Source organism: Chryseobacterium sp. NRRL B-14798, from assembly GCF_050470705.1.
Lineage (GTDB): Bacteria > Bacteroidota > Bacteroidia > Flavobacteriales > Weeksellaceae > Chryseobacterium > Chryseobacterium cupriresistens.
In genome coordinates, this window is sequence record NZ_JBFLUL010000005.1 from 3,838,700 (window position 1) to 3,896,370 (window position 57,671).

Consider the following 57,671-nt stretch of genomic DNA (forward strand, 5'->3'; position numbering starts at 1 on the left):
CCATTCATTTAAGATGTTTATAGTAAAGTTTTTAACTTCATTCCTTTTGTTTATATCATTGATTGTATTAAGTTGAACACTGTTTTCAATTTCAGCGGGAGTAAGAACTAATTTATTACCAGGGGCTGGACTTAAGTATTTGTCTTCGATGGAAATTTTAAGAAAGTGTGCTAAAGAAAAATTATCATAGGAGAAATAGTAAATGTCCGGGTTAGATTTTAAACGTCCTATAAGATATGTCATTTTCCGATAAGAACCCTCATAAAAATAGGATTCCATGTCATTTAATTTATCTTTCTTATATCCGTATTTTGCCTCGAAAGAATAAATATTAGGCCTAGCATCATTCATTCCTCCTGAAAATGTATAAGTCACATTATAGCGAGAAGTTGAATAGGGCATTGATATCTCTACATAAAAGTGTCTATCAATAATAGGATTTATTATTTCTCCAAAATATTCTGCTGCTTTCTCAGTATCAGTCTGTATTTGGGTGTCGTTTACTCCCGCAACATTGTAAGATTTTAAAGCAGCAAATTTTGGATAGTATTCTTTGTAAACAGCATTCCAGTCTAGTTCATCTTTTCTTTTCTGTTCATAAAAGTAATTATAACGTTGATCCATTATCGTCCAAAAAACTTTAAAAATATCGGCATAGGATTTTATATCATTGACAGTATATCTTGTTGGCTCCTTGATAGAAGAATCATAATCCTGCATACAAGAGCATAGATGTGTTGATATAGATATCAGCACCAGACCTAAATAAATAATATTCTTTTTCATTTTTATATGCTTTTAAATTATAGAAATATTGTTATTTAAACTTATAAGATGTACCTATAGAAATCATATAAGAGCGGAGTGTGGATTTACGGTTTTTATCGGCATTGGTTTTATCAATATCCGAAAGTCCATAGTGATAATTGTAAGAACCGTAAACGTCGAACTTTTTAAAAGAATATCCTACTTGTACTAAGCCCGCTAAACCGTATCCCCAACGATTGATCTCGTTTTCATTTTTCTTAAAATCATATATATCAGAAATTTGCGTATAATTGAAAGTTGTATCTTCCTGCAGTTCACCAAAAACAGGATACCTCCCTTTTCTTTTCATTCCTAGCCAATAATCCGTATACATTCCTCCTGCAACACTTAACCATACTCCTTGAGTTTTATGTGGATCATTCAGGATATAAGCGCCAACCATTAAAGGAAAGATTAAAAAATTATTGTTATACTACGTATACCATCCTGTACGGCTTCCTGTTCTTTTAAACTTATAATTCTTTTGCCTAAAAAATAATCCTCCAGACACAAAAAGTGATTTCCAGATTATATATTCCCCTGACAAATTCAGTCCAAAACCATATCGTCCGTCGTATTTTGAATCCACAAGATTTGAAACATTCGAATTCAATACACTATATGTGTACCCAGTATCCAAACTTACGTTCAGCATATTTTGCCCTGTTACTACTGTATCAACAGAAAAAAAAAAAAACAAGACAAAAAATTTTAGATAATCTCTTTTTCATAACCTTATTTTAAAAATTTATATAATCCAAAGTATAAAGTGATTGTTATAACAAAAACGATTGAATCCATCAAGCTCTTAAAACTTATTTTTTATTTGATTTGCGATACTAACCTATAGCTATTCGGTTCATCAGCAATCCCTTATACACGATCATTTAGGTCTCTATCTCATTAAAGATTTCTACCCACAAGAAATCCTTGCATTATCATTAAAATACCGCTAGAATAACTATAATACCAAAGCATGAAGTTTGCACTTTTATTCCTTTAAAATCATAATTTAATTTTAAAAAATGCATATGTCTGCTTCAAATCAAAAACTTGTACTCTACAGCTCTTATCAGTAAACAGTTTATGTAGGAAAACTTTTTACGAGTTTTGCACGATCCATATTACAGATTGTAAAAAACAACAGTTTTTCTAATATATTTTCCGAGATATAAGCGCTATTCCATGAAATTTGACTGAATCTTAGTTATTACAATGTAGCATGTTTTTTATGAGATATATCGTTCACAAAATTTCTTTAAAGTTTTTTTTGTAAAATCTAACTAACCAATAATTACGTAGTGTGTTGCTGCTCTAAATTAAATACAAAGTGATAAATCAACAAAAATTACCCCTCATAATATTATCACTACAACGAGAAATAAGTTTAATATAATGATTAAGAGCTTAGTGAATAACAACGATAGCAAACTTACCTCTTGTATATTTGTTTTCATTTTTCGCACGTCTTTGTTGGTAAATGTAAATCTTATGTAAACATTACTGTTGAGTATAAGTTCAAATATAGTAAGACCTCACTTCAAAGGTTCTTTTAAATGACATCGTTGATTATACAACAGTAAGAATGATTGACGCTATGGTTACAGCAACCAGTCCCTTATCTCTTGTTTAAAGAAATAATTGAACATATTTTCAGACAAATATTCAAATTATAATACAAAGATTCTTTTAAATATTCTTCTACATTTTTTGTAAAACCTCAGCGGTGGCTAGAAGACTATTGAAGCTAATTAAGGACCAAACATGTCAATTTCTGAAAACTTACCTTTCCATCATTTTTAATACTTAAAATTATTTTGCAAGTAATTTAAAGTATATGAAAATTATCCGGCCTAAGTGAGCTTTGCAATCCTTGATTAATATGGCTCAAACGACCTAAATCATCTATAAGTGTTTGAAGATACACTCGTATTGGTCACAAGACCGACATTTGAAGATTTCATTCTTAAATATCGTTTTTTTAATCTCTTTGCTCTACAAAGTCTACCAGCTTTGGATTAAGTTTAAATGAAATGATCTATCCCAATTATCAAAAAGGATAAGAACAGTCTTCATATTTATTTATGCTCCGAGTAAGGCGGAGCTAAATTTTCTTGTGCCTGCGTAATTTAAAAATTTAGTTATTTTCTAATTCTATTTCCAAATTATTATGCCCTTTCCGGCAACTATGAATATTTTTCAAAAAACAAAAGTAAACGGAATAATTGGAGCGTATCTTTGGGGAAAAATTTGTCTATACCATACTCCTTTGGGCCTTTTTATAGGTATAACTGTCGTTTTCTACCTGAGAAACTACCTTTAATATAAAGCCAATGCTGTAGTCTCTTTGTGTTCATTTTTCACTTTTTAATTCTTGATTTTTCATAATAATTTGATTAACTGTCAACTTATTTCAGGACGGGACATTTATATAAATTTTGAAATCCTTATCTCTAGAATCAAAATATTCATATATACTTTCTATTCGCAATAAATCTTCTTTAAAAAAATTCGAGAAATCATCCGTTGGGGTTCCGATGCCGATATTGGATAGCGCTTTCTGTTCTTCTTTATTTTCAATAGATCTGCCTGCATTTTCCATCGCTGATAAGAGGTCAGCCTCTGTGTAAAGTTTGGGAGGCTGGGTTGTTTTTTCAAGTAATTCGGTTTTTGAAATCTTCAGTTCATCACCTGTTTTGAATTCCGGAAGTTCAGTAAGGACTTCATTTTTATTATTGGAATTTTCATTGTCAGATAGAATTCCTTTGATGGCTCGCCAGCCTTTCTCTAGGATTGTAGAGCCTTTGATCTGGAATTCATAATGATGTACTTTGATGATGATATGGCTGACTTGTTTGGTACAGGCATGGGACAAGGATTCTAATAAACGGTAAGCAATCATATCATAAATGGCTTTTTCCGTAGCGCTAAGTGCGGAAGGTGTTTTGGTGGTTATGAGTAATCCGTGATGGTCGGTAACTTTTAGATCATTCACGATCCGCTTGTTGAAGTTTCCAAATTTTAGATGGGTTATGGCTGCTTTGAAGGGTTCGGTCTGATTCAGTATTCTGACCAGCTCAGGAATATCACTCCATACATCTTCAGGAATATACTTGCTGCCGGTTCTGGGGTAAGTGATGAACTGTTTCTCATAGAGGCTTTGGGCTGTTTGTAAAACCTCATCAGCAGAAAGCCCCAGTTTCCTGTTGGCTTCTTTCTGGAGTTCAGTAAGATCGAAAAGCAAGGGAGATTGCTCCTGTACTGTTTTAACAGATACATCTTCTACAACAGCTCTACCCTCTCGCTCTATAGACTTTTGGATTTGTTCTGCCTGCTTTTTTTCTTCCCAATTTAATAACGAAAGACTGTTAAAATCTGTATATTCTTTTCTGTGACTGAGCTGGATTTGAAAGTATTTTTGCTTGGTGAAGTTTTGATGCCGAAGAAACCGTTGACAGATTAAAGCAAGGGTTGGGGTTTGCACTCTGCCTAATGAATAAACATCTTGGTTTCCTGCGATGGTTAATGCCTGGGTAGCATTGATTCCTACCAGCCAGTCTGCTTCACTTCTGGCTTTAGCTGCTTGATACAAACCGTCAAAGGCATCGCCTGGCTGAAGGTTTTTAAAACCGTCCTGTATTGCTTTTTCCGTAAGGGAGCTGATCCAGAGCCTTTCGAAAGGTTTATTGCACTGTATGTAGTGATAGATATAGCGGAAGATCAGCTCTCCTTCCCTTCCTGCATCTGTTGCGACAATGATACTGCTGCATTGGTTGATAACTTGTTGTATGGTGTTGAGTTGTTTTAAAGCGGAAGGATCAGGCTCATAGCCTTTTGTTTTCTTTAGTTTTTTGGGAGTCAGGATAAAAGGGTTGGGAAAGATAGGCAAAGAGGCTCTGTTAAAGCCTCTTATACCATAATCTTCCGGCATTCCTAGCGATATCAAATGTCCCAATGCCCAAGTGACACAGTATCCGTTACCGGATAGATAACCATCTTTCTTTTCATGGGCTCCTAATAATTGTGCGATTTCTCTTGCGACACTCGGTTTTTCTGCGATGATTGCTTTCATATGATGGATTTAGATGTTTATTATAGTTTGGGTCCTCTTGGTTTTCTAACCTTTTTTTGCTGGTCTTCCTGCTGTTGACTGGCAGGCTGCTGCTGTTTTGATTCTAAAGGCTCCTTCACATTTTTAGTAGCTTCATTCGTTTTACCTTGGGTGTTAACCGCAGTTTGGGTCTTATGATCTTCTGTAGGTTTTGCCTCTTCTTTGAGCTTATTAGAGTGATTGAAGGAGAAATCGGTTTTGGAAGTTTCTTTGTTGAAGGTAATATAGCCTTGATAGGCTTTGCCCTTAGCATCGGTAAGACCGTCAATGTAAACGGTTTGCCCGGCTTTGAACTTTTCATACTGTGAATCATCCAGTTCTTTTCCTCTGAATACTTTGGGTACTTCTTGAGCCGTAGGTTGAGCTTGCTGTTGGTTATGATGATATTGACTTTGTTGTTGATTCTGATTATTATTGAACAGAAATTCCACATACCGCTTATCCGCATTGAACTGTACGGTTGCATTGAAAAGTTCACCTTTTTTGGAAGTCATCCCTTCAAGATACAATGGTCCTCCCTCCAATAGGGTTTGTTTCTGATGTTCATCAAGCCTAATTCCTTTGATTTCATCAGGGATTTTCATGTACTCCGCTCGATAAGCTACGAGTTCATTGGTGAGTCGGTCACGGCTGATGACAGATGGAATAATTTCATCCGTCTTAGGATTGACCAGATCTACTACCCTGCCCATATTCCCGGTTTCCTTAAGATTCTTCTTGTCTTCATCCGTGAACTGATGACCCAGAAATTTATTATTGAGACTGGGCTCCTTTCGGATTCCATGCAGATGAACGGCAACCTGTCCTGTATCTCCTGTCTGAAGAGATAATCGAACATCCATTTTGCTTACTGCCGTTCCCAGATTAATAGTGATCGGAATTAATGTATTGGTTTTAAATCCCCTGAGTAATGCATCCATCGCATTCATTTTTTCAAGCTTCTCCTGATTAAGTCCGAATTTCTCCATCGTTTTCCAGTCGATTTGTTCAGGCTGAAAACGGTACTCCTGATTGTCTGTGTTGTTGTCCATTGTATTTTGATTTTTTGGATTGTTGTTATGTTGAGGTAAAACTTCGTAGTCTTTTAGCTTTTCTTTTTCTTCAGGGGATGCCTGATCAACATATTTTTGAAGATCGTTAGCGGTATTGACGGCATCATATTCTGAAACTTTGAAAAAGTTGAAATGCGTAGGATTTTTAAGCTGCCGGTAAAAGTTGGAAAAGAAGTTGGAGAAAATATCACCGTGTTTATCTACCCTAATTAGCGGGTCGTTATCCTTTTTTTCTTGTGGAGGAACCTTTTGAAGATTACCTTCTTTATCTACACCTTTGACCATCTCAACCTGGTTGGTTTGAATGTTTAGGACAAGGAGTGTTTCTGTTGCTGGTTTGAGTTCATTAGGTTCCTGATGGTTTATCAATTCATTTTCCATTGTATTTCATTTAATGGAACCAAGGTATAAGCTCAATTATGATGCTCTAAAAGATTGGAATGGTGATGAATGATTTGGCTGTGGATGTCTTGTTACTATCAAGAATTTAAACATTCTCTGATCAATTGATGGACATCAGAAAGCTTATAGTACAGCTTTCCGCTGATGGTATAGTAAGGCAGTTTTTTATCAGTTCTATACCTTTGTAATGATCGGGAACTTATTTTTAAAAGCTGTAAAACATCCTGGTTATCCAGAAGCTGCTCCCCGTCTACTTCTATAAATCTGGATTGGTTCTTAAGCATTTGCTCTTTCAGAAGATCAAATCTTTCCATGATTCTCTCCATCCAGGCTATAAACTCTGTTCTTTCGATATTCATAACGGTGATTTTTATGATTATTGGTGATGTAAAATTGAACAAGAGAAATCATATAAAATCACTAGTTTTTCGTAGTAATGAAAAAAGAATATTGAATGATGAAATCTTAACCAAAAGCATCGTAACTTACAAAGCATTTAATAGTAAGGACTACCGATTATGAGTGAAATGTCTGATTTTAGAGAAAATTATATTAAGCAACTGGAAAAAGAAGCAGAAAAGGCATTGAAAGACAATGAAAAAATAATTCTTGACTTTATCCGTTTTGCAGCGAGTAAAAATATAGAATTAACTACTCAAGATTTTAGGTACACCCAAATATCAGGCATTTTTGTTGAATCACATGATATACTTTTAAATTAATATTTGGTTAAGCGCACTTTTATAACACCCTAAAATGAATTCAGTATAATATAACTGCGAATCTAATGCATGAGTCTTCTCATGAAGTTCTATACGTTTCGAAAGAACAATCTCCCCTTTATAGCTGAATGAGCAAAATGAATACACTTTAAAGCCTGAATTTCTTACAGATGTAGCATATCCCGTAGATGCAATTCCCCAATCTGTCCCAAATGATTCAGCGACCTTTACAGCCATTGTATCAGCCATTTTTTGGGTCTCAAAGCCGTTTTCCTCAACTTCAATACTGTTGATATCTAAAAAGTTAACTTTTTCAGGTACTGTAAAAGTCGTTATTCCTCCTTTGTAAAACAGTTTCGCATTAGGCATCTGGGAAAAAGCCAGCTGTATCAATCCCGAAGTGACACTTTCTGCTACAGATACTGTTTCATTCATTGTAATAAGTGAAATACTGATATAATCAAGTAAATTTTGCTGAAATTTCATTGCATCTAAAATTTAATGTTAATCTAAAAAGCTTTTTACACTGCTGAAATCAATGCTCAGATAACGTCATAGTCATTCATGGTCGTTACAAAATAATGCTCAATCATTTCCTTGGCATTTACGCACATTGACAAAAGATCTTCCCTGGTCATATCCTCAAAAATAAAATCGTCATGAACCTCAATAATGAACTCAGTCACTTTTTCAGTGTTCATAAGATCATAAGCCATTAAATCATTTAAATTATCTAATCTGCATTCTTCCTTAAAAAAGGGAGGTTTTCGGGAAATGGAATTCTTAAATTGAAAAAGATGTATTGTTTTCATGACTGTTAGTGTTAAGGTGATAATAAGAAAGTCTGTTTTATATATAAACATGGTGGTTACTCATGAATGTTCAAATAGATTTTTTTTGGATTCAGTTGATGAAATGTATTATATATCAATAGGATTAAAAAGGACAGAAACCAGAGGTTCCTATCCTTAATTAATTAAAACCTTCTGAAAATAGATTTACCTATTTTATAGAGATTTTAATAAGCTCATTATTAAAGTTGAGAATCCCTAAGTCTATTAATTTTATCATGGTGTATATTCGTTTCCCTAGTTTTTTTACTATTACAATGTTTTCTAATACCGGAGACCAGCATTTTGTACCATATATACTTTCAACTGCTCGCTATACTTTCCTTTGTAAAATTGTACTATTTATCGTACTATAAACTTTAATGGATCTGATAAATTCCTGATTATTATACTACAAAGATGGCCGTTTCAGTATAGACTACACTATATATATCTGGAATAATCTTACATATATCCCACCTTTTATAAGTCTTCCAGATTGCCAAGGCGTCTTTGTTTCAGCTGCTTATAAAATGAAGGAGAAAGCCCTGTGATCTTTTTAAACTGGTTAGACAAATGGGCCACACTGCTGTAATTAAGTTTATAGGAGATTTCCGTAAGATTGAGCTCATCATACAACAATAATTCTTTTACCTTTTCTACTTTATTAATGATGATAAAATGCTGAAGCGTCATTCCTTTCACTTCAGAAAAGGTATTTGCCAGATAAGTATAATCATATCCTAATTTTTCACTTACATAATCTGAGAAATTTTCTTTTGGAAGTTCATCTGAATAATGAATCATTTCTATGACTACATTTTTTATTTTTTCTATCAGGATGCTTTTTTTATCATCTAATACCTCAAGCCCTGTTTTAAGTAAATTTTCTTTCAGAATTTGTCTTTGTTCTGAGCTAATATCATCCAACAATTCTACTGTTCCCAAATCGACGACAGCATTTTTAATGCCCAGTTTTTCCAATTCCTGATGGACAACCATTTTGCAGCGCAAACTTACCATATATTTTATATACAACTTCATATCCCTTACGATTTACCCGTCAATTATTTCATTAACAGCCATTTACCCAAAGTTAGTCTATTAAATTGGAAATATCTATGATTTATACAACAAATTAAAAGACAATTGCAAAGCTTTCCTTTTTTAATGATTGAAATTTACAGGTAACAAAAAAATATTTTCACAATGTCAAAAGAAAAAGACGGAAAAAAGAAATCAGATAAGACTCCACCCGCAAAATCCGCAAAAGAGAAACGGGAGGATAAAATGAGTAAACGAAGAGAAAGGGAACAAGAAGCCCGAAATAACGTAAACTGATTGGTATCTGTAAAACGAGACGGAATTATACTTAGAAAAACAACTTTAGACTTTGAGAGTGAGGGTGTTTTAAACCCTGCTGTCATTCAGGATAGCGGAAAAATACACTTATTCTACAGGGCTCTTGCCAGGAATAATTTCTCCAGTATCGGATACTGCATATTATCAGATTATAAGACCATAGAAACAAGATTGAGCAGTCCGGTGATCATTCCCGAGTTTGAATATGAAAAACATGGGGTTGAAGATCCAAGAATCGTAAAAATCGATCATTTATTTTATATTACCTATACAAGTTATGATGGGGTTAACGCATTGGGAACACTTGCCGTATCAGAGGATCTTACTTCATGGCAAAAACAGGGGATAATTGTTCCCAAAATTCCATATAACAAGTTTAGATTTTTATCGGAGTCCCAAGGTGAAATAGGAGAAAAATACAAACGTTTCAACAAACTCCCGTCTGCTCATAAAAAAGATAAAGAGATCTTTCTTTGGGACAAAAATGTCATATTTTTCCCAAGAAGAATTAACGGTAAGCTTTATTTTCTTCATCGCATAAGACCTGATATCCAAATTGCAGGTATAGAAAGCATTGAAGATCTGAATCCTGATTTCTGGAAAGATTACTTCCTTCATTTTAAAGAACATATTGTATTAGCTCCTCAATATGAGCATGAAGTAAGCTATATTGGCGGAGGATGTCCCCCTATAGAAACCAAGCATGGATGGCTTTTGATATACCATGGGGTACATGATACCATTGAAGGGTATGTTTACAGCGCATGTGCTGCCTTACTGGATCTTAATAATCCCGAAAAGGAAATTTCAAGGCTTCCTTACCCTCTTTTCAAACCAGAAGAAGAATGGGAACAGAAGGGAGAAGTAAACAATGTCTGCTTCCCTACCGGAGCCATCGTAGAAGGAGATACACTCCATGTTTACTATGGAGCAGCAGATCAAAGAATTGCTGTTGCTTCTTTAAGTATTTCAGAATTATTGAAAGAATTACTACGGTATACACCATAACTGACTATTCAATACAGGATGTCAGACTTTAAAACAGATATCATCATGAATAAAAATATAAAATCAGACGTGGAGGAAAAGACAAAAAGACGATCTGTACAAAGTAATAAAAACACATTTTATCATAAACCTGAAATTATCTTTATAAGTACTTTTCCTCCTAAGGTGTGCGGTATTGCAACCTATTGTCAGGATTTGATACAATCCCTTAAGTTAAAATTCAGAGAATCATTTAGCATCATTACCTGCCCGATGGAAACTGAGGATGAGCATTATCAATATGAAGCAGATCCAGCATATCGCTTAAATACATCCGATGCCATATCTTACTTGGAGCTGGCTGATAAAATCAACAAAAATGACAGGATTCAACTGGTTATGCTCCAGCATGAATTTGGATTTTTCAACGAAACCCAAGACGGATTACTCCTTTTCCTTCAAAATTTACAGAAAGACCTCATCATTACTTTTCACACGGTTCTTCCGAAACCTGATCCCAAATTAAAAGAAAAGGTAAAAGAAATCAGCAGTTTCGTAAAATCTATTATTGTCATGACCGGTATTTCTGCGGATATCCTTACCAATGATTATGATATTTCATCTGATAAAATTAAAGTGATACCCCACGGTACCCATTTGCTGCCATTTATCGATAAAATTTCACTGAAAACAAAATACGGACTTAAAGATAAAAAGGTACTTTCAACATTTGGTTTACTGGGTGCTGGGAAAAATATTGAAACCACTTTAGAAGCTCTGCCTGAAATCGTTTCCCAAAATCCGGATGTAATGTTCCTGATTATCGGAAAGACCCATCCCGGAATCATTAAATATGAAGGAGAGAAGTACCGTGATTTTTTACAGGATACTATTAAGAGGCTTCATCTGGAAAAACATACGTACTTTATCAACCAATATCTACCTTTGAATGAGTTGCTAGATTATCTTCAGCTTACCAATATCTATCTTTTCACTTCAAAAGACAGAAATCAGGCAGTAAGCGGTACTTTTTCCTATGCCATCAGCTGTGGATGCCCTATTGTTTCCACCCCTATTCCTCATGCTTTGGAAGTCTTAAATGAAGACCTGGGAATCATTATTGATTTTGAAGCTCCGGAACAGCTTACTGCTGCCGTGAATACATTATTGAAAAATGAAACTGCTCAGGAAAAATTACGATCAAATAGTCTGGAAAAAATGGCTCCCACAGCCTGGGAGAATTCTTCTATTTCACACGCCTTATTATTTCAACAATACAACAAAGACAAAATGACATTACACTATACATTCCCGATTATCAATCTTAGCCATATCAAAAATATGACAACGGATTTTGGAATGATCCAATTTTCTAAAATCAACAAACCTGATATCAATTCCGGGTATACTTTGGACGATAATGCCCGTGCTTTGATTGTAGTCTGCAGACATTATGAAGTAAGCAGAGATGAATCTGATCTTGACTTAATCTCAACCTACCTGAATGTAATAAAGTTTTGTCAACAAACAGATGGTAGTTTTCTAAACTATGTAAATAAAGACAAGGAATTTGCGCAACAAAACTACGAAACCAACCTTGAAGACTCCAATGGCAGGGCAATCTGGGCATTGGGATACCTTCTTTCTACAAAAGCAATCTTACCACGACTGTTTTCTGATGAAGCAGAGTCCATCATTGAAAAATGTCTTCCGTCTATTGATAAAATTCATTCTACCCGTGCAATGGCTTTTATTATAAAGGGATTGCATTATCAAAACTCTGAAAACAATATTCCATTATTGAAAAAGCTGGCTAACAGACTGGTAAAAATGTATCAGCATGAGAAACATAAAGACTGGCATTGGTTTGAAAGCTATCTTACTTACGGAAACAGCGTACTCCCTGAAGCTTTATTGTGTGCGTGGATTACAACCCAGGACGAAATGTATAAACAGGTTGCCAATGAATCATTCAAGTTTTTGCTTTCTAAAACATTTAGTAAGGGAGGCATTAAAGTAATATCTAACAAAGGATGGCTGCAGAAAGAAACGATTAATAGTCCTGAACCAATTGGTGGTGAACAGCCTATTGACGTTGCTTATACCATACTAACCTTATCTACATTCTACAAGGTTTTTAATGATGAAAAATATTTGCAGATGATGAGGAATGCTTTTAGTTGGTTTTTAGGAAAGAATCATTTGCATCAGATTATTTATAACCCTGCAACAGGTGGATGTTATGATGGGCTTGAAGAGAAAAATGTTAATCTTAATCAGGGAGCAGAATCCACGGTAAGCTACCTCATGGCAAGGCTTTGTTTTAAAAAGTAATAGCATAATTAATGTTGTAATCCATTGTAATGAAAATAAGTATAGCATTCATGACAATAGCCTGCAAAGTATTAGTTTACTGGTAATTCCAACCAACAGTCAAACTTCTGATCAAACACTGATGTTGGTCATTTATCCACAGAAATGACATATTAAAAAGTTATTCATAAAAAACCTCCCTAAGAAGAGTTAAAATAACGGTATTAATTGTACTACATATACGACAAAAATAAATAGAATCGTATGACTTGCAACATATAAATGTAATTGATTAACACCTACATTTACTGTTCATAATAGTTGTACATTCTCATTAGTACAATTGACTCTCCCCTAAAAAGGAGGGTTTTTGTTATATAATCTACTATAGGGCCATTAGGGAGGCTAATAAGACTTTCATATAGGAAATCATAATTACTAACTAAGGTGCACAATTAGCAATAATTATGAAAAACCACAGGTAGCCAAAAGAAATCAGCCAATTTATTATTATCCAAGAATCCAGTTGTAATAAAAAAGTTATCGAGTAGAAAGTAACCGTTAGTTTGAAAATTCCAGAAAGATATCCAAAACTGCCGAACTCTTATTAAAAAGCTTAGTACAAGACATAAAAATCTTATAATGAAATAGATGATTTAACAATTACAAAGGGGCTCTGCCGTACAGGAAACAACAAAATATAACATTATAGCTTTCAAAGACCATCAAAGCAAAATAAAACAAGTATCGGTATCCCAAAGAAATGTGAGTTTTAATATAAAGCTATAATGGGAAGAATAATAAAAGTATAACAATGTTTATGTTTATTGAATAGTATAATTATATACTGTATCTTCACTAAGATATAAATAAAGTCTTATTTTAAATATTCCGAAAAATGTTTTTTTCAGGATATAAACACGCTCTATTGTATGTAGTTTTTGTAATTGATAATCAGCAAGAAAACATTCTATCTCATCCATCTTTTTTCCAATTAACTGATCTTCTGATATAATATTCTGACTTTTATCTTGGAAGTAATATTTTTTACTGGTCATATCGATAAATAATTTTTATTGCAAAATCTTTTTATTATTTTCTGAGTACTTTTTTTCTAACTTGATTTCCGACGGTGGTTAATTAAAAGAACGGTTTGTTTGGTAAGGAAAAATTATTTCCCTGAGTCTTCAAAAGTTTTTTGTGGATTGAGTTTGATGAAATATATTCTATATAACCACCATATCATATAAACTAAAGATGCTGTTTCTGTACATATCAAGCTATATAATGTATCACTTAAATAGGTTTATGGTACAATTGTAATAAAAAGATAAATTAAAAATATAGCAATCAGTACAATCCCCTGCATGATATTGGTTCTGCCTGTTGCCAGTGAAACAGTAATAATAAAAAGGGAAAGTCCTAAAAGTATTGTTGATTTAATATCTATTCCTAATGTCATTCTTATACCGGTTATTACTGATATGATGGCTATAGCAGGAATACTGAGTCCGATACTGGCCAAAGCAGAACCAAAAGCCAGATTTAATGAGGTTTGGATCTGATCACTTTTTGCAGCCCTGAATGCAGCCAACCCTTCAGGAAGAAGAACAATACCAGCAATAATGATACCTACAAGAGATTTGGGGGCACCCGCGGAAACCACTATATGCTCAACATCCTTTGAAAGAAGCTTTGCCAGCAAAACGACAATTCCCAGGGATAATAGTAACAATATACAACTGATATACAATTGTTTTCGCGAAATCATTTCATGATTACTTTGAACAGGCTGATTTTTGGATAGTTTGTTCTCTGGAGAAATGAAAAAGCTTTGATGTCTAAACGTTTGGATCATAGTAAATCCAAGATAAAGCCCTAAAGAAATTAAGGCAATAAAAAGCAATTGAAAGGAGGTATATTCACCTCCGAGATGACTTACCGTATAATTAGGGAGAATGAGCACAAAAATAATCACAGAGGTAAGCGTAATGAGTGCCGTACTTACCCCCTGTAGTGTAAAGCTTTGTTCCCTATATCTTAACGAACCTATCACAATACAGCTTCCAATGATTCCGGTAAGGATTATCATTACTGCAGCAAAAACCGTATCTCTGGCAAGGGTAATGGTTTCTAAGCCTTTTGCTCCCATCATAATAGAAATAATAAGTCCTACTTCTATGACCGTAATGGCAAATGCCAGAAGCAAAGTTCCAAATGGCTCTCCCAAACGATGGGCAATAACTTCGGAATGATACACCGCTGCCAAAACACTTCCCATCAAAAATAAAGCAAGAATCACAGAGTAATACCCTGATGAAAAAACAAAATTGCCAACATAAGATAACCACGCCAGAATAGGAACCAAAAACGTCCACATCCATAAATATTTTTTTATATACATAAAAACAATAATATTTTTTACAATTGAATTGTCCTTTGGAGAAAATCACAAGATTGATATTCCCTTTTTCAAAACAGTTTCTATAAATGATTTGAAGCAGACTAAAGAGGTTATACTGGAAATATCAAATAATGAAAAAAGTGAATAGGTCGGAACTTAAAGTCCGGATCATCAGTTCAATGTAGTTATTCAGCAAGATACGATTAATTAATCACTTATTTGGAATTATATAGTAGTATTTTAGGTTTGTAATCATGTCCTAAGGCTCAAAAATCTCCATTACTTCATAAATAGTCATCAAAGCAACTGTTTTTATGATCAACCGTCTTACATATTCTTAAAAAGAAGCTGGAATTTTGTAAAAGTGTGATATGTACAACATAAAAGAAACAATCTGTAATACAATAGATTATTAAACACCCATCTTTGTATGGTAGCAATGAAGTTACACTAAAATCCACCTTATGGACACAAACCAAAACAAAGGCGACAAATTTTTCAAAACTCCTGGAGCCTGGATCGAGCAGTCAAAACAACTGAAAGAAAAATTTTCAACATTAACGGACCACGATCTGAAGCTTGAAGAAGGGAAAGAAAGGGAAATGCTGGAAAGAATCGGAAACAGATTAAGAAAAAACCGTGAAGAAGTTCTCAATATTATCAAAGAAATCAATCTTTCATAAATTGTTTTCAAGGACAATTAAAGCCAATGAAAAGATATATTTATCAAACGCTTTCACTGGAAAAAGGGATGGAATATTAGACAGTTCTATCCCTTTTATTTACAATACCATCTACTCTTTTTATGTTTAAACCCACAGTGATGAATCATAGAGAACTTGAAAAATCGAAAGTATATATTACAAGCCAGATTGTAGATTACATTCCAAATTCTGTAGTGAGTAAAAATATACTGGAAAAACTGACCGGCAATATCAGTGTTTTATCTTTTGATGACAAAGAAGGGTTATCTGAAAAGTTAATATATCCTACCTTTTCCAATAGAAAATCCAGAAGGGAAATAAATAAAAACTTCCTAAAACCTTATATTCAATATAGAGTAAGTATTCGGTTAATTCCGGCAAACCGGACATTTAATACAAGTAATCAAAAATGTGGCATGTGTAGTATGCAAAAACCTCCCCAGGGCATCGGGAGGTTAAAAAAGTGTAAAAATGAATAATAAATTATAATGATGTGTGTTAAATAAAACTTTTTTTTTATCGCATCAACCAGCATACCAAATTAATCACTATCTGATGAAATTATCATTATTGTGGTATATTTTATTAATTTTACATATACGACAATAATAATTAACATTGTATAATTTGTTTCGTGCGTATGCAATTTAATTAAACATACATTTACAACTCATAAATCTGTACAGTCTATAGTACATTTGACTCTCCCCTAAACAAGGAGGGTTTTTATTATACAAAAAAACTCCCAGGCATTAGGATTAAAAAAAATGTTTGTTGAAATATAAATTTCAAAAGCTCTAAGATACAGATTATAAGTTAGTTTCAATGGGCAGTGTCATACTTTTGCTTTAAAAAATAATGGAACTTTATAGTCTTGGGCAGCAATGTATTAGGGCAACTTGGCGTAGGAAATTATATAGACTCCTCAACCCACATCAAATAGGATTTGAGAATGATTGAAAGGAAACTTCTACAACAATATATCATAATCTTACCTTAAAAACTAACGGCACTTTATGGGCATGCGTAACAATGATTGGGTCAAAATTCAGGTGATTGGAAAAATATTGAATGTGATTACAAAACAAATTAATTCATTATGCACCTGGGGATTCAATGACAGGGATAATTAGGAAATGGAACATTTATAAATAATTTAGGTCATTGTTCAGTACTGGGAATAAAAGACACTCCTATACCATCTTTAAGTATAAGGGTATTTTCCTAACCCTGTATCAGAATACTTATACTTTTCCAAAGAAATGAAAAATATTAGAATTTATAGTGCAGGTGGCATCCTAGTTGAAGATTTAAAAAACCTTAATACTGATAAAATTAACATATCAACAATTAGTTCAGGTGTTTATTTTATTGAGGCAATTACTGTTGACGGAAAAGATGTAAAAGAAAAAGTTGTAAAAAATTAGTCGTCTGATAGAACTAAAATAAAAGGCTGTTTCTTATTTAAACAGCCTCATTTTATAAATTTACAAAAGTTGTTGCAGCATATTATCATAGCATCGCAACAAATCAAGGTGGTTATGATAAATCAACATGTATAAATGAAATTGAAAGCAGCAAATATGCTCAATATTCAGTTGGTAACAATAAATAAACAATCTCCACTTAGAGCTGGGGATTAAATTAGTAACAGCTACTACAATATTTTTTTATCTATTCTTTATTCCCGGAAGTATTAACATAATAACATCCTCCTTTTTCAACAACCGTCTTACATATTCTTAAAAAATAAGCTGGAATTTTGTAAAAGTGTGATATGTGCAATATTAAAGAAACAATCTGTAATACAATAGACTATTAAACACCCATCTTTGTATGGTAGCAATGAAGTTACACTAAAATCCAACTTATGGACACAAACCAAAACAAAGGCGACAAATTTTTCAAAACTCCTGGAGCCTGGATCGAGCAGTCAAAACAACTGAAAGAAAAATTTTCAACATTAACGGACCACGATCTGAAGCTTGAAGAAGGGAAAGAAAGGGAAATGTTGGAGAGGATCGGAAACAGATTAAGAAAAAACCGTGAAGAAGTTCTCAATATTATCAAAGAAATCAATCTTTCATAAATTGTTTTCAAGGACAGTTAAAGCCAATGAAAAGACATATTTGTCAAAAGTTTTAACTGGAAAAAGGGATGGAATATTAGACAGTTCTATCCCTTTTATTTACAATACCATCTGCACATTTTATGTTTAAACCCACTGCGATGAATCATAGGGAACTTGAAAAATCAAAAGTATATATTACCAGCCTGATTGTAGATTACATTCCAAATTCTGTAGTCAGTAAAAATATACTTGAAAAACTGACCGGCAGTATCAGTGTTTTATCTTTTGATGACAAAGAAGGGTTACCTGAAAAGATTTCTCCTTTCGATACTGTTGCACAGATCATTGAAGGTAAAGCTGAAATCATTATAGACGGAGCTTCTTACTTTATGGAAGAAGGTGAATGCATTATCGTTCCTGCCCATAAATCTCATTCTATAAAAGGAAATAAGCGCTTTAAGATGATATTAACAATAATAAAAAGCGGCTATGAATAATCTGAATACCATATCTATTTTAACAAAAAAGATATTAAAAAAAACAGTTGAAATTCAAAAAGAATTTCCTGAACTCTATGAGCTTTTAGACGAAACACCACTATTTTTTTCTTTTACAGAGAAAAATATAACAATCAGAGATCTAAGACAGTATCTTATTTCCCTTATAATACAGCAAAAGGCCTTTGAAAAAAGGGCTATCATGAAAAATGATTTACAATAAAATTCTGATGAAAAAGTTAACTAAGCATCCAAAGAGTAAATTAGGGCTCAGAAATAAAAAAAATATTTCAAGAAGATCCTATTATTCCCAGTTTACCTCGCTGTTCTATCTACGAAATACAAACATAACCTTAGAAAGAGATGCTAAAGAGATTCTAAGAATGTTAAAAGAATTACAGCAGCTTATCAACAAATCAAGATTGGTATTTAGCACATACTGTAGTTTAAGCCAGCATAACCTGTGGCAGTCTGTTTTAGAAGACCTGAGCGGGAACATACAGAATATTAGAATCCAGTTTGAATATATACTGGAAAATATTACTAAAAAAAATAAAATCAATGCATCTATATTCTGGCAGCAAAACGAAGTCTATACAGATGAAATGGAAGTAACCCATAAAAAACTCATTCTATTGACTACTCAGATTTTACCGGAAGAAGAAAGATCATCATGGAAAGTAAATATTTGTAACTTTTACGATGAAATTTTTTCTTTACTCATTCCACTTATCGGGATGTGCAGGATTGAATTGAACTTTATAGAAAAATATTCGCCTAAAATCTTCAACCAAACTGCTATGGATATTATTAAAAATATTCCAAAAAATTACACATTACAGGAAGCAAAGGAATATGAACATGAATACTTAAAAGTATTAACTAACTACAGTCATGGGTTCTATAGAAAAAATAATTTTTGGAACAGCATATTATACATCCTTTCAGGTGGTATGTGCCCATTACCATCAGAACGTACCTTATCCAAAAGAGAGATCAGCAGAAAAATGAAAGATAAGTTTTCTTAATGAACCTCCACCTAAATTTTTTATCTTATTAAATATTTTTGAAATGAAAACAATACATCTCTTTCGGTTTAACGATTCTATTTTCCGTAAAATTCCTTTCTTCAAAGAAGAGCATAGGTTGAAAACCGATGTAACGGAAATTGATTTAATGAATATTGAAATAGTAACCGAATATGTCGTAAAAACCCATGATGACTTTAGTTTTGACAATACATCAGGAAATGATCTTTTATCAATGTGCAAAAAAGCTCAAAAAACAATTGAACATTATTTTGTGATAAGACTGGATCACTATGATTTTATATGAAAAAGTTATTTAATCAAATGTTAGAATCATAATCCAAACAGTAAGATATTGGGGAACTCCCCGTATTTTAATCTTTTTAATTTGACTTCTTATTATAAAAATGATAAAGAAAAATAACATCCCCTGTATAGGCAGGTTTCGAATGATTTCTTATAAGAAGCTTAGCTTCCACCACTACTTTTATAGTTCCTCTGAGATCTGTCACCGATTTCACAGTGGCCTGTAGTTTCACATCGCTATTTACAGGAACAGCCTGGCCAAATTTAAGATTCTCAATTCCATAATTGATTTCCATTTTTACATTTCTCACCTCAGCAATTTGTTTCCAGAGATAAGGGATCAGTGATAACAGCAAATAGCCATGAGCAATAGTTGATTTAAAAGGCCCTTCTTTTTTTGCCTTTTCCTCATTAATATGGATCCACTGGTCATCTAAGGTTGCTTCTGCAAACCTGTTGATCTGCTTCTGATCTATGGTGTGCCAGTCAGAAAACCCAACCATTTGTCCTTCAAAAGCCTTATACTCTCTAAAATTGTTAATGATAATCATGTTTGTCTGTCTTTTTTATTTAGACTGATTGAAATTCTTCCTTGAAAAACCTCTCACGTTATGTGAGAGGTAAATGAACATAATGGAAAATAAAAAGTAATTTAACTTACACCAATGTTCTTTCAAACAATATACTCAAATTCCAAAGATTACTGGACTTTGAATTGTAAAAAAATATAAAAATATAATACTGAAATTGAAAATAATATTTATTTCAAACAGATGATATTAAAGCTTAATTATACCAGTTTTACATTAACCGCATTTAAACCTTTATCACTCTTTTGTACATCGAAAACGACTTTATCATTTTCACGGATTGATCTTGAGTCTAATCCTGAAGAATGTACAAATATATCTTTACTCCCGTCTGTAGGAGAAATAAATCCGAAGCCTTTTGCTTCATTGAAAAATTTTACTGTGCCTTGTTGCATTGTAATTATTATTAAAAAATTATTTATTGTTTTCTGTAAACTCTACAGATTTTATTTATAAAATGATCTGACCGGCATTGTGAATCCTATCAGTTTTTGAATATTTTTAAGATCTAAGCGCTCATCGGTATCGCAAAATGAAATAGCAGTACCTTCCGTTCCTGCCCTTCCGGTTCTTCCGATCCTGTGGACATATGTTTCCGGAATATTGGGAAGCTCATAGTTTACTACATGAGGAAGATCATCAATATCAATTCCTCTGGCGGCAATATCTGTAGCTATCAATACTTTAATCTTACTGCTTTTAAAATCATCAAGTGCATTCTGTCTTGCGGTCTGAGATTTGTTCCCATGAATCGCTGCAGCAAAAATCCCTACTCCTTCCAATTGCTGTACCAGCTTATTGGCAATATGCTTAGTACGGGTAAAAACCAGTGAACGCCTCATATTTTCATTTTGCAATAAATCAATCAACAAACCCGTCTTATCTCTTTTTTCCACAAAATAAACGGATTGTTTCACCGTTTGTGCGGTTGAAGATACCGGAGTTACAGTAACCTTTACCGGATTATTCAGAATTGTTTCCGCAAATTTTCTTATACCTGAAGGCATTGTGGCCGAAAAAAATAAGGTCTGCCTTTTCTGGGGAATCAGCTTTAAAACTTTTTTGACATCATTGATAAACCCCATGTCAAGCATTCTGTCTGCTTCATCCAAAACAAATATTTCTATTTTAGAAAGATCAATATGTCTTTGATTAACCAAATCCAGTAATCTGCCGGGTGTAGCCACCAGAATATCTACTCTTTTCCTAAGAGCCGCAAGCTGACCACCTGCTGAAACTCCTCCATAAATAGAAAGCTGTGATAAAGGTAAATATTTGCTGTACACAGCAAAATTCTCTTCAATCTGTATTGCCAATTCGCGGGTCGGTGTAAGTATTAATGTTCTGATCTCTTTATGATCAGGGGTATATTTTTTTAACAGCTGAAGAATAGGCATTGCAAATGCTGCCGTTTTTCCTGTACCTGTCTGGGCACATCCTATAATATCTTTTCCTGCAAGAATATGAGGTATCGCAGTATACTGTATTTCAGTTGGCTTAGAATACCCTGCTTCTGTTACAGCACGGATAATAGGATTGATTAAATTTAAATTTTTGAAACTCATCATAATGTTCGGTCTTCCCGATATTTTGTAAGCAAATTCCCTTTTCAGAATTTGAATTGGTGTATCATAATGATGAACAAAGAAATTCTTTTCTTTTCATCATTTTACTTGCTTAACTTCCGATAAATACCTGTGTAGTATTCATGAGCCTGCAATAACGTATCCTTCTAGGATGAAAAGACTTGTGGAGTGTTTTCACATTCGAAACCCGATTGATAATTGGGTGGCTGAAAAAGCAAAAACTGAAAGAAAAAATGGTGAGTTTAAACTATTACAGAATGGCAAAGGCAGAAACCTGTTTTATAAATGCAGTGCAAATATACAACAAAACAATTAGGCAAAAGTAAATTTAATTAACTGATTATCAAAAATATATTCGTACCTTACGCACATAAACTGAATTGTTTGCCTTTGCGGATGATTTTAAATTTTACTCCCATGCAAACTTCATTTCCCATAACTCATCCCCATTCCCAAACTACCGATCTGCATTCAACTCCGCAGGTAACAATTGCTTACTTTATTATGATCCATCATAAACCTGATGCATTTAAAGAGATGTTTCAGAAAATTTATACAAGGGATCAGTTTTACCTTATTCATATCGACCGGAAAGCAAAAGCGGAATTTACAGAAGAAATACAATTATATTTAATACACTTCCCCAATGTGTATATTCTGGAAAGCATGAATATTGTGTCTGGAGGATTTAGTATGATCCAGGCTGAACTTAATGCGATGGAATATCTTTTGAATGTAAGTCATGACTGGGATTATTTTATCAACCTGAGTGGTGAAGACTTCCCACTCAAGTCACAAAATATTATCCGTCAATTCCTTACCGTTAATAACGGAAGAAATTATCTTTTTTATTACGACCAGAAATTTTACAGGCCTGATACACTGCAAAGGATACAAAATCATTTTACAGAGCTGACCCATAAAATATCTTCATTTATTTATAAAAGAGAATTTATGAAGGAAGTTATACCTTATATTGGTGGGAAATGGCTTATCCTTACAAGAGAAACCTGTGTATTTTTAACCAATAATAAAAGGGTAATGGATTTTGAAGATTATTACCTTCACACTCTTTTACCAGCTGAATCATTTTTCCAGACAGTACTCCTCAATACAGCCTTTAGTGATATTATTGTGAATGATGATAAAAGAGCAGTCATTGAAAAAACTTTTTTTAGTAAAGACCAATATGCTGACAACTTCATCGAAACTCTGAAATCCTCCAATAACCTTTTCATTAGAAAAATAGATGATAAAACAAATAAAAATATTCTAAAATATATTAATGACACTTATCTTCTTCCTTTACCTGAAATTAATGAAGTTGAAAGAGAACTTAAGAGAAATGATCACGACGACAAATGGTCATAAGAAAACTTTGTACACTTGTAAATAAATTAGAGACTGTACACAAAATATTTTCATATGAATAATTAAAATAAAAATTAATGCTGATAAAAGAGGAGCTTTTGATGAACTATGGAGCTAAAATTGTAAATTTTACAAAGGGAAAATATGTATTTAAAGAAAATGATGACGTACTCTCTTATTTTCAAATTTCAACAGGAACTGTGAAGATTGTCAGTGAGAAAAAAGCGGGTCGTGAATTTATTCACAACATTTCTATTCAAGGTGATTGTCTAGGAGCACTTTTCCTGTTCTTAAAACATCCATATTCTGTAAGTGCCATTGCAATGGAGAATTCTAGGATAATCAAATTGGAAAAATTGGGCTTTGATTTAATGCTAAAAGATAATCCCAAAATACTGTTAGATTTATACAAATATACCGCAGAAAATATGCATTATACCTACCTGATGAAAGGATTTGCATCAGAAAGCCCGTCCGAAAAAATAATGAATCTATTCAATTACTTAAAAAAATCAAAACCTCCGACTGATTCTTTTCAAGTATTTCTCACCAGACAGCAAATTGCATCACTAACAGGATTAAGAGTGGAAACTGTTATAAGAACAATTAAAAAACTGCAAAATCTAGGAATACTCCTGGTTATCAATAGTAAAATATTTTATTAATATATATTATCATATTTCCCGGTAATAAAAATTACTTGGTAAAAATGAAACTTATTAACCTTCATGATTAGTAAAAACAACATTTAAAAATATTTGAGAAAATGCATATCTTATTAAAGTAATAGCATAATAAACATTGCAAGGCTTTATTATATAAAAGTGTCAAGAATTATGGAATTCTCTTTTATTACTTAAGAGCTACATTATAAGGATTTATTTTACAATAAATTCATAATATGTACTAGCAGAGAAATCAGATGTTTAAAATCATATTATTATACTTTCTGAATCGTTATGAGAATCAAGATCTTAAAAAATATTTATTTTAATTAATTCTTCAAAAAATAAAACACAATAAGAAAATTGCAATAAATACAAGATCCATATTCTCTTTGCGAGTTAGATAATATTATCATGCAGTTTACATTATATAGTGAAGCTTTTTCCAGACAAAAAAATATATTAGTCGTAAGATTACGATCAAGATTTTAAGTTGTGAAGATATTCGCTAATGGAAGAATGTACATTTTAACTATAGAGACCACCGATGATAAAAAGTTACAAGTCTATCTATTTTATAATCGAAACAATAAAGCCCGTGTTAAAAGTATAGAAATACTTATCTAAAATAGCGGTTGGGTATAATCAATAAGCCTTCAATTAGCAGAAGGCTTATTTAGGTAACGTAATTTATGCGATTTAGTACATAATATGACCACCATTAATCTTAATTATATCTTTCTTCTCCATTTTTTTTACAGTTCTAATGACCGTTTCAACACGTAAACCTGTCAAATTCGCAATTTGCTGCCGGGTTAGCGGTACTTCATATGAATATTGTTTTTACTCAGTGAACTCTCCTTGTAATAATCCATCAAGGACTTTATTTTTGACATAGGGTCAATGGATGAGTTATTAAAAGGCATGATATATTTATAGAAAGCCGATCGCAAAGATAAGCAAAAAGGGAAAACATTAGATCTTTCCTTTCCTCTAACATCTTTAAAAAGTCTGACTTTCGTAACTTTAATATAGTACATTCTATTCTAGAAATAGCATTTGTTGGATATTTGTTATCACTAAAAAGCAGTGATTCACCAAAACTTTGCCCATCCGAGAGGATATTTTGAGTAAATTCCTTTCCATCCTCATGGTAATTATTCAGTTCCACTATTCCTCTTACAATTTGGAAATAATAATGGGGACAATCTCCCAATAGATAGATAATTTCCTTTGCAGAATAGTTCTCATAAACCGCTCCGTTTTCGAGCAAAAGATTTTCATCGATAATCATATTTTATTATTTCATGATAGTTTGTATACGAATATCTCAGTTAAAATTGGTAATACATCGATACAAATTTTAAGCCATCCATAATTAAAATTATGAAAGTATGTAATTATATCATAAATCTTATGTTCAAACCATTTCTAAATCCCCCACTCATTTAATCTTCACTACAATTTCATTTTTACAACAAGCTGTAATGCTATGAACTTACAATTGAAAACAGATGGAAGATAAAAGTTTTGACAAGTATGTATCATTTTAAGATTCTATATTCAAACCCCTCCCATAAAGAAGGGTTAATAATTTTCACTAATAGCAACTATTGTGTTATTGCAACCTATTTATAGTACTTTATGATGACGTTAGCAATAACAAGACAAAAAACAATGTTGATCTGAAAACCGTTTTTGATGTCAACTCTCCTTCTTTCCTAAATCTTTTATTGTCTGTAATACTTGTTTCCATAAGTGGCAGCCCTAAATCTGAAATCACTTTACTGTAGTTTTTGTAGAGCAACGTCCGTTCTCTTCCATCCACCTGATTCCAGAATAGATGTACAGCCCAAATTCCCGTTTGAGTTTCTTTCATTAATACATTGGTCAGAACATGGGTGAAACTTAACGTACTTTCCAGCACAAAACGATCCACAGTAATGGCAGAAAAAATATAATGGACTTTCGTCAAAGTTTTTAAAATACCAGCGGTATTCACAGTTCCCGGTAGATCTAAGAATATAACATCAGGTATTGTTTCAGATTCATCAACATAAGCATCTATATCCTCTAAAACTTGGTCGGCTTTACTCTGGAAAATGGGATACGCTTTTTTATTAATACTCGTAAGTTGTTTGTGAGCGATCTTTTTTAAAATCTCATGCTGCATCACCATTTTTAAATCCCGCTCTCTCATCTAGAGTAAACTGTACTGTGGAAAAGGTTCCAGTATTTCTTTCTATTTTTGCTTATTGTAATTTTTCGATATTAAATATAGTAATTCCAATATAGTTTTAGAAGAATAATTGCTTGCTCAATCTAAGACAATATAGGACGGAAACCATAATACTTAGCTTGGGAAAAGAAAAACTGTTGGCTTTTTCAATTTCATACGCCTTGCCATCGGTAGTCATCAAATACCAGCCGGCAACCATCATAGTCCAATACAGTATGCAATTTGATAGCTCCATTATTGCTGCGGAACCACACTCATATCCATGAGGTAAAACTTGCGCTTGAGCAACCTGAGTTCTTTATGATGGTTGAAATCTTATTCCACAAGTATGTGCCATAAGTCTGAATTAACAGATCAGATTCCAATCTATTGACAATGTTTTTAAAGAGTTGTTTCGAATCCCTCTTACAAAAACATTTTTTTCCATTTAGTAACAGTATTTCTACTCAGTTGATAATGGTTGGCGAGTTGTTTATTATTTAATTTATTCTGTTTCTGATAGTCTAATATTTGTAAAATATCAGATTTATTGTATGAATGAAATCTCTTGTTTATCTTTATTGATTCTTCTTCTGATGGTCCAAAAATTTTTTTGTTTAGCTTAAGAATATCTATGGCTGACAAGTATACTTTATTCAACAAGGGTAAACATTTGTGCAATTTATCTGGAAATTTCAGGTATAAAATATCTGTATAAATAGCTTTATAATCAGGATTACTATTTGAATATTTTTTTTTTGTCATGTGGGTTATTTATTTAGGGTTAATTTATATATAGCTAAATTTCTACCTAATTTTTATAATTCTAATTTTAGAAATTAATTGAGCTTTAATGATTGTACTTTTATCAATATCATTAGCCAACTTTTTATTAAAAGAATTTTTACATGGATAATAATTATGAATCTATTTTCATAAAAAATTCTTTATTATTATTTGCGAAGATTTACCATGATACCCAACAGTTTCCTGCATTCTAATGGGTTCCTGTTGATGAGAATCTTACTTTTAACAATTTTCACAAAAGTATTTTCTTGAACAAGATTATTCTGTTATGTATCATTCTTTAAACCTCGTTATATAAGCTTTATCAATAACTCAATCAAAATCAATTTTTATTGGTAAAACTATTTTCATGTCTTACCATTTTGAGAGATATAGATCTCTCCTATTTTCTAGGAAGAATTTAGTTTATTATTATATCAGGATAAAACTTACCTTTTCTTTACATTTATGGAGGAAATCATCCTCTTACATTTTAACTTTGTATTTGGTGATCCATTTGTATAATGTAGTTTTAGGTATCCTATATTTCAGTATCACCTGGTCTCTTGTCATTTTTTCAGACTCAATCTGTTCCACTATAAAATCAATGATTTCCTTTGTATACAAGCTTTTTCGAAACTTCGGAAGCGAATATTTTTTATTGGTTGCTTTTCCTTCCTCTCTCACTCCAGGAGCATATAAAATCAAATGCTGGGAATATAATCGAAAAAAATCATATTCCAAAAGTTTGCTCCATCGTAATAAGATATTAGTGGGTAAGTTTTCTGATTGGTACATTTTCCTGACATCTTCATCACTACATTTCAAAAAGTTAGAAATACGGGACATTTCTATCCTGCTTTCTGCAACTGTTTTTTCTATTAATTGACCAATATGGATGTTCTTAAAATCCATTATATATATTTAATTTGTGTTATTATTTTTATTGAAGTATGCTCAAAAGTTTAATAACTTTCCGCTATAGTTGGGCATTGTTTTACAACTTGTAAGTTCATAATCCCTCCAAGTCCTTGTAAATCCATTCTCAAATCCTCCCATTTGTCATTACAAAGTCATCTCATTAGAGTTCCTGTAGCATTTGATGTTGCAATCGTACATATTTACCTCTTTCCCCAATCTTTTTATCAGCTTTCTGAATAAAGAAACAAGCTACATTGCAATTGATTAATGATTTTATACCAACCTGTTATGTTTTGAAACTTTACAAGGATCAATTTATATTTTAAAGTAAGTACTTTATGGTTTCCAGAAAGACCATACTTTGCCATTGTAAACAGCAAGCTGTTTTTTTGTGGTATCATACACCAGCATGCCTGATGCAGGATTGATGATATTTAAATGTGGACTTGCAACATTTGGAAGAATCATTGCTTTATCTACATCTGTTAAAACCAGGATTCCGCTTGTGGTATCCATTGCTCCATTTGTTCCGATAGCAGTTTTAGCCGTAGGTTTTTCTACCTTATCAGATCCTTGTACTGACAGATCTGCTGTACCTATCGTAGATACTGTTCCATCGTCTTCGCTAAGATTGACCCACATTCCACTATCTTTTAGATATTTTACTTTATGGTCAGTTGTATCATAAATGACACTTCCCTCTTCTGTAATACTACTTTTGTCTGTAATGTAAGGAAGAATAAGCCCTCTGTTCTCTGTACTGGCAAATTCCAGTGAAACCGATATATTAGTTACCGATTGCTTACCTATTGCCACTTGTGACTTAGCTGGTAAACAAGCTAATGATAATATTAATGTTGTGATAATTGTTGATTTCATTTTTTGAATATTTTTACTAATTATTAATACGAACAGTATTTTTGGTACTTATGAAAAGGTTAACTCCTTTTCTCTACAATTCTTAAGCAAACCATTTCTACTGGAAGATTAGGTTGATACTTTTGTCTTTTTAAAAACCTAACAGGTTTTTGAAAACCTGTTAGGTTTGTTAAATCATTTAATTAATCAGGACAAGTCTGTGTAGTGATACAATGCCAGGCCATAGAAGTATCACCATCTTTAAGGGTGTACATCTTCATGCACTTATTGGTCGTATCATATACCATCATTCCTTCTACAAAGTTGGCAGGTGCAATACCTACAGGATTACCTCCACTGAAAGCTACGCGGTTTGGCACAAATCCTTTGGTTTTTGACTCTAATGCTAACCATCCACCTTTACGTGTCATAGGCCAATTGTCAATGTCTGTCGCTCCGGCTCTGTTAAGAGAAGTAATTCCTACCCTGGTATCTAATGGAGTACCTGTTGTAATTCCTGGCTTATAGCATCCAGTTTGACAGCCGTTAATAGCTAAATTCTGTGAACTTCCAATGCCTTGCCCTGCTCCTGCGGTGATTGGGATACCATTTGCGTCAACGCAAGAACCGTCTCCACATAAATTTTGATTTAATGCAGCTGAACCTATACCAACTGTAACGGTTCCACCGGCTGTTATCAAATTAGCCGCTACAAAATTAGCGCTGCCTTCTATTGCGTCTAAACATCCATCATTATCAGAGTCCAAATCCAATTCGTTAGAAATACCGTCTCCATCAGGGTCGCAGAATCCTTTTTTAAATCCTGTTCCATGTCCGGTCATATTAGTTGCTCCAACAACCTGTTGCGAAGCAATTACCGTATTACTTGAATTGTTATTCCAAACTACTGTATTAAATGTTGTACCGTTAAAAAGCTCTAGTGGATATAGATTTCCACCTGTGGATTTACTGCCCAGCATTGAAATAGAACCGTTAGGACCGATAATAATTCTGACAATTGGTGTTGTACTATTTCCTGTCATTGACCAAATTTCAGGAATACCTCCAGTACCATACTGTGATCCATCTGCAAATCTGATATTGCGGGTAGCATGACTAGATTGGAAGTCTATCTCGTTGGTTGCCAAATTTACTCCATTGATATTTAAATTGAACGAATTGTCTAACGAGTAAATATCAAATATAAAACCTAGATCTGCTGCCGGAGCATTGAACGTAACCGTATTACCGTTAGCAATACTAAAATCAATACTTGGGTCTAAATCACTGCATTCAAAAACATCCAAAATACCATCATTATCATCATCCATATCACACATATCCGGAATACCATCTCCGTCAGAATCAGGACCGGAGCAAGCCCCTTGCGTTGGCGCTCCACAAAGATCGATCTCTGGGGTGTCAGCAAAGTTATATTCATCCTCCGCAGCATCTGTGCTTGTACCATCTCCCATACTTCCATTAACCCTATGCCCTACATAGCCGTATTTTGGGTTATTCTCTTTTACAATCATTGAAGTATGCCCACCGGTTTCTACGGCAATCACTTTGTCTGTCCAATTCAATTTCCCTATGTTATACGGATTAGCAGAAGGAATACTGCCCGGCATCTCGGTTGGATTTATACTAGTACCTGTTCCTCCAAGCATTTGAGAACCATTATTTCCCCAAGCCCATAGCCTACCGTCTGCCGTGAGTACATTGATGGCAGCTAAAGTAAAATCATGTTCATTTGGACTAATCCAGACCACATTGGTAAGGTAATCACCCGCTGTCGACGATTTTTGTACCTGTACCCAGGTGTTGCTATTTGCCGTACTAAAGTTACCCAACTGTCTGAAGGTTCCTTCTCCCGTACTATAGAGATTGCCGTTGGTACCCAATATATAATAAGTGTTTACGGATGCCCCTATCATTTTTGGGGTTACGCCTGCCGGTATCGTCATTGGTGTGGCAAATGCTCTGTTTGCAGCAGCAGTACCATTCCCCAACCTTGTGTTGGTTCCCCAGGTATATACCTCGCCGGTGGCGGTTAACGCCATCAGTAAGCCTCTACCACTTCCACGTATAGCTACTACGTTGTTGAGCGGTGTAGTTGCATCGGTATGTACCCGATGCCATAGCTTATCGTTTGCAGCGGAACTTGCTGCTCCATCGCTGTATTTATTGACATCTTGCGCCAGTACCCATGCTTCACCAGAACAGGTGGTTAATGCCAAGGTCTGGTAAGCACCAAACAACATTTTGACGTCTTGGGGAGCTACGCCGTCAGGCAAACCGTCTGCTTTTGGCGCACCGCCATTGACTCCATAGGTTCCTACACCTATCTTTTGAAAGGCAGTACTGCTGGTAAGATCTGTATGAATCAAATGAGCTTCACCACCCCAGGCAAATAGCCCGTCTGTGGTTAAAACGACTTGTTGCTCAATATTTTGACTATTGCTTCCTCCGGCAAACTTAAGGATATCACCGGTCAATGCCGGGTAGTTGGTACTATTGACCTCCATAGGTGACAATACGTGACCTGTACCATTGTTTGCCATTCTTTCACCCCACACCATTAGCGCACCGGTAGATGCGTCGCGCATCAAGGTACTGTGGAAAGTGCTTACCATATTGTCGTACTCTATGGTGTTAGGGTCTGAGGTATTTAAAAAGGTATTTGGATTACAGTCACCGGTAACGCAATAGCTTGGCGCAACACCTGCGAAAGTAATATATCTCTGCGTATTATCTGCATTGAAATTATTGCTAAATACCCATTTCCCATTTGTATATGTTCCTGCAACATTTTGTACATTGGTTGTAAATGCGGCATCGTCTGCAACAAGCATCCAAACCGTACTTCCTAAGGAAAAATTAGCTCCATACATCGATAGATCTGCCTCAAAATACAGCGCACCCGGAGTATTTTTACGCTGAGACAGCCATGTTCTCTGAATTCTTTTCCAAGTGTTTCCTCCAATAGTAATATCAACAAGAGGTGTTACCGTCACATTATTATCTCCTAATAAGAAATATGTTTTATCGTTGGTAAATCCTGTACGAGTTGCATCCTGATTTGGATTGACGAAATCGTTTACAGTGGCAACGGTAAGTATCGTTCCTGTATTTACACTTTTTGATACTTTCTGCTCAAAAGCTTCAATATCATCTCTTGATACTCCGAAGATATTGCTATTATAAGCAGTATTAGAAGCTCCATTCCATACTATATTACCGTCTGTGTCCAGATAGTGGTCTGTAGCCACTTGCTCTAATGTAATTCCATATTTAATGGCAAGGTAAGAATCTACTCTTCTGCGTTCTACATTCGATAATGTGCCTGCGCCATACACGATAGTTTCTCCGATGTGCCCTACAAAACCTGCATCGTCACCTCCTGTCAGGGTACCTGCATTTCGGCCAAATATATGCCCTCCAGTTACCGCTCCGATAGCACTATGGTTGGTACCCGGACCAAGCAGTGTGCTTCCATTAACTCCTTTCTTAAGATTAACATCTGTAAAAGTTGTATAGACGATACTTGGTATTCCCACCTCAAAAGGATTCCCTGGGTTAGCCCAATAAGTAGGTCCAGCACCAGTGTTGGTTCTTCTAACTATAGCTCCTCCCGGTTCGAAAGCAGGGGAATCCCAGTTATCACCGCCGAATGTTGTATTATTTCTACCTATATTGAAGAATCTTGTACCAATCATGCCTTCTTTTGTAAGCGTAAAGATGTCATAATTAAGAGAAGTTAAAGTTTGTACAGAAATATTACCTAATGATTGGGTATTTACTGTAAAATTAATTCCAGGATTAAAGTTGAAATAGTTGGACGTTCCCAGTACATACTTTGGTAACGCGTTGGTTCCCAACTGTGCAACGGTAGTTCCGTTCCACATATCCGTCAATCCTGTTACATCTGTTGCAGCTCCTGTATTGGTTGCGTTTTTATCGGCTCTATACCAGTAAGACAAGCCGGTTGCTACACCACCCGGAGCGTTTCCGAAACCTGCGAAGGTAAAGAATTGTCCGTTTGCTAATGTTACATTTACGGTATTATATACCACACCATTTACAGTAACTTCTGTAGTCATTGGGGTAAATGTATCTGTTGGATCAAAAGCTGCGTCGGAAGACTGCACTAAATACAAGTTTTTCACACCTTTTGGCCATGCCACAGTAACAGTTCCTATACTTCCTGAATTTTGAACTTTCCAGATCGATTCAAAACGATAGTTGGTTGATCCGTTTGAACCTGCGGTATAATTCAAAGGTACTGCAAGACTTTGCTTCAAACCGTTATCTCCTGTCATTAAGAATTGAAGATCATTTAGTAAATCTGTGCTGTTTGCAGCATTGCTGTCTGCGAACCCGGTAGTGGAAATTACTAGCTTCTGTCCATTGTTTACACTACCAGACTGTTTCTGATGCAGTAACGTAATATTATCTCTTGCAATACCAAAGATGTTGTTGTTATAGCCAGTATTAATGGTTCTGTCCCAAACTACAGCGCTGGCGGTAGAAAGATAATTTTCATTTAAAGTAACACCATTCTTCACCGCAAGGTATGAGTTTACTCTTGACTGTTCATTCGCTGTTAATGTACGCTTGTACCAAACAACTTCCATAATATCTCCAGGGAATGCACCCGGAGCATCCCAGCCTGCATGGCCTATTCTTAAGTTACGTCCATAAATCTGGAATTTATTGGTACCTGCAAATGGAGTTGTTTGATAAGAACCATTTAAACCCAATATTTTTTCTCCTCCAAGGGAAGCTGAAGTTCCTCCGTTCGCAACAGAGTTATTAGCTATTGCAGAGAAGATATTTGAAATACCGATATTGAATGTGGTTGGAAAATCTGTTGATGTAATGATATTATAATATTCATACTGTCTTGGAGCTCCGTTTGCAATAGAAACTCCTGGTTCTGACGCATATGCTACATCATCATCAATCCCTGTAATACGTCCTGTTCCGTTTGTTGTAGGTCTTACCGCAGAGAAAATAGATGTATTGGTGTTGGCCAGCTCTCCATTGGTAGAATTCATTACTGAAGTAGAATTATAGAAGAATTTTGAAGCAGAATATCCTGTGGTGTACGGATTAAAATTATGACTTCTATCTGCTGCAGAAAGTGTCCATGTTCCTACTGCAGGAATATCATTTGCATTTATAGAATGATCTTTCCACGCTGTGGCAATAGTTCCCGCATCATCTGATTTCACCCAGAAATCAGCCCCGGAAACACCTCCTGCTGCAGCATTTATGACGTTTATTGTCAAATCACTTGTAGTAGAACATGTACTCCCTGTTGTCACTGTCCATCTGAAGGTATAGGTCCCCGGCGTATTAAATCCTGTCACGTTGGTATTGTAGGCTGATGGTGTTGCAATTACCGGATCGGTTGCTCCCACAGGCTTAGATAACAGCGTCCATAAACCGGTAGCTGCCCCTGGATTATTGGCATTGAAAGTTGTTTGGGATGTCCCTATCAATGTTTGAGTAGATCCTGCATTAGCCCCAACCTGTGCTGATACGAACACCGAAAAATTACTTTCTAAGGAAGTTCCGGAACAGACATATTCTTTATCTAAAAACGCTCCGACACTTGGATTATAAGTATCTGCTTTTATTTTAAATACATATTCACCCTGCGTATTCAAGTTGGAAATTGTAGTCGAAGTATTGGTAAATAATGTATTGTTATAAGGTTCAAATACTGGATCTGCTGCACCAGCAGGTTTTGAAACCAATGTTAATCTGTAACGTCCATTAAAATCTTGGAAATAGCTTGTGTTTACTACTCCTTTATAAACTGCAGGTAAGGGAATTGTTGCTGTCACTACACCACTCCCCGGGTAACATACCGTAGTAGTCGGTACGGTTACATCCGGACGGCTTCCATCCGAAATATGAATGTAATAAGTTTGTGTAGCAGAACATGCCCCAGCATTTTCTCTTGTGATGGAAAACTTATACGTTCCTACACGCCATCCTCCCGAGGGCGGTGTTATAGTAGCCGATCTCGTTGCGGTACCTGCTCCTCCGTTTGTTACAACAGGTGCACCTCCTGGAGGAGTAATGCCTGATGAAGCTGCACTTGTATTGATTGTTGTAGGGTTATCTGCAGAATTGACAGTATAATAAAATGTAATGGGGGTAGACTGCCCTGCATACCCGCAATGTACCTCCCCACCTGAATTACCACTATCATAAATCATCATTTGCTCCGGTCTTGAAGGTACCAGAAAATTTACCGGATTAGGAGTTGTTCCAGTGAAAGTATACGTGATTTCCGGTGTTGTGTAGGTTCCGCTGGCATTAGCTACAGTCAAAGTGAACTTGTAGACTCCCACAACATTTGCACCAGTAAAATATATATTATCATCATAAATATTCGAATAGGAAATATTTCCACCTGATGGTTGGCTGATCACATTCATGGTAATAGTTGTACCAAAGTTCCCTGATGAACCTGGGGAGGTAGGATATCCCTTAGAAAATTTAGGGGATGTACTTTGAAGCGCAACGTAATGATTTCCTGTACCCGAAATACATCGTGAGGTAGACACAGTCGGCAATATCTGCGGATTCGGGATAAAACGCACTATAGCAGAATCCTCGTACCAACAGTTTGGATTGTTAGTAGAGGTTATTCTTAGTGTCACTACATAGGCCGGATCAATATCGTGATTGGCTTTATTAATAAGACTGAATGTTGTTGTTGCCGATGTTGTCGAGCTAAACTGTGAGTTTTGGCTAGTTTTTACACTGCTTCGCTCCCATCTGTAAATATTATAGGCACTCCATGATGCGGTATATCCGGCAGGTACAACACCATTCAGTGTAACGGTACCTGTGGTTGCATTAACATTTGTAATATCCGGTCCTGCTGTAAATGTTGAGGAGTCTCCCGGTGCCGTAATGATCACCTGAGAAGTAGCCGAGCCAGAAATACCACAATCTTGTTCTACTTGAAATACATAATTTCCAGGGGATGTTATTCCTGTAACATTGGGGGTTAAGGAATTCACATTACTAATTATGGGATCTGGTGCTCCGGACGGCTTGGAGACAAGTGTCCAGGTTGGGGTTCCTGCACTGCCAGACGAGCCCTGCAAGGTGTAGGATGTGCCACATATTGTGGTGTTCCCTCCTGCGTTCACGATACACTGTGCGTACAGTATCATATTACCCAGAAAGAGCAATAGGAATAAAAAGAGGTTTTGTTTTTTCATGTTTTTGCTTTTAGAATCGTTTTTGCTTGTTTTATCATCATTTTCATATTTTGTATCATTTCATATTTTTTTATATGGTTTTTCTACTAATAAACTTTTCGGCTCCACTATCGTAATTCCAATGGAAAAGAGATCTGTTATAAAAAAATCGTCCAACTGTTTCGTTACACTTCATGTGCAGGATGACAATTGCTTCATATTATTTAGCCCAACACTGTAACATTTGAATCTCAACATTAAGCTGTTTTGACAATTGATAGCCTTCATATGTTGGAAACTTCTGCCATGTCCAGGATATTGATTTCAATACTGGAGATTTCGCATCTAAATTTTTCTCTTTGATTAAGAGGAACAAGATGATATGTTATCATTGAAGGTTTACAAAGGCTGTTGGATGGATACTCCAAGGTTCTGTGTACCTGCAATGAAATAGCCGGTATTTACAGAACCTCCCTTACATAGCTAATATGCCACTTCTTTAGAACAGCTCGATAGTAGCGGCTGTAACCTTGCCCTCTTTGCGGTTAAAAGCAGTATCGCATATCTGTATCATATTCAGGGATCGTCCTCTCACTGTATGAGCTATGAAATCATTTGTGTTGTCTATTGTAAGGAAATTATCGTGGAGATAATCCTTGATTTTGTATAAAATTGTCATTTGTCTAGTTTTTCTTTTTATATATTTGATATTCTAAATCTGCTTATGGAAAGATTACTACTCTAAGCATTCTTGGTGAAATCATCTAAGTTGCTAACAAGCTTAGGGGAACCCTGCAACTTTAACATTAAATACTTAATTCTTTTGATAATAGAAAATTTTAAATTTGTATATAAAATATTTTTTCTCTATTACAATTAAATTGAGTTTTAAGTTTATTTTGTAGTTTATTGACAGTATAAAACAGATGATAAAAGAGAGTTGTGGTGATCTATAAAATCGGTGGTGGACGCTGGAAATTGTGGCCCATATCTAATACCGGAATTACCCTGCATTTATATGAACGAATACCTACAAGGGAAAAAAAGTAAAGAATAAGTATAAAAATACTATTAATAATAACAGCATATAATTTCAAATCATACCGAGTTATAACAGAAAACTTTTTAATTCCTGAAGATCCGGGATTGAAATCTTCTGCACTGTCCAAAGGAATAATTTTAGCTATATCATAATAAGAAAGGTTTTCCATCTTTCTTATTTTCTTCTCGGTTGATTTTGTTTTTACAGACTGAGACGATAACTTTCTTAAGGTCTTCTGCATTTTTTTGGCAGGTGCAATAACAGCATTACCATGTAATATGGTACCCTCGGAAACTATAAATTTAACATCACCATATATATATATATTACCAGAATTATGATCTGAAATTTCAGATGCTTTTGCAAACGATAAAAGTGAAAAAATAAAAGATAAAATAAATAGATAATATCTTCTCCCTAAGTAAGAGGATATTATTATTTTTTTTATGATCATTAGTTCTTTCAAGCTTTGGATATTGATTAGTTGCTAAAATATAATTCATCATATTAATCTGCACCGATTAACCCTCCAAATATTTTATCTTAATGCGGAATATTTTAATCACAGTAAATAAAAGATTATGCAATCACAAACCACATTTATGAATAAATAAATTCATGACAATATTAAGATGAACCCACCTCTCTCACAAAGCTTATACTTGGCGATTTCGGAATTAGTCTAACAACTTCAGAGTTATTATTTTTATTTTACAATAAATCATATATGATTATCAATATCTTATATAAATAAACAATTCACATACCGTCGAATAAAATTTCTAACATGCACATCCAGTAATTGAGATATAATTCTGAATTTATCTAATAACTTTGCAAGTGAAAGCTTGATACACTACACAAAGACTTCTTACCAAATAAATAAACTATTCAATCAATGAAAAAAACATTCTATCTTTTTATTCTATTTTTCTCCTTTTATTTTGTGCTTGGCCAGAACAAACAATATGGTACTACGTCACAGATTGAAGCTATCGACATAAAATTAAAAGAAATTACAAAAGAAATTAATGAACATGCAGGTGACCCAAAACAACAAGAAGAACAGTTATTCCACTTAAAAAGTGCCTCCGACAAATTAAAATATGACCAGGGGATTTTACAGAGTGGCAGTCTTATAATGTTACTATATACAGTACAGGATCGAAATAGAGAATTGATTAAATTAGGCAGTGAACTAAAGAAAGTTGCCCACGGTAAAGAAGACCCTTATGGCTACATCTCTAATATATATCGTAGAAATGCACTTGCATTGGGCTATTTGGGTCTGAACGATGCCAGTATTAAGGATTTTAGAACAGCTATTAAATTTATACAAACTATTAAAAATAAAGATAAGAGACTATATTATCTTTCGCTATGCTATGATAATATCACTGCCTATTATGAGAATGGACAATTCGAGAGTAAATTTGCAGATTCAATACTGTATTTTCGAAAAAAGAGCCTTGATGCGGCAAAACAAATAAGTGACAATAACGGTAATATATCCAATGACTTAAAATACGACCAGATTGCTTTTGGTAGTATGGCTATTGGTATATCGTATCTATCCAAGGAAGATACCAAAGAGAATATAGCATTAGCAGAAAAATACCTTTTAGAAGGTTTAAAAATTCATAAGAATGAAAAATACAATATACCTCCTAAGAATAAAATAATAATGCTGAATCAGGCAAGCTGGTTGTATTCAGAAAAACAAGACTATCAAAAATCTATTCATTATGCGCTACATGCTTTAGAACTGGAAAAAAAATTTCGTAGTCCGTACAGTAGAATGGAATCTTTTGAATTTCTTACAGACTCTTACATAAGTATAGGTGACAAAGAGAAATCAAAATTTTATATGGATAAATATAACTATCTTAAAGATAGCTTAAATACTGTTACAAAAAATAATGCAGATGTTACCATGAAAAACTTGGTAGCACATGAAGTAAATGAGCAGAAGGCCGCTTCAAAGAATTTGCTAACCATTATGGGCATTCTTATAATTATTGCTACCATCATTATAAGTCTGCTCTGGAGAAGAAAAAATAAGAATCTTCACAAGAAATACGAACAGATGATTTCTACAATAAGCAGTAAGAAAGAAAATTCACCCATAAAATCTTCAGAAATCATAAGAAACAAAGAAAATAAAGGTTCCACAGGCATTCCTAACGATACCGCAAAATCATTGCTCCAGAAGTTGGAAAAGTTTGAGGCATCTGAGAAATATCTAAAAAAAGAAGCCAGTTTAACATGGCTTGCTAATAATCTCAATACCAATACCAAATACCTTTCTGAAATTATCAAGATTGAACGAGGTAAAAATTTTTCAAATTACATTAACGGATTGCGAATCAATTATATTGTTGATAAGCTTTACAATAATCCCAAATACAGAGAATACAAAATAAGCCACCTCATTGAAGAAAGCGGATTTGTCACGCACAAGGTTTTTGTCGCTGCTTTTAAAAACGAACACGGCGTAACGCCATCCTATTTCATTGAAAAGTTGAAGCAAGATGAAAGAAATTTATCTATTTAATAGCGGAAGAAACTATCTTTTTATTATGACCAGAAATTTTACAGGCCTGATACACTTCAAAGAATACAGAATCATTTTACAGAGCTGACCCATAAAATATCTTCATTTATTTATAAAAGAGAATTTATGAAGGAAGTTATACCTTATAATTGGTGGGAAGTGGTTTATCCTTACAAGAGAAACCTGTGTATTTTTAACCAATAATAAAAGGGTAATGGATTTTGAAGATTATTACCTGCACACTCTTTTACCGGCTGAATCATTTTTCCAGACAGTACTCCTCAATACAGCCTTTAGTGATATTATTGTGAATGATGATAAAAGAGCAGTCATTGAAAAAACTTTTTTTAGTAAAGACCAATATGCTGACAACTTCATCGAAACTCTGAAATCCTCCAATAACCTTTTCATTAGAAAAATAGATGATAAAACAAATAAAAATATTCTAAAATATATTAATGACACTTATCTTCTTCCTTTACCTGAAATTAATGAAGTTGAAAGAGAACTTAAGAGAAATGATCACGACGACAAATGGTCATAAGAAAGCTTTGTACACTTGTAAATAAATTAGGAACTGTACACAAAATATTTTCATATGAATAATTAAAATAAAAATTGATGCTGATCAAAGAGGAGCTTTTGATGAACTGTGGAGCTAAAATTGTAAATTTTACAAAGGGAAAATATGTATTTAAAGAAAATGATGACGTAATCTCTTATTTTCAAATTTCAACAGGAACTGTGAAGATTGTCAGTGAGAAAAAAGCGGGTCGTGAATTTATTCACAACATTTCTATTCAAGGTGATTGTCTAGGAGCACTTTTCCTGTTCTTAAAACATCCATATTCTGTAAGTGCCATTGCAATGGAGAATTCTAGGATAATCAAATTGGAAAAATTGGGCTTTGATTTAATGCTAAAAGATAATCCCAAAATACTGTTAGATTTATACAAATATACCGCAGAAAATATGCATTATACCTACCTGATGAAAGGATTTGCATCAGAAAGCCCGTCCGAAAAAATAATGAATCTATTCAATTACTTAAAAAAATCAAAACCTCCGACTGATTCTTTTCAAGTATTTCTCACCAGACAGCAAATTGCATCACTAACAGGATTAAGAGTGGAAACTGTTATAAGAACAATTAAAAAACTGCAAAATCTAGGAATACTCTTGGTTATCAATCGCAAAATATTTTATTAGTCTATATATTACTACTATTTTATAATTGGTAACCAAACAATACATAAAATATTTGAGAAAACACATCAATGCAGCGCCCTCTGTCAATTTACCTCACAACAGGTAGAGCAAAAACACCACCTACTTTTAAACACCTGAATAAGCTTGTCAATATCAAATAGAGGATTATCTAATTCTATTATCTTTTCTAAATTCCCACCAAATTTTTCGAGATCTCTTCGTTTATGGTTCAAGAACGAAACAGCCAAATAAACAGTTATTATTCCAACAGTAATTAATAGTTAGCTTTCAGCAGATTAAGACTTTCATTACAAAAGTGCTGATTTCAAAGAACTCATGATTCTACGATAAAACATATAATAACTGAAAATTAATTAATTAAAATTACAAACCATAGAGATTTGAAAATTTAGGATTCGATGACCTAGCAGGATCCGAACATCAAAATTTAGAGAGAAAGCAGATTTCTATTCCTTTAAATTGTATGATTTATACAAAAATAAATAAGAAGTAAGTGTATCGCAACTAGATGATGTGGGTTAAGAATCGTTTAAACGAAAACCCTTCCTGATAGAGATACAGAAAAATTTCATAAAAAAGACCGTTTTCACGAGTTGTGAGACGGCCTCTAAAATTTCTAAGAACGACGAAAAATGCCGGGTACTAAGCAAGATATTTATTAAAAAACGGAACTATCTCTTCCAATGCTCTTTTCGTAGCTTCTTCTCCATCATATAAATCATAATGGCTTGCTCCCTGAACAACCTGAATGCTCTTTTGCTTTGATGCCGACTTTTTAAACAGCTCAAAACCATCCCTGTATGAGCCAAAAGCGCCTACTTTATCACCAATCACTATATGAAGTGGCTGTGTAAGCAATAAGTCAGCTAAATGGAAAGCATCAAAAGCCATTGCTTTGTCCAAACTATCCACACGTAAATGATTGGGAGAGTTCGGATGCTGTCCTCTTGGTGTCTGATAGTAGTCTACAGCTTCAATGATGTCAACATCGTTCATTCCTGCGGCTATTCTGTCTTCCTGTGAATTTGGTCTGTAGACTGTAATAGCAGGTTCAGCTCCTCTTGCCTGAGCGGTGCGTTGCCTTGCAATTCCCTCCAGGGTTTTGATAGCTGCATCAGCTGTAAAATCTCCTTCACGAAGCAAGCGCCCATAGTTTGCACCCACAACCGTTACTACGGCTTTAAAGCGTCTTTCCGTCATTGCAGCATTAACAGCATATCCGCCTCCGCCACAAACTCCCAAAACACCTATTTTTTCTTCATCTACATAATCCAATGTAGTCAGAAAGTCTGTAGCACAACGAAAATCTTCTACACGGATAGCGGGGTCTTCTAAGAACCTTACTTCGCCACCGCTTTCTCCCTGGTTAGAGGCATCAAAAGCCAGCGTAATAAAACCTGCTTCTGCCAATGCTTTTCCATAAATGTTTCCGGCTGTCTGCTCTTTACAACTGCTGATAGGATGCGCACAAACAATCGCCGGATATTTTTTAGTTTCATCAAAGTCTTTAGGGAATTGCAGGATACCTGCTACATCCCAATTTCTGTTTTTGAATTTTACTGCTTTCATTAGAATTTATCTTTAATAAGTTATTGAACAGTACAAAGATATTCTGACTTAGAAGCTCCATCCTTAAAGTAATTACGGGAAGACTTTAACTATTTACTGATTTCGGAAAACACTTGGAGAAATACCTGTTTCCTTTTTGAAAAACGTAGCGAAATAGGAAGGATATTCAAACCCTAAACTAAAAGCTATCTCACTGATGCTTAATGAGGTTGTCCGTAATTTGTTCTTCGCAATCTGTATGAGCAGCTGATGTATATGTTCCTGTGGCGAGCGACCTGTGTAGTGCTTAATGAGGTCGCCAAAATAGTTAGAAGACAGATTAGCTATATCTGAAAAGTAGGAAACTGAGGGCATTTTCAGGGCATTCTGTTCATTGTCATAATATGCTTCGAGATTTTTGTAAAAATCAGATACAGTAGTATTGTATAATTCCTCTCGTGTATCAAACTGCCTGCTGTAAAATTTTTGGATATAGGAAAGAATAAGCGAAGCATAAGAAATTACAATATCTTTTGAAAAATTCTCATTGCCCTCAAACTCTTTAAGTGCCTTTCGAAAAAGGTCGGTAATGGTTTTCTCTTCTTCTTTCGTGATAAAAAGTCCTTCGTGATTGCCGTAATAAGTAAAACTGTATTCTTTGGCAATCTTCCTGAATAGTCCAGCATCAATCAAAATATGATACCCTGAAATTTGATGCTCTATATCCCATTGCAAAAAATCTCCGGGTTGGTCGAGATAGACAAAGGCATCCGCCTGGTCGAATATTGTCTGACCAAAATTCTTGTCTTTATCAAAGTTTAACTTGATTGCCAAAAAATAGAAGTCAAGCTCAATAGGAGCCGATTTTCTACGCATCTCCTTTTGCTTATGATATTCAACCAAATGGATGTGATTGTTCTTAAAACCGCTGATATTGGTATATTCAAGAAACTCTTTTATATTGTACCTTTTCTTCAAATGATTATCAATTGTAAAATACAAATTTAAAAATTAAGTGAGTTACAGGCTTTAAACTTTTACTGAAATATTTTTGATTTTTACAGATACATACAAATATTCAATGTGTAATAAAACAAGGCTTTTCAACGTTAGCTAAAGCACAAATCTACTTTCTATTCTATTTTAAACTTCTTTCGGTTATATTCCGTATTACTTCCAGCCTTTTTTAACAGCCATTATTAAGAGCTTAGCGAATTGACTTTGAAAATCCCTCTTGAACGTCGCCGAGTTATAAATCAGGGACATTATGATTTTTGTAATACTTGTTTAATTTGGCTCAGTCGAACCAAATCATCAATAAAAGTGTTTGAAGATACGCTCGTCTTGGTCACATTAAAGGATTATTTAATTCTACAATTCTTTCTAAATCTTCCACTAAATGTTTCGATATCTCTTCGTTTATGTGTACAAAAAACCTCTGAAATCATTTGATTTTCAGAGGTTTTTGATTTAAAAATTATACTCATTGAAATATTGCATTAGATACCATAATACACAATAGTAACTGATCCCTGAGTTATTCTAAAAACCCTGGTATAACTTGCTGTAACTGTAACAACATCTCCAACATTAAAAAACTGAGTTCCTGCCAGGTTATGTCCTATATATTGCGTTCCATCCATATGTCCCGAAACATTAACTGAAAATGAAGAACCGTTTTTAAAAATCGATGTGGTAGCACTCCCCCCTGAGGGGTTGTTCATGGAGGTATCATATTTTACAAACACTGAAAAATTATAATATCCTGCTTTATTTATGGTAAAAGAACCATTATTATAGGTCATATTGGCTACATTATTTTTATTGATCGTAAAAGCAACTGTATAATCAGTATTTGCTGCCTGATTAGCAGATGTATTAGCTAAACCTATCGTAGAAATAGCAGGTATATTCAGGTTGCTTGCATCTGTCAAAAAGCCGTTGGAATCCGTGCCTAATACTCCAATATTTTTGTATTTTTCAAGCCGTACTCCACCGTCATCTTCCACTCGCATTAATTCTTTATTTGTATTGTCATTAACCTCAAGGGCTTTGGTTGCACTAGAATTACCTTTGCTGACAACATCAAGCGCTGCACTAGGAGAAGAGGTATTAATACCAGTTTGTGAATATGCTTTTATAAAAGCAAATAGGATAGCTAATAATAAAAATTTTTTTTTCATAAAAATCGGATTTTAAATAATTCCGGTCAAAAGTATGTCCAAACCAGTCTTCAGTTCAAAATCACAAGTACATCAAAAATACATCATCATAATAACAGGTTGAAAATCAAAAGAGAAAAAATATAAAAAAGAAAAAAAATTCTACATATCCGATCTAAAGCTTAATGTTAACAACGATTCCACCTCACAAAAATGCACCCCCGTTATAAGAAGCTTTTACCTACTTTTGAATTATCTAACCTTTATTTTCAGTATAATCTGATTATTTTGAAATTGCCGGCAGAAAAATTCAGTCTCTAAAAATAACTGATTAAGAAAAACAATGTAGTGTGAGGATCATTTATCTGAACTATGTCTGTGAAAGGAGACTCAATAAAAATTATAAAAAAGAGTCCGTTACCAACTCATGAAAACGGACTCTTAATAATCAGAATTAATTGTGACTGAATACTATCAGCCTTTCATATTCAATCTTTCCTCCTGCAAGTCCAATAGTCTCAGATGTTTTCTGATGATATTTTCATCCAGTAACAGTTCCTCACGGTTTTTATGGATAAGCCAGCTTCTTTGGGTGTCGAGAATGTCAATATAAATATGTCTGTATTCTTCGTAATTTAAAATAATTTCAGAACTGCTCAACTGGTTTTCATATTTCTGTAACTGATCTTTCAATGCGGGAAAACTGTCTATTTTATCAGCATAATCGCTCCGGATTTTATCAAGCGCTACTTTTGCCAGACTGTTCTGAATGTCGTAATCGATTTCTTTTGCACTTCTTACGAAATCGCGGTCTACCGGCGGAAATTTTTTAAGTAGAAAAGGAAGCGTAAGTCCTTGCAAAAGCAGCGTTACCAGAATCACAATAAATGTAATAAATAGGATCATATTTCTTTGTGGAAACGGAGATCCATCATCTAAAGTCATAGGAATGGAAAGTGCTGCCGCCAGGGAAACTACTCCCCGCATGCCGGTCCACCCAATAATCAGGGGAGTTTGCCAGCCTGGTGACTGTGGATCCGCAACGGTAATAAAATTTCTCATAATTAAGGTAGTAACCAATGCTCCATATCCTGCTAAAATCCTGACAATAATCAAGACTATAGTGACTGCAATTCCATAACCTATCGCAGTATAAATATCTGTGTTACCTAAACCTGAAACAATTTCCGGTAAATCTAACCCGATAAGCATAAAAACAATCCCGTTTAACAGAAAGCAAAGGCTTTCCCAAACTGTTACCGTACGTATCCGGGACGCACTGCTGAGAAAATCATGGCTCCGATAGGAAAGAAACAGCCCTCCGGTTACCACTGCCAGGACTCCTGATGCATGCAGTTGTTCTGCAGCCAGATACATAGAAAACGGAGCAATAAAAGTCAGCAGAATATCTATATTTGAATCGGTAGGTAACATTTTATGGATTTTCAGAAAGACGTACGCTATTACAAGTCCGATCCCCACACCTCCGAAGCACATCCATACAAAACTTCCGGCTGCTTCATGCCAGACAAACTGTCCGGTTGCAGCAGCAATCATAGCAAACCTGAAAATAATCAGAGAAGAAGCATCATTCAGCAAACTTTCCCCTTCCAGAATGGAAGAAAGCCTTTTCGGAACCTTTACAAATTTCAGAATTACTCCGGCACTCACCGCATCAGGTGGAGAAACAATCCCGCCCAATAAAAAACCAAGAGCCAGAGAAAACCCGGGAATAAAATAATTGGCAAAAGCTGCTACAGACAATGCAGTAAAGAAAACCACAACAAAAGCAAAGCTGAAAATAATCCTGCGCCATCTCCAAAGTTCTTTCCATGAGGTTGACCACGCAGCTTCGTATAGCAAAGGAGGTAAAAAAATGATAAATAGTAATTCAGGCTCTATTTTAACAGGCGGCACTCCGGGAATAAAACTGATGACAAGTCCGGCCAATACCAGCAAAACCGGATATGCTACTTTAATCTTATTAGCCAGCATGATCAGCATGGTAATTAAGAAAACCAGGAACAGATAAAATTCAAAGTTTTTAAGCATAGGAAAAATTTAGATACTTAAATATATATTAAATTTTTAAAAACCATACCCATTTTACTTATCGCAGTTTTATCGGAAAACTATTACTTTTTTCTATTATAATGCAGCTGTATCAATCCGGTTTCAAATGTTTTTGCAGTAATATATTCAAGTGCCTGCTCGGGGCGGCCATCTTTAAAAAGCTTTGTTCCGCCGCCTAATAAGACAGGAATCACAGAAATAATAAATTCGTCTATCAGATCATGCTTCAATAATTCATTGATTATTTCAGCACCACCATCACAATATATATTTTTTCCTTCCCTGGATTTTAAATGGTTAACCAATTCTGTTATATCTCCTGTATAGAAAGTCGTTCTGCCCTCTTTCGGCCTTGTTGTTCCTGTGATTACGTAAACATCCCGCTGGCCGTTGTCATAATGAGACGGGCCAATTTCTTTCATTACATAATCATAGGTTTTCCTACCTACAATTACAGTGTCAATTCCGGCAGTAAAGTCCGCATAGCCGTAATCCTCACCTTCTTTTTCAACGATTTTCAGAAAGCTCAGGTCGTCATTGGGCTGGGCTATATAGCCATCTAAGCTCATAGCAATAAAAAGTGATAGTTTTCGCATTGATTTTAGTTTTAATATAGCAGCAAATTTATTTCTACACAACGATCTGCACTTTGTAAAAATGCGACAAATTAAAGCAATGAAGGTGCAAGTCCCGTATTTCGTTTGATTTCATTGGTAAGATGCGAATGATCATAATAGCCGCATTCAAACGCAATTTCCAATAAGCTCCGGTTTTGATCTGAATCTTTAATCAAACTCATAGCATACTGAAACCGGATAATATTTGAATATTCCCTGGGTGATAATCCGATTAGCTTTTTAAAATTCCGTTCCAGCTGCCTTACAGTCGTACAATGTATTTTGGCCAGCTCGTTAATACTTATCTTTCCGTTTACTGAATGTATATGATTAAGCACTTCCTGCAGCCGGATGTTTTTGTTTTTTAATCTATTGGAAAAGAACTGGTTAAAATAATAGAAAGGGTTGTCAGATGTTTTCTCAACACTAAAGGAATGGACTTTATCAAATTCAACAGTGGCATTTGTCAATTCATTTTGTGAGGCATAGCTGTAAAAATTTGAAAAAGTGGCAGGTTTCAGACACACACCTGCTAAATGGGTTTCGCTATCAATACAACTATCTTTAAAAGTATTCATGGCACCCACTACATAAGTCTTTCCATGTTCCATGGTGAATAAGCCATTATCCGTTACACATTGATCTCCCAAATTGATGAGTATACCTGCGCAGCCATCCGGGAAAACCCTTTCCCATTGTCTTTCTATGAGATTTTCTTTCAATTCCCAATAGAAATGGATAAAAGGTTCTAATTCTTTACAAGGTTTTGCTTTTTTGTACTGCATGGCTTATACTATTCGCTCTTTAGGTTATCTGTAAGGATTAGTTAATATTTTTAATAGTATATAATTAAATATACAAAAATATCCCTTTGCAGATGATTCTAAGCCCAATCTTATTCTCCGTTACGGTTTATGTCTTTCATGTCATGGTGACTTCATTTCATAATAAATCCCAGCCTGTAGTCTGGGATTTATTGTTTATAAAACGTTCACATGAAATAACCATGGGATGTCGTTTGGGTTATTTCAATTATCTGAATATTAATTATTTAATTCTTAAAACAATCTGTTATGAAGGGATCTCAAGGCTTCTATCTTATACGCAGATGAAACAAGCAGCGAAATATTATTTTCACTTCCTCCGTAGGAAATCATTCTGATCGGAATATGTTTTACCGCCTCGGAAACAATAGTGGCATACCCGTTGTTGTTTTTTCTGAAATCACCTACGATACAAACGATAGACTGTTCGTTATCAATCTCAACGGCTGAGAAAGATTCCAGTTCTTTCACAATTTCAGAAAGATAATCGGTTTGGTCTATGGTAAGTGAAACAGCTACTTCAGAAGTAGTAATCATATCAATAGGGGTTTTGTAGCGTTCGAAAACTTCGAAAACCTTTCTTAAAAATCCGTAAGCCATCAACATCCGGGAAGACTGAATACGGATTGCCGTAATATTATCCTTTGCTGCTATAGCCACAATCTGATTTTGATTGGTAGTTTCTCCGGAGATCAAAGTTCCGGACGCACTTAAATTCATCGTATCCAGCAATCTTACGGGAACATTATATTTTCTTGCCGGAAAAACACTTTGCGGATGAAGAATTTTAGCTCCAAAATAGGATAATTCGGCAGCTTCGTCAAAACTAAGTCTGGCAATAGATTTTGTATTTTGAACATATCTCGGATCATTATTATGGAATCCGTCAATATCTGTCCAGATCTGGATTTCTTCAACCTGCAGTGCCGCTCCTAATAAAGAGGCTGTATAATCTGAACCTCCTCTTTGTAAATTGTCAATTTCACCTTCAGCATTTCTGCATATATATCCCTGGGTAATAAATAAGGTTTCCTCAGGATATTCTGAAATTTTACGTTCTGCATGTTCTCTGATATAATCAATATCCGGTTCTTTATCTTCATCAATCAGCATGAAATCAAGCGCTGACAATAATACTGACGGAATTTCAATTTCTTTTAAATGTAAATGGAAAAGCGTTGTTGAAATAATTTCTCCCTGTGCCAGAATAACACGCTCCGCACTGGAGTTAAAGTTTTTATTTTTAAACTGATAAAACAGATCAAATATTTTATCAATGAATAGTAATGCTTCTGAAATACCTTCTTCAGTTTTAAATAGCTCATTGACAAATTTTTTGTATTTGTCGTACAGTACATCAATATGTTGGTAAGCGGCTTCAATATCTTTGTTCTCATACAGCTCTGATAATTTTACCAAATCGTTTGTAGTTCCGGAAACAGCTGATAAAACAACAAGGTGTTTATCTGCTACCTGAGATCTGATGATCGGTAATAACTGTTCGATTCTCTCCGGACTTCCTACTGAAGTTCCTCCAAATTTTAATACTTTCATAATAGATATAAATTGTTAAATATTTTCCAAAAAAAAGAGCTTGTCGTGATGACAAGCTCCTGATATATTTTAGTTTCTAACCAAAGGAAAATGACTCACGACGTTCGACGTAAGTTCTGTTTCTTTGCTTTTTTAAGGTTAGATAAAATCATTTTCTTTTTTTGCTGGGCAAATATACGGATTTTTATTAATCTCACAACAAAAATCATTTTATCCGGCATTTATGCAACATTAACCCCGAAAATATGCCCTACCAATGCTGTAATTCCCATCGCAACGGTTCCCCAGAAACAGATTCTTAATACCGCTATCTTAATGCTGGAACCTCCGGCTCTGGCAGAAATTGCCCCCAAAAGCATTAAAAAGATGATTGAAAAACCATATTGGAAATACACCATTTGTTTGAGTGGCGCCAAAAGAGAAACGGTAAAAGGCAGTAAAGCTCCCACAGCAAATGAACCGAATGAAGCCATTGCTGCCAGCAATGGCTTGGCCTGTGTTATTTCATTAATTCCCAGTTCGTCACGGGCATGTGCTCCAAGCGCATCGTGTTCTGTAAGTTCAATAGCTACCTGCATTGCCGTTTCCTGGGTACAGCCTCTTTTTTCATACACTTTGGCCAGTTCTCTAAGCTCTATTTCCGGCATCTCTTCAAGTTCCCGCTTCTCGCGTAGCAAATCTGCTCTTTCTGTATCTTCCTGGGAACTTACAGAAACATATTCACCGGCAGCCATAGACATTGCCCCGGCAATCATACCTGCTAATGCAGCAAGGATAATGATATGACGTTCCGGTTCTGCCGCCGCAACTCCAATGACAATACTTGTGGTGGATAATAATCCGTCATTTGCTCCCAATACAGCTGCCCTAAGCCAGCCTACCCTGTTTACATAATGTTTTTCAAGCTGATGATGCATAAATTTTCTTTTTGGTGGCAGGCTAAAGTTACCCAATATTTCGTCAAGAATCATTTTAAATTATATTCATTCTTACAGGGAAGGCTCCCCAATACAGCATTAATACACTATAAATCAAAACATAACATTACAAAACAGCATCATTCTGTTCAGAAAATCCTATTTTCTTATCTTTGCAGCAATGAATTTATTATATATCAACTGGGATATTAATCCCGAAATCGTCAATATCTTAGGACTTCCCATAAAATATTACGGATTATTATTTCTTACGGGACTTGTTTTATCACTTAATATTTTAAAAAGAATTTATAAAAAAGAAGGCCTTAGTTCACAAGCCCATGAGGCTTTATTCTCCTACGCCCTGATCGGAATTCTGGTGGGTGCAAGACTGGGGCACTGCTTTTTTTACGATTTTGATTATTATTCACAACATCCGCTTGAAATATTTTTACCTATTCAAAAAGGACCGGATGGGGTTTATCATTTCACCGGATTTGCCGGTCTTGCCAGCCATGGCGGCGGTATTGGTCTGGTGATTATGCTTCTCATTTATGCAAGAAAATATTCTATCCCATTCATGACCGTTCTGGACGCCATAGCGATTGTACTTCCGCTGGGTGGTACTTTCATCAGGCTGGCCAATCTCATGAATTCTGAAATTATAGGAATTCCTACTGATGTTCCATGGGCTTTTATCTTCCGTCAGGTTGATGATCTTCCGAGACATCCGGCCCAGCTTTACGAGGCCATCTCTTATTTTATCATTTTCCTCTCTGTTTATTTTATCTACAGGAAGAATATCTTTAAAATCGGAAAAGGGTTTTATTTCGGAATAAGCATTCTGCTGATCTTTATTATGAGAATCCTGATTGAATTTATCAAGGTGGATCAGGTAGAATTCGAACATGGAATGAGCTTAAATATGGGACAGCTTCTGAGTATTCCGTTTGTTCTTCTCGGATTATTCTTTATGATCAAAAGTATACTGGAGAAAGGAAAGGTTAAAACCACTTAATTTCCTTATTCTTTTACCATAAAAGAACTCACTGAAAGTTGTTTTCAGTGAGTTCTTTTTTTAATGGATTTACAAATACTATCTTGTTGTATATCCGCCGTTGGCAAATATGGTCTGCCCCGTAATCCACCAGCCTTCTGTTACCAGGAATTCCACCAGCGGAGCAATATCCTTAATATCGGTAAGCCCTCCCAATGCGGATGCAGACTTATGATAAGCGACAGCATCGTCAGTTTCCTGTCCGTAGAAGAAAGGAGTATCCATCGGACCAGGTGCTACTGCCGTTACAGAGATACCTCTTGCCCCAAATTCTTTGGAAGCCGCTCTTGTAAAATGCTCTACCGGTGCTTTTGCTCCTGCATACGTGGAATACAATCCGGTGTACGCTGCCAGCAATGAAGTAACAATCGTACAGATTTTTCCGTGATCGTTTAGTTTTTTACCCGCTTCCTGTAAAAAGAAATACGCAGATTTCGAGTTTACATTGAACATGGTGTCATATTCAGCTTCCGTCGTTTCAGAAAATGGCTTTTTCAATACCATCCCAACAGTATTGATGGCAATATCCACTCCTCCGAAACGGGAAATAGTTTCATCGAAAAACTTCGTGATATTGTCTACTTTGGTAAGGTCTCCCTGAAATAAGAATGCTTCCGCTCCTAATGCCTGTACCTCAGCCAATGTTTTTTCACTTTCAGCTCTTGAGCTTTCGCTGTTGTAGTGGATAGCCAGCTTTGCTCCTTTTGAGGCAAAATCTCTGCTTAATAATCCTCCTAAGTTTTTACCTCCTCCGGCAATTAAAACCACTTTTCCCTGTACATTTTGTGTTGACATGTTTTTATATTTAAATGTTAATAAAACAAAGGTCAATAATAAAAATGGCCTCAACATGGTGAAATTTTCGGGAATTTTTATTTATTCATTTAAACCGAATAAAAAATGTTTATTATTTTATGTAAACAATAGTTTTTAATAGAATGCTATTTACCAACCAGATACACTTTGGAACACGTCATTTCAGTTAAACACTCCTATATAATTCCCAAACCAGCCTCCATTTTAGGCATAACATTTGATACCTTCCTCCCGTATCACGCACCACCACTTCATTTTTAATATATTTTTTTATAATCCTCAGACTTCTGAGGATTTTTTTATAGTATTATTACAATTTTATGTACTGCTTCACACAGAACACAAGCATTAATTAAAACCATTTCTGATAATCAATCATTTAAAACCTGATTATTCATTTTATTGTTGTATATTTGCATATTAATAAACCAAGTCATTACTTTGTTTTCTGTAACGACCCGAATATTTTTTATTCAGTCTTTGCCTTTTGAGCAGCCATCTTTTTAACTTTTATTCTTCTATTAAAGAACAATACTTGTCGGAATTTTAAAGCTCTGTATGATTGGAAATATCCAAGACAGGAAACATCGGCAGGCTTTATAGGTCTGATACAGACCAGATTGAACCAATTAATTTATAGAAACTAAATACTAAAAATAATTTATGGCAGATTCTTTTTCTAAAAAGGAAAATTTCAAGAAAAAAATTCAAAAGCAAAAAGAAAAGGCGCTAAGACGCGAAGAACGTAAAACGAACAACAACAAAGGGAAGGACATGGAGGATGTATTCATGTACGTGGATGAATTCGGAAGATTAACATCTACTCCCCCTGAACAAAGACAGGAAGTAAATCTTGATGATATTCAGTTGGGTGCAGCACCTATTATTGAAGAAGATCCAAGAAAAACAGGAATTGTTACTTTCCTGAGCGAAAAAGGATATGGTTTCATTACGGAAGATAATTCCAAAGAAAACATCTTCTTCCACAATAACAACTGTGCAGAGCCGGTGAAAAAAGGAAACAAAGTATCTTTCGAAAAAGAGAAATCTCCTAAAGGATTTTCTGCTGTTGAAATTCAGCTTGTTAAATAATATGTACTAAAAGTGATTTTGTTCTGACAACAGATTCATTTTAAACCATACACAAAGAGACTGCCCGTTAGGACAGTCTCTTTTTTTAGGGACATATAAAAAAAGTTAACTTATAAAAAGTTAGATTGTAACGCAATATGCCGGAATTATTTCAATGATCATTACGGGAATCCGTAACCTTTGATTACATTATAAAAGAAGCTGCCTGAAAAGACAGCTTCCTTCATCGTAAAAAAAGTAAAAATTAATTCAGTTTCCCTCCCAGTGCTTTAAACAGCAGGACGTTATTTCTGGTATTCTGATGCTGGAACTGTAGTAAATCCAGTTCAGCAGTTAATTTGCTCTTCTGTGAATTGATCAGTTCAAAATAGTTGGCGTATCCGGTAAGGTACAGATCATTGGAAACCTCAACACCACGGTCTAGAAAGCCTACTTCTTCTGATTTCAGTTTCAGAACACGTTCATAGATCTTGGTCTGTTTCAAAATCGACTGCAGTTCATTAAAAGCTGTTGTGATACTTTTCTGATAGTTTAAAAAGGCAATTTCCTGCTCTTTGCTCGCTACCTTAAATTCATATTTCAGCTGCCCTTTATTGAAAACAGGAACCATTAATCCTCCCAACAACTGTCCAGCCAGTGAACTTGGTTTAAACAGGGTTTCAACGGAAAAAGAATTCAGTCCGAAACCGGCCCCCAGATCAATCTTGGGATAAAAAGCAGCTCTTGCAGCCTTTGCATCAGCCTGAGAAGCTTCTAAAACATAATAATTGGCAGCTACATCCGGTCTGGAATGGATCACATTTTCTACATTAATGGTTTTATTTAATACTTCCATATTGGTAGGCATCAGTATTTTACCGCGCTTCACCTCTCCGCCATAGCTTCCCGTTAATGTTGTAATCGCCTGCTCTACTGTAACGATTTCCACTTTGATATGTTCAATCTCTGCCAGCCAGTTGTTATTCTGGGCTTTAAACTGCTGTACTGCCAATTCCGTAGCTTTTCCCACTTCACGCTGGGCCAGAACAATTTCAAAGGCTCTTTGCTGAAGTTTATAGTTTTTCTGATAAATCGCAAGACGGTTATCTAAAGCAATCAGCTGATAATAGAGATTCGCAATATCTGTGAAAAGCTCTACCTGCAATAATCTCAATCCTTCCGTTGAAGCGAGATATTTCTTCTGCGCAGCAATCTTCTTATTTTTCAGCTTTCCCCAGGCATCAATTTCCCAGCTGCTTCTTGCTCCCAGCCAATAGTTAGGAGTAAAATCCCTGTTGATTTTCTGGTCTTCCGTAATATTAGGCGAAAGATTGGTATCATAGTTTCCCACACCTTCCATTGTATATTTTCCATAATGATTACCAGAAACCTCTGCTCCCACTTCAAGGGATGGCAGCAGATCCATCTTTGATCTCTGAAGGAAGCTGTTGGCAATTTCCACTCTTTGCCGGGCAATCTGGAAGTCCGGATTTGCCTGAACTACTTTATCAAAAAGCTCAAGCAGCTGCGGATCCGTAAAGTAAGCTTTCAGGTTGATCTGCCGGAACTCATCAGGGTTTTTATTTTGATCTGCTTTAATAATCTCTTCTGGTAATTGCTGAGCCTTTTTCAGCTCCGTTACTTTGGGAACAGCACACGAAACAAGGCTCAGTGATGCTATTCCGTACAATATATTTCTATGATTTAATCTTTTCATTTTTCTTCTTATTTTCAAGTTTTGCAAAGAATATATACAGTCCCGGAATCACCACCAGTCCGAAGATGGTTCCAATCAGCATTCCTCCTGCTGCTGCCGTACCAATGGAACGGTTACCGATGGCTCCGGCTCCTGATGCAATACACAAAGGAATAAGTCCTGCTACGAATGCAAAAGAGGTCATCAGAATCGGTCTCAGACGCTGCCTTGCCCCTTCAATAGCTGCAGGAATGATATCAAATCCCTGCTTATTTCTTGCCACGGCAAATTCTACAATCAGAATGGCATTTTTGGCCAGAAGTCCGATCAGCATGACCAATGCCACCTGGGCGTAAATATTATTATCAAGGCCCATTATTACCAAAGCGATATAGGAACCGAAAATTCCTGTCGGAAGGCTTAATAATACAGGCATTGGAAGAAGGAAACTTTCATACTGTGCCGCTAATAAAAGATACACGAATAAAAGACAGATCGCGAAGATATAAACGGTCTGGTTTCCTGATAGGATTTCTTCTCTTGTCATTCCTGACCATTCAATATCGAATCCTCTTGGCAAAGATTCTTTGGCTACACGTTCCACAGCAGCAATAGCATCCCCGGAGCTGTAACCGTCTGCGGGTTCTCCATTGATCATGGCCGACATATACATGTTGTACCTTGTAAGCACTTCAGGACCGTATACTCTTTCGATAGTAATGAAAGTGGAAAAAGGAACCATTTCGCCTTTATCATTTTTTAAATATAAATTCAGAATACTTTCAGGTGTATCTCTGTGTTCCGGACTTGCCTGCACCATCACTTTATACATCTGGCTGAAACGGATAAAGTTCGTAGCATAGTAAGATCCCAGCATCGTCTGCAGCGTAGACATCGCATTGTCTACCGAAACTCCTTTCTTTGCTGCCATATCATAATCCACATTGATCATGTACTGCGGGAAAGTAGCATCAAAACTGGTAAAACTGTTCTGCAGTTCGGGCGCTTCATTAAGTTTTTTAACAAAATCCTTGGTGATTTTATCTGTATTTTCAATCGTTCCTCCGGTTCTGTCCAGCAAACGCAACTCAAAACCACTGGTATTCCCGAATCCGGGAACGGTTGGCGGTGCAAAGATTTCTATCTGGGCATCTGCAATACCTTTTGTTTTATCAGAGAGTTCTGCAATGAGATCATTTACTGAAATACTTCTTTCTTTCCAGTCTTTCAGGTTGATCATCGCCATTCCGTAAGAAGAACCTGCAATTTCAGTTACGATACTGTACCCTGCAAGTGTGGTCACGTTTTCCACTCCTTTGATCTTCTTGGCAATAACCGTCACTTCATCCAACACCTTTTCAGTTCTTTCTACCGTTGCGCCCTGCGGAGTGGTAACACTTACGTACACCATTCCCTGGTCTTCCATTGGGATAAATCCGGTTGGCAGGAATTTGCTGGTCACAAAAGTAAGTCCTACAAATAGAAATAACAGCCCGAAAGTTACCGTAGTTCTTGTGGCAAATTTTGATAAAATACCTACATAACCATTCGTCAGTCTTTCAAAACCGGTATTGAAGCTCTGGAAAGCCCTGTCGATGATCGTTTTCTTCTTATTGTGGTCATGAGGTTTTAAAATAATAGCACAAAGTGCCGGAGTAAGTGTCAATGCATTCACCCCAGAAATCACGATACTGATGGCCAGCGTTAATGAAAACTGACGGTAAAATACTCCTACAGGACCATCCAGGAATGCCACGGGAATAAATACGGCAGACATTACGATCGTAATCGCTACTACCGCTCCTGCAATTTCTTTGGTAGCACTGATGGTGGCATCCATCGCATTCATTCCTTCTTCCATTTTCACGTGGACGGCTTCAACGACGACAATGGCATTATCGACGACAATTCCGATGGCCAGAACCAACGCAAAAAGGGTTAAAAGGTTGACAGAAAAATCCAGCATATTCATAAATGCAAAAGTTCCTACCAATGCTACCGGAACAGCCAGTACAGGAATTAATGTTGAACGCCAGTCCTGAAGGAAAATAAATACTACAATTCCTACCAGAATAAAGGCTTCAATAAGGGTTGTTAACACTGCACTGATGGAAGCATCAAGAAATCGGGAAACATCATAAGCCATGTTATATTCCATTCCCGGCGGAAAAGAAGTGACTTTTAATTCTTCCATTTTTGCCTTTACACTTTCAATCACTTCAGATGCGTTGGAACCCGGGCGCTGCTTCATCATAATGGATGCAGAAGGTCTTCCGTCTGTTTTGGAAACCATTCCGTAGTTCATGGCTCCAAACTCCACTTTAGCAATATCTTTAAGCTTTAAAATGGTTCCGTCCACATCAGATCTGATGGGAACTTCTTCATATTGTTTAGGCTCAAAAAACTTTCCTTTGTATTTTATAACATACTGAAGCTGGCTTGAGGTTTTACCAGAGGTTTCCCCTACTTTTCCAGGTGCAGCGGAAATATTCTGTTTTTGCAGGGAAGTGATTACCTCATCTGCAGAAATATTGTACGCTGCCATTTTCTGAGGATCCAGCCATACTCTCATCGAATATTCTTTCTGACCCATAATCTCAGCACGGCCTACTCCATCAATACGTTTCAGCTCCTGAAGGACGTTGATATCTGTAAAGTTATAAATGAACTGTTCATCCTGGCTCGGATCT

Annotated in this window: 48 protein-coding genes and 3 pseudogenes (2 of these 51 running past the window's edge); 18 read left to right on the top strand and 33 right to left on the bottom strand. The window is 35.1% G+C overall.

Features of this window, described 5'->3' with window-relative positions:
- From AB1278_RS17645 to AB1278_RS17665, 5 genes and pseudogenes are all read right to left on the bottom strand, one after another.
- A protein-coding gene (locus AB1278_RS17645) for a S41 family peptidase (protein ID WP_429816073.1) crosses the window boundary here: on the bottom strand, positions 1–786 show its beginning. The gene continues 894 nt to the left of window position 1, outside the view; the window shows 786 of its 1,680 coding nt (coding positions 1–786); it begins with the start codon at positions 784–786; its stop codon lies off the left edge, out of view.
- A 31-nt stretch (positions 787–817) separates the two neighbouring features.
- Positions 818–1,538: pseudogene (locus AB1278_RS17650) on the bottom strand (PorT family protein).
- A gap of 1,796 nt (positions 1,539–3,334) precedes the next feature.
- A pseudogene (locus AB1278_RS17655) lies at positions 3,335–4,879 on the bottom strand (DNA topoisomerase); the annotation flags it as partial.
- Between the two features lie 20 nt (positions 4,880–4,899).
- Positions 4,900–6,351, bottom strand: a complete 1,452-nt coding sequence (locus AB1278_RS17660; RefSeq protein WP_429816076.1) for a DUF3945 domain-containing protein — start codon at positions 6,349–6,351, stop codon at positions 4,900–4,902.
- Positions 6,352–6,449: 98 nt separating this feature from the next.
- Positions 6,450–6,731, bottom strand: a complete 282-nt coding sequence (locus AB1278_RS17665) for a helix-turn-helix domain-containing protein (protein ID WP_002980966.1) — start codon at positions 6,729–6,731, stop codon at positions 6,450–6,452.
- A 159-nt stretch (positions 6,732–6,890) separates the two neighbouring features.
- Here AB1278_RS17665 and AB1278_RS17670 point away from each other — a divergent pair, with 159 nt between their 5' ends.
- Complete coding sequence (locus AB1278_RS17670; protein ID WP_429816080.1) at positions 6,891–7,094, top strand: hypothetical protein; 204 nt, start codon at positions 6,891–6,893, stop codon at positions 7,092–7,094.
- On the opposite strand, the gene AB1278_RS17675 is transcribed toward AB1278_RS17670, so the two are convergent.
- The 3 genes from AB1278_RS17675 to AB1278_RS17685 all read right to left on the bottom strand — a co-directional run bounded on the left by AB1278_RS17675 (position 7,086) and on the right by AB1278_RS17685 (position 8,968).
- Positions 7,086–7,580 carry a CinA family protein gene (locus tag AB1278_RS17675; protein WP_429816083.1) on the bottom strand — a complete coding sequence of 165 codons (495 nt, stop codon included), beginning with the start codon at positions 7,578–7,580 and terminating at the stop codon, positions 7,086–7,088. The genes AB1278_RS17670 and AB1278_RS17675 overlap by 9 nt on opposite strands.
- A gap of 56 nt (positions 7,581–7,636) precedes the next feature.
- On the bottom strand, positions 7,637–7,906 hold the full coding sequence (locus AB1278_RS17680) for a heme oxygenase (RefSeq protein WP_429816086.1): 270 nt from the start codon (positions 7,904–7,906) through the stop codon (positions 7,637–7,639).
- 501 nt (positions 7,907–8,407) lie between these two features.
- Entirely contained in the window at positions 8,408–8,968 is a 561-nt protein-coding gene (locus tag AB1278_RS17685) for a helix-turn-helix domain-containing protein (protein ID WP_429816089.1), read from the bottom strand.
- A gap of 297 nt (positions 8,969–9,265) precedes the next feature.
- Between AB1278_RS17685 and AB1278_RS17690 the strand changes: the two genes are divergently transcribed.
- Both AB1278_RS17690 and AB1278_RS17695 read left to right on the top strand, forming a co-directional pair.
- On the top strand, positions 9,266–10,294 hold the full coding sequence (locus tag AB1278_RS17690) for a pesticidal protein Cry7Aa (protein ID WP_429816092.1): 1,029 nt from the start codon (positions 9,266–9,268) through the stop codon (positions 10,292–10,294).
- 45 nt (positions 10,295–10,339) lie between these two features.
- Positions 10,340–12,607: a glycosyltransferase gene (locus tag AB1278_RS17695; protein WP_429816095.1), complete on the top strand. Its 2,268-nt coding sequence runs from the start codon at positions 10,340–10,342 to the stop codon at positions 12,605–12,607.
- Positions 12,608–13,410: 803 nt separating this feature from the next.
- Here AB1278_RS17695 and AB1278_RS17700 read toward each other — a convergent pair.
- Both AB1278_RS17700 and AB1278_RS17705 read right to left on the bottom strand, forming a co-directional pair.
- Positions 13,411–13,644, bottom strand: coding sequence for a hypothetical protein (locus tag AB1278_RS17700; RefSeq protein ID WP_429816098.1), 234 nt, complete (start codon positions 13,642–13,644; stop codon positions 13,411–13,413).
- 248 nt (positions 13,645–13,892) lie between these two features.
- On the bottom strand, positions 13,893–14,990 hold the full coding sequence (locus AB1278_RS17705) for a calcium:proton antiporter (protein WP_310400643.1): 1,098 nt from the start codon (positions 14,988–14,990) through the stop codon (positions 13,893–13,895).
- 464 nt (positions 14,991–15,454) lie between these two features.
- On the opposite strand from AB1278_RS17705, the gene AB1278_RS17710 reads away from it, so the two are divergent.
- From AB1278_RS17710 to AB1278_RS17745, 8 genes and pseudogenes are all read left to right on the top strand, one after another.
- A complete protein-coding gene (locus AB1278_RS17710; RefSeq protein ID WP_034692169.1) occupies positions 15,455–15,673 on the top strand; it encodes a hypothetical protein in 219 nt (72 codons plus the stop codon).
- 140 nt (positions 15,674–15,813) lie between these two features.
- Positions 15,814–16,173, top strand: coding sequence for a hypothetical protein (locus tag AB1278_RS17715; RefSeq protein ID WP_310400641.1), 360 nt, complete (start codon positions 15,814–15,816; stop codon positions 16,171–16,173).
- A 753-nt stretch (positions 16,174–16,926) separates the two neighbouring features.
- Positions 16,927–17,121, top strand: a pseudogene (locus AB1278_RS17720) (T9SS type A sorting domain-containing protein); the annotation flags it as partial.
- A 443-nt stretch (positions 17,122–17,564) separates the two neighbouring features.
- A complete protein-coding gene (locus AB1278_RS17725) occupies positions 17,565–17,783 on the top strand; it encodes a hypothetical protein (RefSeq protein ID WP_034692169.1) in 219 nt (72 codons plus the stop codon).
- Positions 17,784–17,923: 140 nt separating this feature from the next.
- Positions 17,924–18,262, top strand: coding sequence for a cupin domain-containing protein (locus AB1278_RS17730; protein ID WP_429816101.1), 339 nt, complete (start codon positions 17,924–17,926; stop codon positions 18,260–18,262).
- Entirely contained in the window at positions 18,255–18,485 is a 231-nt protein-coding gene (locus AB1278_RS17735) for a hypothetical protein (RefSeq protein ID WP_429816104.1), read from the top strand. Before AB1278_RS17730 ends, AB1278_RS17735 begins: the two co-directional genes overlap by 8 nt.
- Before the next feature lie 7 nt (positions 18,486–18,492).
- Positions 18,493–19,290 carry a hypothetical protein gene (locus AB1278_RS17740; protein ID WP_429816107.1) on the top strand — a complete coding sequence of 266 codons (798 nt, stop codon included), beginning with the start codon at positions 18,493–18,495 and terminating at the stop codon, positions 19,288–19,290.
- A 43-nt stretch (positions 19,291–19,333) separates the two neighbouring features.
- Positions 19,334–19,597 carry a heme oxygenase gene (locus AB1278_RS17745; RefSeq protein WP_068944034.1) on the top strand — a complete coding sequence of 88 codons (264 nt, stop codon included), beginning with the start codon at positions 19,334–19,336 and terminating at the stop codon, positions 19,595–19,597.
- Positions 19,598–19,673: 76 nt separating this feature from the next.
- On the opposite strand, the gene AB1278_RS17750 is transcribed toward AB1278_RS17745, so the two are convergent.
- The 3 genes from AB1278_RS17750 to AB1278_RS17760 form a co-directional block, all read right to left on the bottom strand.
- Positions 19,674–20,147, bottom strand: a complete 474-nt coding sequence (locus AB1278_RS17750; RefSeq protein ID WP_429816110.1) for a MaoC family dehydratase — start codon at positions 20,145–20,147, stop codon at positions 19,674–19,676.
- A gap of 239 nt (positions 20,148–20,386) precedes the next feature.
- Positions 20,387–20,581, bottom strand: a complete 195-nt coding sequence (locus tag AB1278_RS17755) for a cold-shock protein (protein ID WP_429816113.1) — start codon at positions 20,579–20,581, stop codon at positions 20,387–20,389.
- Between the two features lie 51 nt (positions 20,582–20,632).
- Positions 20,633–21,751 (bottom strand): DEAD/DEAH box helicase, encoded by a 1,119-nt coding sequence (locus AB1278_RS17760; protein ID WP_429817389.1) that lies wholly within the window; start codon positions 21,749–21,751, stop codon positions 20,633–20,635.
- Between the two features lie 438 nt (positions 21,752–22,189).
- On the opposite strand from AB1278_RS17760, the gene AB1278_RS17765 reads away from it, so the two are divergent.
- Together AB1278_RS17765 and AB1278_RS17770 are read left to right on the top strand one after the other, a co-directional pair.
- Positions 22,190–23,143 (top strand): beta-1,6-N-acetylglucosaminyltransferase, encoded by a 954-nt coding sequence (locus tag AB1278_RS17765; RefSeq protein WP_429816116.1) that lies wholly within the window; start codon positions 22,190–22,192, stop codon positions 23,141–23,143.
- A 77-nt stretch (positions 23,144–23,220) separates the two neighbouring features.
- Complete coding sequence (locus AB1278_RS17770; RefSeq protein ID WP_429816119.1) at positions 23,221–23,808, top strand: Crp/Fnr family transcriptional regulator; 588 nt, start codon at positions 23,221–23,223, stop codon at positions 23,806–23,808.
- 699 nt (positions 23,809–24,507) lie between these two features.
- On the opposite strand, the gene AB1278_RS17775 is transcribed toward AB1278_RS17770, so the two are convergent.
- The 9 genes from AB1278_RS17775 to AB1278_RS17815 all read right to left on the bottom strand — a co-directional run bounded on the left by AB1278_RS17775 (position 24,508) and on the right by AB1278_RS17815 (position 37,328).
- Positions 24,508–24,603, bottom strand: a complete 96-nt coding sequence (locus AB1278_RS17775) for a hypothetical protein (RefSeq protein ID WP_429816122.1) — start codon at positions 24,601–24,603, stop codon at positions 24,508–24,510.
- 88 nt (positions 24,604–24,691) lie between these two features.
- Positions 24,692–25,102, bottom strand: a complete 411-nt coding sequence (locus tag AB1278_RS17780) for a Crp/Fnr family transcriptional regulator (protein WP_429816125.1) — start codon at positions 25,100–25,102, stop codon at positions 24,692–24,694.
- A gap of 348 nt (positions 25,103–25,450) precedes the next feature.
- On the bottom strand, positions 25,451–26,008 hold the full coding sequence (locus tag AB1278_RS17785; RefSeq protein ID WP_429816128.1) for a ParA family protein: 558 nt from the start codon (positions 26,006–26,008) through the stop codon (positions 25,451–25,453).
- Between the two features lie 444 nt (positions 26,009–26,452).
- On the bottom strand, positions 26,453–26,791 hold the full coding sequence (locus AB1278_RS17790) for a helix-turn-helix domain-containing protein (RefSeq protein WP_429816132.1): 339 nt from the start codon (positions 26,789–26,791) through the stop codon (positions 26,453–26,455).
- 507 nt (positions 26,792–27,298) lie between these two features.
- Positions 27,299–27,727: a transposase gene (locus AB1278_RS17795; protein WP_309995733.1), complete on the bottom strand. Its 429-nt coding sequence runs from the start codon at positions 27,725–27,727 to the stop codon at positions 27,299–27,301.
- A gap of 342 nt (positions 27,728–28,069) precedes the next feature.
- Positions 28,070–28,612: a hypothetical protein gene (locus tag AB1278_RS17800; RefSeq protein WP_309995731.1), complete on the bottom strand. Its 543-nt coding sequence runs from the start codon at positions 28,610–28,612 to the stop codon at positions 28,070–28,072.
- A 182-nt stretch (positions 28,613–28,794) separates the two neighbouring features.
- Complete coding sequence (locus tag AB1278_RS17805; protein WP_429816135.1) at positions 28,795–35,841, bottom strand: hypothetical protein; 7,047 nt, start codon at positions 35,839–35,841, stop codon at positions 28,795–28,797.
- Between the two features lie 478 nt (positions 35,842–36,319).
- Positions 36,320–36,499, bottom strand: coding sequence for a hypothetical protein (locus AB1278_RS17810; RefSeq protein ID WP_429816138.1), 180 nt, complete (start codon positions 36,497–36,499; stop codon positions 36,320–36,322).
- A gap of 271 nt (positions 36,500–36,770) precedes the next feature.
- Positions 36,771–37,328 (bottom strand): hypothetical protein, encoded by a 558-nt coding sequence (locus AB1278_RS17815; RefSeq protein WP_309995726.1) that lies wholly within the window; start codon positions 37,326–37,328, stop codon positions 36,771–36,773.
- A 432-nt stretch (positions 37,329–37,760) separates the two neighbouring features.
- Between AB1278_RS17815 and AB1278_RS17820 the strand changes: the two genes are divergently transcribed.
- From AB1278_RS17820 to AB1278_RS17830, 3 genes are all read left to right on the top strand, one after another.
- Entirely contained in the window at positions 37,761–39,416 is a 1,656-nt protein-coding gene (locus AB1278_RS17820; protein WP_309995723.1) for a helix-turn-helix domain-containing protein, read from the top strand.
- A 148-nt stretch (positions 39,417–39,564) separates the two neighbouring features.
- Entirely contained in the window at positions 39,565–39,960 is a 396-nt protein-coding gene (locus AB1278_RS17825) for a beta-1,6-N-acetylglucosaminyltransferase (RefSeq protein WP_429817392.1), read from the top strand.
- 77 nt (positions 39,961–40,037) lie between these two features.
- A complete protein-coding gene (locus AB1278_RS17830; protein ID WP_429816141.1) occupies positions 40,038–40,625 on the top strand; it encodes a Crp/Fnr family transcriptional regulator in 588 nt (195 codons plus the stop codon).
- Between the two features lie 663 nt (positions 40,626–41,288).
- On the opposite strand, the gene AB1278_RS17835 is transcribed toward AB1278_RS17830, so the two are convergent.
- From AB1278_RS17835 to AB1278_RS17870, 8 genes are all read right to left on the bottom strand, one after another.
- Positions 41,289–42,215 (bottom strand): alpha/beta hydrolase, encoded by a 927-nt coding sequence (locus AB1278_RS17835; RefSeq protein WP_429816144.1) that lies wholly within the window; start codon positions 42,213–42,215, stop codon positions 41,289–41,291.
- 93 nt (positions 42,216–42,308) lie between these two features.
- Positions 42,309–43,172 carry a helix-turn-helix domain-containing protein gene (locus AB1278_RS17840; RefSeq protein WP_041461538.1) on the bottom strand — a complete coding sequence of 288 codons (864 nt, stop codon included), beginning with the start codon at positions 43,170–43,172 and terminating at the stop codon, positions 42,309–42,311.
- 521 nt (positions 43,173–43,693) lie between these two features.
- Positions 43,694–44,377 carry a hypothetical protein gene (locus tag AB1278_RS17845; protein ID WP_343643892.1) on the bottom strand — a complete coding sequence of 228 codons (684 nt, stop codon included), beginning with the start codon at positions 44,375–44,377 and terminating at the stop codon, positions 43,694–43,696.
- Positions 44,378–44,830: 453 nt separating this feature from the next.
- Positions 44,831–46,408 carry a Na+/H+ antiporter gene (locus tag AB1278_RS17850; RefSeq protein WP_429816148.1) on the bottom strand — a complete coding sequence of 526 codons (1,578 nt, stop codon included), beginning with the start codon at positions 46,406–46,408 and terminating at the stop codon, positions 44,831–44,833.
- A gap of 83 nt (positions 46,409–46,491) precedes the next feature.
- Positions 46,492–47,025 carry a dihydrofolate reductase family protein gene (locus tag AB1278_RS17855; protein WP_343643888.1) on the bottom strand — a complete coding sequence of 178 codons (534 nt, stop codon included), beginning with the start codon at positions 47,023–47,025 and terminating at the stop codon, positions 46,492–46,494.
- A gap of 71 nt (positions 47,026–47,096) precedes the next feature.
- Positions 47,097–47,831: a helix-turn-helix transcriptional regulator gene (locus AB1278_RS17860; RefSeq protein ID WP_343643887.1), complete on the bottom strand. Its 735-nt coding sequence runs from the start codon at positions 47,829–47,831 to the stop codon at positions 47,097–47,099.
- A gap of 273 nt (positions 47,832–48,104) precedes the next feature.
- A complete protein-coding gene (locus AB1278_RS17865; protein WP_429816151.1) occupies positions 48,105–49,424 on the bottom strand; it encodes an aspartate kinase in 1,320 nt (439 codons plus the stop codon).
- Between the two features lie 221 nt (positions 49,425–49,645).
- Positions 49,646–50,341: a VIT1/CCC1 transporter family protein gene (locus AB1278_RS17870; protein ID WP_137905886.1), complete on the bottom strand. Its 696-nt coding sequence runs from the start codon at positions 50,339–50,341 to the stop codon at positions 49,646–49,648.
- 181 nt (positions 50,342–50,522) lie between these two features.
- On the opposite strand from AB1278_RS17870, the gene lgt reads away from it, so the two are divergent.
- Complete coding sequence (gene lgt / locus AB1278_RS17875) at positions 50,523–51,359, top strand: prolipoprotein diacylglyceryl transferase (RefSeq protein WP_137905887.1); 837 nt, start codon at positions 50,523–50,525, stop codon at positions 51,357–51,359.
- A 78-nt stretch (positions 51,360–51,437) separates the two neighbouring features.
- On the opposite strand, the gene AB1278_RS17880 is transcribed toward lgt, so the two are convergent.
- The gene (locus AB1278_RS17880; protein ID WP_110009175.1) at positions 51,438–52,193 is read right to left on the bottom strand and encodes an SDR family oxidoreductase; all 756 of its coding nucleotides are present in this window, start codon (positions 52,191–52,193) and stop codon (positions 51,438–51,440) included.
- A gap of 684 nt (positions 52,194–52,877) precedes the next feature.
- Between AB1278_RS17880 and AB1278_RS17885 the strand changes: the two genes are divergently transcribed.
- A complete protein-coding gene (locus AB1278_RS17885) occupies positions 52,878–53,306 on the top strand; it encodes a cold shock domain-containing protein (RefSeq protein ID WP_002981005.1) in 429 nt (142 codons plus the stop codon).
- A 244-nt stretch (positions 53,307–53,550) separates the two neighbouring features.
- Here the strand turns inward: AB1278_RS17885 and AB1278_RS17890 are convergent, their stop codons facing one another.
- Both AB1278_RS17890 and AB1278_RS17895 read right to left on the bottom strand, forming a co-directional pair.
- Positions 53,551–55,002 (bottom strand): TolC family protein, encoded by a 1,452-nt coding sequence (locus tag AB1278_RS17890; protein WP_429816155.1) that lies wholly within the window; start codon positions 55,000–55,002, stop codon positions 53,551–53,553.
- A protein-coding gene (locus AB1278_RS17895; RefSeq protein ID WP_330745565.1) for an efflux RND transporter permease subunit crosses the window boundary here: on the bottom strand, positions 54,983–57,671 show its 3' portion. Its footprint extends 434 nt past the window's final position; only the last 2,689 of its 3,123 coding nucleotides appear in the window; the start codon falls outside the window, past its right edge; the stop codon is at positions 54,983–54,985. The genes AB1278_RS17890 and AB1278_RS17895 overlap by 20 nt, the downstream gene beginning before the upstream one ends.

Bases quoted from the DNA above. Each gene is read 5' to 3' on its own strand.
- lgt (WP_137905887.1), top strand. From the start codon at position 50,523: ATGAATTTATTATATATCAACTGGGATATTAATCCCGAAATCGTCAAT.
- AB1278_RS17820 (WP_309995723.1), top strand. From the start codon at position 37,761: ATGAAAAAAACATTCTATCTTTTTATTCTATTTTTCTCCTTTTATTTT.
- AB1278_RS17890 (WP_429816155.1), bottom strand. From the start codon at position 55,002: ATGAAAAGATTAAATCATAGAAATATATTGTACGGAATAGCATCACTG.
- AB1278_RS17705 (WP_310400643.1), bottom strand. From the start codon at position 14,990: ATGTATATAAAAAAATATTTATGGATGTGGACGTTTTTGGTTCCTATT.
- AB1278_RS17725 (WP_034692169.1), top strand. From the start codon at position 17,565: ATGGACACAAACCAAAACAAAGGCGACAAATTTTTCAAAACTCCTGGA.
- AB1278_RS17855 (WP_343643888.1), bottom strand. From the start codon at position 47,025: ATGCGAAAACTATCACTTTTTATTGCTATGAGCTTAGATGGCTATATA.
- AB1278_RS17710 (WP_034692169.1), top strand. From the start codon at position 15,455: ATGGACACAAACCAAAACAAAGGCGACAAATTTTTCAAAACTCCTGGA.
- AB1278_RS17765 (WP_429816116.1), top strand. From the start codon at position 22,190: ATGCAAACTTCATTTCCCATAACTCATCCCCATTCCCAAACTACCGAT.
- AB1278_RS17790 (WP_429816132.1), bottom strand. From the start codon at position 26,791: ATGACAAAAAAAAAATATTCAAATAGTAATCCTGATTATAAAGCTATT.
- AB1278_RS17865 (WP_429816151.1), bottom strand. From the start codon at position 49,424: ATGAAAGTATTAAAATTTGGAGGAACTTCAGTAGGAAGTCCGGAGAGA.
- AB1278_RS17795 (WP_309995733.1), bottom strand. From the start codon at position 27,727: ATGGATTTTAAGAACATCCATATTGGTCAATTAATAGAAAAAACAGTT.
- AB1278_RS17830 (WP_429816141.1), top strand. From the start codon at position 40,038: ATGCTGATCAAAGAGGAGCTTTTGATGAACTGTGGAGCTAAAATTGTA.
- AB1278_RS17785 (WP_429816128.1), bottom strand. From the start codon at position 26,008: ATGAGAGAGCGGGATTTAAAAATGGTGATGCAGCATGAGATTTTAAAA.
- AB1278_RS17670 (WP_429816080.1), top strand. From the start codon at position 6,891: ATGAGTGAAATGTCTGATTTTAGAGAAAATTATATTAAGCAACTGGAA.
- AB1278_RS17700 (WP_429816098.1), bottom strand. From the start codon at position 13,644: ATGACCAGTAAAAAATATTACTTCCAAGATAAAAGTCAGAATATTATA.
- AB1278_RS17770 (WP_429816119.1), top strand. From the start codon at position 23,221: ATGCTGATAAAAGAGGAGCTTTTGATGAACTATGGAGCTAAAATTGTA.
- AB1278_RS17805 (WP_429816135.1), bottom strand. From the start codon at position 35,841: ATGAAAAAACAAAACCTCTTTTTATTCCTATTGCTCTTTCTGGGTAAT.
- AB1278_RS17695 (WP_429816095.1), top strand. From the start codon at position 10,340: ATGAATAAAAATATAAAATCAGACGTGGAGGAAAAGACAAAAAGACGA.
- AB1278_RS17850 (WP_429816148.1), bottom strand. From the start codon at position 46,408: ATGCTTAAAAACTTTGAATTTTATCTGTTCCTGGTTTTCTTAATTACC.
- AB1278_RS17680 (WP_429816086.1), bottom strand. From the start codon at position 7,906: ATGAAAACAATACATCTTTTTCAATTTAAGAATTCCATTTCCCGAAAA.
- AB1278_RS17885 (WP_002981005.1), top strand. From the start codon at position 52,878: ATGGCAGATTCTTTTTCTAAAAAGGAAAATTTCAAGAAAAAAATTCAA.
- AB1278_RS17685 (WP_429816089.1), bottom strand. From the start codon at position 8,968: ATGAAGTTGTATATAAAATATATGGTAAGTTTGCGCTGCAAAATGGTT.
- AB1278_RS17715 (WP_310400641.1), top strand. From the start codon at position 15,814: ATGAATCATAGAGAACTTGAAAAATCGAAAGTATATATTACAAGCCAG.
- AB1278_RS17755 (WP_429816113.1), bottom strand. From the start codon at position 20,581: ATGCAACAAGGCACAGTAAAATTTTTCAATGAAGCAAAAGGCTTCGGA.
- AB1278_RS17845 (WP_343643892.1), bottom strand. From the start codon at position 44,377: ATGAAAAAAAAATTTTTATTATTAGCTATCCTATTTGCTTTTATAAAA.
- AB1278_RS17860 (WP_343643887.1), bottom strand. From the start codon at position 47,831: ATGCAGTACAAAAAAGCAAAACCTTGTAAAGAATTAGAACCTTTTATC.
- AB1278_RS17750 (WP_429816110.1), bottom strand. From the start codon at position 20,147: ATGATTATCATTAACAATTTTAGAGAGTATAAGGCTTTTGAAGGACAA.
- AB1278_RS17835 (WP_429816144.1), bottom strand. From the start codon at position 42,215: ATGAAAGCAGTAAAATTCAAAAACAGAAATTGGGATGTAGCAGGTATC.
- AB1278_RS17665 (WP_002980966.1), bottom strand. From the start codon at position 6,731: ATGAATATCGAAAGAACAGAGTTTATAGCCTGGATGGAGAGAATCATG.
- AB1278_RS17760 (WP_429817389.1), bottom strand. From the start codon at position 21,751: ATGAGTTTCAAAAATTTAAATTTAATCAATCCTATTATCCGTGCTGTA.
- AB1278_RS17800 (WP_309995731.1), bottom strand. From the start codon at position 28,612: ATGAAATCAACAATTATCACAACATTAATATTATCATTAGCTTGTTTA.
- AB1278_RS17870 (WP_137905886.1), bottom strand. From the start codon at position 50,341: ATGCATCATCAGCTTGAAAAACATTATGTAAACAGGGTAGGCTGGCTT.
- AB1278_RS17810 (WP_429816138.1), bottom strand. From the start codon at position 36,499: ATGACAATTTTATACAAAATCAAGGATTATCTCCACGATAATTTCCTT.
- AB1278_RS17740 (WP_429816107.1), top strand. From the start codon at position 18,493: ATGAAAAAGTTAACTAAGCATCCAAAGAGTAAATTAGGGCTCAGAAAT.
- AB1278_RS17780 (WP_429816125.1), bottom strand. From the start codon at position 25,102: ATGATTATCGATGAAAATCTTTTGCTCGAAAACGGAGCGGTTTATGAG.
- AB1278_RS17735 (WP_429816104.1), top strand. From the start codon at position 18,255: ATGAATAATCTGAATACCATATCTATTTTAACAAAAAAGATATTAAAA.
- AB1278_RS17675 (WP_429816083.1), bottom strand. From the start codon at position 7,580: ATGAAATTTCAGCAAAATTTACTTGATTATATCAGTATTTCACTTATT.
- AB1278_RS17745 (WP_068944034.1), top strand. From the start codon at position 19,334: ATGAAAACAATACATCTCTTTCGGTTTAACGATTCTATTTTCCGTAAA.
- AB1278_RS17730 (WP_429816101.1), top strand. From the start codon at position 17,924: ATGAATCATAGGGAACTTGAAAAATCAAAAGTATATATTACCAGCCTG.
- AB1278_RS17660 (WP_429816076.1), bottom strand. From the start codon at position 6,351: ATGGAAAATGAATTGATAAACCATCAGGAACCTAATGAACTCAAACCA.
- AB1278_RS17880 (WP_110009175.1), bottom strand. From the start codon at position 52,193: ATGTCAACACAAAATGTACAGGGAAAAGTGGTTTTAATTGCCGGAGGA.